The organism is Spongiactinospora sp. TRM90649, assembly GCF_029382225.1.
Taxonomy (GTDB): domain Bacteria; phylum Actinomycetota; class Actinomycetes; order Streptosporangiales; family Streptosporangiaceae; genus Spongiactinospora.
In genome coordinates, this window is record NZ_JARLTC010000009.1 from 57,004 (window position 1) to 114,674 (window position 57,671).

51 protein-coding genes (1 of these 51 running past the window's edge) are annotated in these 57,671 nt (G+C 69.7%); 19 read left to right on the plus strand and 32 right to left on the minus strand.

The genetic code is table 11. From position 1 onward, the window contains the following. From P3X83_RS12795 to P3X83_RS12830, 8 genes are all read right to left on the minus strand, one after another. Nucleotides 1-493: the 5' portion of a class I SAM-dependent methyltransferase gene (locus tag P3X83_RS12795; protein ID WP_277305224.1), read on the minus strand. It extends 218 nt beyond the left edge of the window; 493 of the gene's 711 nt are visible here — the first part of the coding sequence; its start codon is at nt 491-493; the stop codon falls past the left edge of the window. An 8-nt stretch (nt 494-501) separates the two neighbouring features. After that, nucleotides 502-1,548: an NAD-dependent epimerase/dehydratase family protein gene (locus P3X83_RS12800; RefSeq protein ID WP_277305225.1), complete on the minus strand. Its 1,047-nt coding sequence runs from the start codon at nt 1,546-1,548 to the stop codon at nt 502-504. Next, nucleotides 1,493-1,972 (minus strand): GDP-mannose 4,6-dehydratase, encoded by a 480-nt coding sequence (locus tag P3X83_RS12805; protein ID WP_346742706.1) that lies wholly within the window; start codon nt 1,970-1,972, stop codon nt 1,493-1,495. Before P3X83_RS12805 ends, P3X83_RS12800 begins: the two co-directional genes overlap by 56 nt. Further along, the gene (locus P3X83_RS12810; protein WP_277305226.1) at nt 1,972-3,042 is read right to left on the minus strand and encodes a glucose-1-phosphate thymidylyltransferase; all 1,071 of its coding nucleotides are present in this window, start codon (nt 3,040-3,042) and stop codon (nt 1,972-1,974) included. Before P3X83_RS12810 ends, P3X83_RS12805 begins: the two co-directional genes overlap by 1 nt. Before the next feature lie 215 nt (nt 3,043-3,257). Beyond that, a complete protein-coding gene (locus P3X83_RS12815; protein WP_277305227.1) occupies nt 3,258-7,037 on the minus strand; it encodes an acyltransferase domain-containing protein in 3,780 nt (1,259 codons plus the stop codon). A gap of 27 nt (nt 7,038-7,064) precedes the next feature. Next, the gene (locus P3X83_RS12820; RefSeq protein ID WP_277305228.1) at nt 7,065-8,096 is read right to left on the minus strand and encodes a ketoacyl-ACP synthase III family protein; all 1,032 of its coding nucleotides are present in this window, start codon (nt 8,094-8,096) and stop codon (nt 7,065-7,067) included. 12 nt (nt 8,097-8,108) lie between these two features. Next, nucleotides 8,109-9,578: a multicopper oxidase family protein gene (locus P3X83_RS12825; RefSeq protein ID WP_277305229.1), complete on the minus strand. Its 1,470-nt coding sequence runs from the start codon at nt 9,576-9,578 to the stop codon at nt 8,109-8,111. Between the two features lie 13 nt (nt 9,579-9,591). Beyond that, nucleotides 9,592-9,723, minus strand: a complete 132-nt coding sequence (locus tag P3X83_RS12830; RefSeq protein ID WP_277305230.1) for a hypothetical protein — start codon at nt 9,721-9,723, stop codon at nt 9,592-9,594. 182 nt (nt 9,724-9,905) lie between these two features. Here P3X83_RS12830 and P3X83_RS12835 point away from each other — a divergent pair, with 182 nt between their 5' ends. Continuing rightward, complete coding sequence (locus tag P3X83_RS12835) at nt 9,906-10,811, plus strand: putative sugar O-methyltransferase (protein ID WP_277305231.1); 906 nt, start codon at nt 9,906-9,908, stop codon at nt 10,809-10,811. Then, nucleotides 10,808-11,770, plus strand: a complete 963-nt coding sequence (locus tag P3X83_RS12840; RefSeq protein WP_277305232.1) for an NAD-dependent epimerase/dehydratase — start codon at nt 10,808-10,810, stop codon at nt 11,768-11,770. The genes P3X83_RS12835 and P3X83_RS12840 overlap by 4 nt, the downstream gene beginning before the upstream one ends. Here the strand turns inward: P3X83_RS12840 and P3X83_RS12845 are convergent. Both P3X83_RS12845 and P3X83_RS12850 read right to left on the minus strand, forming a co-directional pair. Continuing rightward, nucleotides 11,730-12,368, minus strand: coding sequence for a dTDP-4-dehydrorhamnose 3,5-epimerase family protein (locus tag P3X83_RS12845; RefSeq protein ID WP_277305233.1), 639 nt, complete (start codon nt 12,366-12,368; stop codon nt 11,730-11,732). The two genes, P3X83_RS12840 and P3X83_RS12845, sit on opposite strands and share 41 nt — an antisense overlap. Further along, nucleotides 12,337-13,560 carry a class I SAM-dependent methyltransferase gene (locus P3X83_RS12850; protein ID WP_277305234.1) on the minus strand — a complete coding sequence of 408 codons (1,224 nt, stop codon included), beginning with the start codon at nt 13,558-13,560 and terminating at the stop codon, nt 12,337-12,339. The genes P3X83_RS12845 and P3X83_RS12850 overlap by 32 nt, the downstream gene beginning before the upstream one ends. A gap of 532 nt (nt 13,561-14,092) precedes the next feature. On the opposite strand from P3X83_RS12850, the gene P3X83_RS12855 reads away from it, so the two are divergent. The 6 genes from P3X83_RS12855 (at nt 14,093) to P3X83_RS12880 (ending at nt 20,159) form a co-directional block, all read left to right on the plus strand. Continuing rightward, nucleotides 14,093-15,232 carry a glycosyltransferase gene (locus tag P3X83_RS12855; RefSeq protein WP_277305235.1) on the plus strand — a complete coding sequence of 380 codons (1,140 nt, stop codon included), beginning with the start codon at nt 14,093-14,095 and terminating at the stop codon, nt 15,230-15,232. 7 nt (nt 15,233-15,239) lie between these two features. Next, nucleotides 15,240-16,178 (plus strand): NAD-dependent epimerase/dehydratase family protein, encoded by a 939-nt coding sequence (locus tag P3X83_RS12860; RefSeq protein WP_277305236.1) that lies wholly within the window; start codon nt 15,240-15,242, stop codon nt 16,176-16,178. Between the two features lie 122 nt (nt 16,179-16,300). After that, nucleotides 16,301-17,239, plus strand: coding sequence for a thiamine pyrophosphate-dependent dehydrogenase E1 component subunit alpha (locus P3X83_RS12865; protein ID WP_277305237.1), 939 nt, complete (start codon nt 16,301-16,303; stop codon nt 17,237-17,239). Further along, nucleotides 17,239-18,201, plus strand: coding sequence for a transketolase C-terminal domain-containing protein (locus P3X83_RS12870; RefSeq protein ID WP_277305238.1), 963 nt, complete (start codon nt 17,239-17,241; stop codon nt 18,199-18,201). Before P3X83_RS12865 ends, P3X83_RS12870 begins: the two co-directional genes overlap by 1 nt. A gap of 327 nt (nt 18,202-18,528) precedes the next feature. Further along, on the plus strand, nt 18,529-19,215 hold the full coding sequence (locus P3X83_RS12875) for an HAD family hydrolase (protein WP_277305239.1): 687 nt from the start codon (nt 18,529-18,531) through the stop codon (nt 19,213-19,215). Between the two features lie 23 nt (nt 19,216-19,238). Further along, on the plus strand, nt 19,239-20,159 hold the full coding sequence (locus P3X83_RS12880; RefSeq protein ID WP_277305240.1) for an NAD-dependent epimerase/dehydratase family protein: 921 nt from the start codon (nt 19,239-19,241) through the stop codon (nt 20,157-20,159). Here P3X83_RS12880 and P3X83_RS12885 read toward each other — a convergent pair whose 3' ends face one another. From P3X83_RS12885 to P3X83_RS12905, 5 genes are all read right to left on the minus strand, one after another. Beyond that, entirely contained in the window at nt 20,160-21,044 is an 885-nt protein-coding gene (locus P3X83_RS12885; RefSeq protein ID WP_277305241.1) for a hypothetical protein, read from the minus strand. Nucleotides 21,045-21,805: 761 nt separating this feature from the next. Next, nucleotides 21,806-22,096 carry a LuxR C-terminal-related transcriptional regulator gene (locus P3X83_RS12890; protein WP_277305242.1) on the minus strand — a complete coding sequence of 97 codons (291 nt, stop codon included), beginning with the start codon at nt 22,094-22,096 and terminating at the stop codon, nt 21,806-21,808. A 1,209-nt stretch (nt 22,097-23,305) separates the two neighbouring features. Then, entirely contained in the window at nt 23,306-24,280 is a 975-nt protein-coding gene (locus P3X83_RS12895) for a Gfo/Idh/MocA family oxidoreductase (RefSeq protein ID WP_277305243.1), read from the minus strand. 5 nt (nt 24,281-24,285) lie between these two features. Next, nucleotides 24,286-24,591 carry an NDP-hexose 2,3-dehydratase family protein gene (locus P3X83_RS12900; protein WP_277305244.1) on the minus strand — a complete coding sequence of 102 codons (306 nt, stop codon included), beginning with the start codon at nt 24,589-24,591 and terminating at the stop codon, nt 24,286-24,288. Between the two features lie 39 nt (nt 24,592-24,630). After that, nucleotides 24,631-25,671, minus strand: coding sequence for a GDP-mannose 4,6-dehydratase (locus tag P3X83_RS12905; protein WP_277305425.1), 1,041 nt, complete (start codon nt 25,669-25,671; stop codon nt 24,631-24,633). Nucleotides 25,672-25,992: 321 nt separating this feature from the next. On the opposite strand from P3X83_RS12905, the gene P3X83_RS12910 reads away from it, so the two are divergent. The 4 genes from P3X83_RS12910 to P3X83_RS12925 all read left to right on the plus strand — a co-directional run bounded on the left by P3X83_RS12910 (nt 25,993) and on the right by P3X83_RS12925 (nt 29,390). Next, complete coding sequence (locus P3X83_RS12910; RefSeq protein WP_277305245.1) at nt 25,993-26,403, plus strand: hypothetical protein; 411 nt, start codon at nt 25,993-25,995, stop codon at nt 26,401-26,403. After that, the gene (locus P3X83_RS12915) at nt 26,400-27,095 is read left to right on the plus strand and encodes a hypothetical protein (RefSeq protein WP_277305246.1); all 696 of its coding nucleotides are present in this window, start codon (nt 26,400-26,402) and stop codon (nt 27,093-27,095) included. The genes P3X83_RS12910 and P3X83_RS12915 overlap by 4 nt, the downstream gene beginning before the upstream one ends. Then, complete coding sequence (locus P3X83_RS12920; protein WP_277305247.1) at nt 27,092-28,321, plus strand: class I SAM-dependent methyltransferase; 1,230 nt, start codon at nt 27,092-27,094, stop codon at nt 28,319-28,321. Before P3X83_RS12915 ends, P3X83_RS12920 begins: the two co-directional genes overlap by 4 nt. 223 nt (nt 28,322-28,544) lie before the next feature. After that, the gene (locus P3X83_RS12925) at nt 28,545-29,390 is read left to right on the plus strand and encodes an RNA methyltransferase (protein WP_277305248.1); all 846 of its coding nucleotides are present in this window, start codon (nt 28,545-28,547) and stop codon (nt 29,388-29,390) included. On the opposite strand, the gene P3X83_RS12930 is transcribed toward P3X83_RS12925, so the two are convergent. The 3 genes from P3X83_RS12930 to P3X83_RS12940 are packed head-to-tail and all read right to left on the minus strand — an operon-like array spanning nt 29,356 to nt 32,039. Beyond that, complete coding sequence (locus P3X83_RS12930; protein WP_277305249.1) at nt 29,356-30,126, minus strand: rRNA methyltransferase; 771 nt, start codon at nt 30,124-30,126, stop codon at nt 29,356-29,358. The two genes, P3X83_RS12925 and P3X83_RS12930, sit on opposite strands and share 35 nt — an antisense overlap. Before the next feature lie 31 nt (nt 30,127-30,157). After that, complete coding sequence (locus tag P3X83_RS12935) at nt 30,158-31,189, minus strand: methyltransferase (RefSeq protein WP_277305250.1); 1,032 nt, start codon at nt 31,187-31,189, stop codon at nt 30,158-30,160. Nucleotides 31,190-31,193: 4 nt separating this feature from the next. After that, a complete protein-coding gene (locus P3X83_RS12940; protein ID WP_277305251.1) occupies nt 31,194-32,039 on the minus strand; it encodes a phytanoyl-CoA dioxygenase in 846 nt (281 codons plus the stop codon). Nucleotides 32,040-32,139: 100 nt separating this feature from the next. Here P3X83_RS12940 and P3X83_RS12945 point away from each other — a divergent pair, with 100 nt between their 5' ends. Then, entirely contained in the window at nt 32,140-32,427 is a 288-nt protein-coding gene (locus tag P3X83_RS12945) for a hypothetical protein (protein WP_277305252.1), read from the plus strand. A 115-nt stretch (nt 32,428-32,542) separates the two neighbouring features. On the opposite strand, the gene P3X83_RS12950 is transcribed toward P3X83_RS12945, so the two are convergent. The 3 genes from P3X83_RS12950 to P3X83_RS12960 all read right to left on the minus strand — a co-directional run bounded on the left by P3X83_RS12950 (nt 32,543) and on the right by P3X83_RS12960 (nt 35,959). Further along, complete coding sequence (locus P3X83_RS12950) at nt 32,543-34,003, minus strand: serine hydrolase domain-containing protein (RefSeq protein ID WP_277305253.1); 1,461 nt, start codon at nt 34,001-34,003, stop codon at nt 32,543-32,545. 136 nt (nt 34,004-34,139) lie between these two features. Further along, entirely contained in the window at nt 34,140-34,802 is a 663-nt protein-coding gene (locus P3X83_RS12955; protein WP_277305254.1) for a response regulator transcription factor, read from the minus strand. Beyond that, a complete protein-coding gene (locus P3X83_RS12960; protein ID WP_277305255.1) occupies nt 34,799-35,959 on the minus strand; it encodes a histidine kinase in 1,161 nt (386 codons plus the stop codon). The genes P3X83_RS12955 and P3X83_RS12960 overlap by 4 nt, the downstream gene beginning before the upstream one ends. A 190-nt stretch (nt 35,960-36,149) precedes the next feature. Between P3X83_RS12960 and P3X83_RS12965 the strand changes: the two genes are divergently transcribed. Continuing rightward, a complete protein-coding gene (locus P3X83_RS12965) occupies nt 36,150-36,617 on the plus strand; it encodes a hypothetical protein (RefSeq protein WP_277305256.1) in 468 nt (155 codons plus the stop codon). A 58-nt stretch (nt 36,618-36,675) separates the two neighbouring features. Here the strand turns inward: P3X83_RS12965 and P3X83_RS12970 are convergent, their stop codons facing one another. From P3X83_RS12970 to P3X83_RS12990, 5 genes are read right to left on the minus strand one after another with little or no spacing between them, the layout of a single operon-like run. Beyond that, nucleotides 36,676-37,671, minus strand: a complete 996-nt coding sequence (locus P3X83_RS12970; protein ID WP_277305257.1) for an aldo/keto reductase — start codon at nt 37,669-37,671, stop codon at nt 36,676-36,678. Then, the gene (locus P3X83_RS12975) at nt 37,672-39,423 is read right to left on the minus strand and encodes a CocE/NonD family hydrolase (protein WP_277305258.1); all 1,752 of its coding nucleotides are present in this window, start codon (nt 39,421-39,423) and stop codon (nt 37,672-37,674) included. Beyond that, nucleotides 39,416-42,013, minus strand: coding sequence for a N,N-dimethylformamidase beta subunit family domain-containing protein (locus tag P3X83_RS12980; RefSeq protein WP_277305259.1), 2,598 nt, complete (start codon nt 42,011-42,013; stop codon nt 39,416-39,418). Before P3X83_RS12980 ends, P3X83_RS12975 begins: the two co-directional genes overlap by 8 nt. A gap of 57 nt (nt 42,014-42,070) precedes the next feature. Continuing rightward, the gene (locus tag P3X83_RS12985) at nt 42,071-42,967 is read right to left on the minus strand and encodes a helix-turn-helix transcriptional regulator (RefSeq protein ID WP_277305260.1); all 897 of its coding nucleotides are present in this window, start codon (nt 42,965-42,967) and stop codon (nt 42,071-42,073) included. A gap of 36 nt (nt 42,968-43,003) precedes the next feature. Continuing rightward, the gene (locus P3X83_RS12990) at nt 43,004-44,971 is read right to left on the minus strand and encodes an ABC transporter ATP-binding protein (protein ID WP_277305261.1); all 1,968 of its coding nucleotides are present in this window, start codon (nt 44,969-44,971) and stop codon (nt 43,004-43,006) included. Between the two features lie 258 nt (nt 44,972-45,229). Between P3X83_RS12990 and P3X83_RS12995 the strand changes: the two genes are divergently transcribed. Genes P3X83_RS12995 through P3X83_RS13010 form a run of 4 tightly spaced genes read left to right on the plus strand, consistent with a single transcriptional unit; the run spans nt 45,230 to nt 49,051 of the window. Then, nucleotides 45,230-46,834: an ABC transporter substrate-binding protein gene (locus tag P3X83_RS12995; protein ID WP_277305262.1), complete on the plus strand. Its 1,605-nt coding sequence runs from the start codon at nt 45,230-45,232 to the stop codon at nt 46,832-46,834. Between the two features lie 6 nt (nt 46,835-46,840). Next, the gene (locus P3X83_RS13000; protein WP_277305263.1) at nt 46,841-47,785 is read left to right on the plus strand and encodes an ABC transporter permease; all 945 of its coding nucleotides are present in this window, start codon (nt 46,841-46,843) and stop codon (nt 47,783-47,785) included. Continuing rightward, complete coding sequence (locus P3X83_RS13005; RefSeq protein ID WP_277305264.1) at nt 47,782-48,678, plus strand: ABC transporter permease; 897 nt, start codon at nt 47,782-47,784, stop codon at nt 48,676-48,678. Before P3X83_RS13000 ends, P3X83_RS13005 begins: the two co-directional genes overlap by 4 nt. 31 nt (nt 48,679-48,709) lie before the next feature. Continuing rightward, on the plus strand, nt 48,710-49,051 hold the full coding sequence (locus P3X83_RS13010) for a DUF2218 domain-containing protein (RefSeq protein ID WP_277305265.1): 342 nt from the start codon (nt 48,710-48,712) through the stop codon (nt 49,049-49,051). Nucleotides 49,052-49,118: 67 nt separating this feature from the next. On the opposite strand, the gene P3X83_RS13015 is transcribed toward P3X83_RS13010, so the two are convergent. Genes P3X83_RS13015 through P3X83_RS13025 form a run of 3 tightly spaced genes read right to left on the minus strand, consistent with a single transcriptional unit; the run spans nt 49,119 to nt 52,158 of the window. Beyond that, complete coding sequence (locus P3X83_RS13015; RefSeq protein WP_277305266.1) at nt 49,119-50,093, minus strand: alpha/beta hydrolase; 975 nt, start codon at nt 50,091-50,093, stop codon at nt 49,119-49,121. A 3-nt stretch (nt 50,094-50,096) separates the two neighbouring features. Then, nucleotides 50,097-51,119 (minus strand): aldo/keto reductase, encoded by a 1,023-nt coding sequence (locus P3X83_RS13020; protein WP_277305267.1) that lies wholly within the window; start codon nt 51,117-51,119, stop codon nt 50,097-50,099. Between the two features lie 52 nt (nt 51,120-51,171). Then, nucleotides 51,172-52,158 carry a methyltransferase dimerization domain-containing protein gene (locus tag P3X83_RS13025; RefSeq protein ID WP_277305268.1) on the minus strand — a complete coding sequence of 329 codons (987 nt, stop codon included), beginning with the start codon at nt 52,156-52,158 and terminating at the stop codon, nt 51,172-51,174. 444 nt (nt 52,159-52,602) lie between these two features. Between P3X83_RS13025 and P3X83_RS13030 the strand changes: the two genes are divergently transcribed. Beyond that, a complete protein-coding gene (locus tag P3X83_RS13030) occupies nt 52,603-53,874 on the plus strand; it encodes a multidrug effflux MFS transporter (protein ID WP_277305269.1) in 1,272 nt (423 codons plus the stop codon). 35 nt (nt 53,875-53,909) lie between these two features. Here the strand turns inward: P3X83_RS13030 and P3X83_RS13035 are convergent, their stop codons facing one another. The 3 genes from P3X83_RS13035 to P3X83_RS13045 form a co-directional block, all read right to left on the minus strand. Then, nucleotides 53,910-55,421: a GMC family oxidoreductase N-terminal domain-containing protein gene (locus P3X83_RS13035; protein ID WP_277305270.1), complete on the minus strand. Its 1,512-nt coding sequence runs from the start codon at nt 55,419-55,421 to the stop codon at nt 53,910-53,912. An 8-nt stretch (nt 55,422-55,429) separates the two neighbouring features. Further along, nucleotides 55,430-56,203, minus strand: a complete 774-nt coding sequence (locus P3X83_RS13040) for a MoaF C-terminal domain-containing protein (protein ID WP_277305271.1) — start codon at nt 56,201-56,203, stop codon at nt 55,430-55,432. A gap of 158 nt (nt 56,204-56,361) precedes the next feature. Continuing rightward, nucleotides 56,362-57,360, minus strand: coding sequence for a helix-turn-helix domain-containing protein (locus P3X83_RS13045; RefSeq protein WP_277305272.1), 999 nt, complete (start codon nt 57,358-57,360; stop codon nt 56,362-56,364). Nucleotides 57,361-57,671: the final 311 nt, after the last annotated feature.

Genomic DNA, 57,671 nt, shown 5'->3' on the forward strand with positions numbered 1-57,671 from the left:
GCCCTTCGGAGGTGCCCCAATAGTGGGTCGAGAGGTACAGGCCGCCGGCGACGCTCGCGATGTTCTCCAGCAGAGTCCACGGTTCCCGGACGTGGTACATCAGCCCCGCGCACAGCACCACGTCGAACGCGCCGAGCTCGGCGAAGTCGAGGCGTTCGACGTCGGCGAGCCGGAGCTCCACGTTGGTCAGCCCGAAGACCTCCACCACGAGCTCGGCGCGGCTCAGGTTCTCCTGGCGCCCCTCCATCGCCAGGACGGAGGTGCCCGGGCGCCGTGCCAGCGCGACGGTGTCGGCCCCTTCCAGCGCGCCGAGCTCGAGAATTCTGCCGGCCTCGGGAAAAGCGGCGAAGAAGGCCTCGGCCCGCCGCTCCGGGTCCTGGCTCAGCAGATAGTCGTGGGAAGATCCTTCGGCATAACGCACCCCGCCGTATTCAAACCCATTGACCCATGGCTCCAGCTCGCGCACACGGCGCTGAATTTCCTCGGCGTCCATCACAATCCTTATCGGTTCGCCCGGTGCAGAGTGCCGGCGTCTTCCAGTCTTTTCTCTACCAGCCGCGCCCATTCCGGAACCTGGTCGCCGTCGATTTCCAGGGCGAACGACGACCGCAGTTCCGCCGGGCCGACGGATGCCGCCCACTTCGCGGTCCGCGCCAGCCCTTCGGCCAAAGGCGTGTCCGCCCAGTCTCCGAAGATGGAGCGCGCCTCTTCCGTGGCGGTGTAGGCCACCGTCACCTCGTCCCTGGACGGCAGGTGGGTGATGGGATGCTCGGGCACCCCGGCGGCCGACCGCACGGCCAGCGCCAGCTCCAGCACGGTGTTCGTGCTCGCCGATCCCACGTTGAGCGCCCGTCCCCAGGCGCCCTCGGTCTCGGGGACCCGGCTCACCACGTCCACCACGTCCCCGATGTAGGTGAAGGCCCGTACCTGGCCGCCGTCGCCGTACACCGTGATCGGCTCGCCGCGCATGATCTGGTTGAAGAAGATGGCGACCGCGTTGCGGTAGGGGTCGCGCATGTTCTGCCACTCGCCGTACACGTTGTGCATGCGGAAGGCGGTGAACGGCAGCCCCTGCATCCGCATCGTGACCTCGAGCTCGCGCTCGATGACGTGCTTGGCGATGCCGTAGCTGTCCACCGGGACCGGGAACGAGGACTCCCGCATGGGGGTCTGGCCATGGCCGTACACCGCCACCGACGAAGCGAAGCAGAAGAACGACACCCCCGTCTGCAGCGCGGCGTTGATCAGGGTGATGCTGCCCATCACGTTCGTTCCGTAGTTGAGGCTCTTCACCGAGTGGCTGATCGCCTCGGCGGCGAACGCGGCGAAGTGAAACACCCGGTCGAAGCGGCGCTCGTGGAACAGGGCGTCTACCAGGGCGGTGTCGGTCACGGAACCCACGACCAGCTCCGCCCCCGCGGGGACGCGGCTCTCGCTGCCCCCGCTGAGATCGTCGAGAACGGTGACCGCGTGCCCATTCGCGAGCAGGCGCTCAGCCAGGTGGGAGCCGATGAAACCGGCTCCACCGGTCACCAGACAGTTGGTCATCCAGTCTCCTCGGGTTACGCGACGGCGCGCGGTCGCTTGAGCGGTTCCCACGAGTCGCGGTTGGCTTCGTACCAGCGGACGGTCTCGCGCAGGCCGTGGTGATGCTGACCGGCAGCACGTTGGTGCGCACGAACGCGGAGGAGTCGGCGATCGACCTGTCGACGTGCGATTCGGCGGCGAAGTTGATCACCACGTCGTGGCCGGGCACGAGATCGGCGAGCAGGTCCTCATCGCAGATGTCGCCCTGCACGAAGACCAGCCGCTCCTTGACCGGTTCCAGGTTGGCCCGGTCGCCGGCGTAGGTCAGCCGGTCGAGGACCGTCACGTCGGCCTCGCGCCAGGCCGGGTAGGCACCGGACAACAGCGCGCGGACGTAGTTCGAGCCCACGAAACCGGCACCGCCGGTGACGAGAACACGGGGCATCAGCGGCCTACCTGCACGTTGTTGTGGTCGCCCAAGATGAACCTGTGGGTCTTGGAGACGTCCTGGGTGGCGACCACCCGCGTTTTCCTGCCGATAAGCGACTGCTCCAGGCGGGCGACGCTCTCGATGTGGGCGCCGCGCAGCACGATCGAGTGCTCGATCTCGCTGTCGATCACCACGCAGTCTCGGTCGATGGAGGTGAACGGCCCCACGAAGGAGCCGCGGACCACCGATCCGGCGCCGAGGACGACCGGACCGACGATCTTGGAGTCGGCGACGACGGCGCCCTCTTCCACCACGACATGGCCGATCAGCTCGCTGACCGCGTCCACCTCACCCGCCACCGCGGGCTCGATGCCCTCCAGGACGAACCTGTTCACCGCGAGGATGTCGTGGACGCTGCCGGCATCGCGCCAGTAACCCGAGGTCACCATGGGATCGACCCGGTGGCCGTGATCGATCAGCCATTGGATCGCGTCGGTGATCTCCAGCTCGTTCCGCCGGGACGGCTCGATGTCCAGGACCGCCTGGTGCACGGTCGAGTCGAAGGCGTAGACGCCGATGAGGACCAGGTCGCCCTTGGGATGCTGAGGCTTCTCCTCGACGCCGACGATGGCGCCGTCCTCCCCCAGCTCCGCCACCCCGAACGCCTGCGGGTCGGTCACCTTCGTCAGCATGACCTGCGCCTGCGGGCCCTCGCGGCGGAAGCGGTCCACGAAATCGCTGATGCCGCCGACGACGAAGTTGTCGCCCAGGTACATGACGAAGTCGTCATCCCCCAGGTAGTCGCGTGAGATGATCACGGCGTGCGCCAGCCCGCGCGGCTCCTGCTGGAAGATGTAGGTCACCTCCAGCCCGAACTCCGAGCCGTCGCCGACCGCCGCCTCGATCTCCTTCGCGGTGGTGTCGCCGACGACGATTCCCACCTCGCGGATGCCCGCATCGCGGATCGATTCGAGACCGTAAAACAGCACGGGCTTGTTGGCGATGGGAAGAAGTTGCTTGGCGAATGTGTGCGTGATCGGACGTAAGCGTGAGCCGATTCCGCCCGCCAGTACAAGCGCCTTCACGAGTCGGCTCTCGCGGACAGGCCGACGGGGGCAGGCTGTTTCACGGAGACTCCAGTGGTGTCGGCGATCCGGATTCTTCGCAAAGCTACCAAAGTCAGATTCATAATTTCCCTAATATTATCTCCGGTCCGACAGGAAGATCTGGACGTCGCCGGTTTCACCGCCTTCCGAATAACCAAAAGAGCTTATCTTTGGGAAAGAACCTTCTGCTGCCGTCAGACCTCGGTCAGCAGTCCGGTCAGATAGTCGGCGATGCCCTGGACAGTGGGCCGCTGCCAGAACAGGGTGGCCGGCAGGCTCTGTCCCAGGCGCTTCTCCAGCCTCCGGCGGATCACCACCGTCATGACCGAGTCGAGTCCCTGCTCGGCGAGCGGGCGCCGGAGATGCAAGTCCGCGGCGGACAGCCGCATCTCCGTCGCGATCTGGCCGCGCACCTCGTCCAGCACGTGCTCGCGCAGCCGTTCGGGCGGCAGGTCGGCGAACGGCACGGCCTCCTCGGCCGCCCCTGGCCCGTCCTCGGCCGGCGGAGGCGCGTCGATCACCTGGTAGCGCAGACCGGCCACGCTCGCGAGCACGTGCCCCGCCTCGTCGGCGACCACGGCGTCGACCACGTCGGGCCGGTCCTGATCGAGCACCACCTCGACGGTCGCGGCCCGCGGCGGCGCGCCTGCCATGACCATCTCCTCGATGTGGACCGCCATGCGCAGCAGCCGGACGCCCGGGAAGGCCACCGGGGCCATGGACATCACCGCGTCCAGCGCCGGCGCCCAGGTGCTCGCGTCGGCGAAGGAAACGCGCGCCCGCAGGACGCCGTTGCCCGACAGCAGATCCTCGATGGTCCACTCGAACCCGGTCGACGGCACGCCGACCTCGGTCAACGCCCGGCGCACCAAGCCGGGGTCGGCCGGTTCCAGGCGATACTCCGCGGAGTCCACCAGCGAACCGGGCGCGCGCGAGGGTTGCTCGCCGACTCTGGCGTCGGCGTGGACGAGCCAGGCGGGATCCTCCCCGTCGTCGCCGGCCATGCGTGACGCCAGCCGTACGGCATGGCCGTCGCGGACGACCTGGACCTCCCTGAGGTCAGCCGTCATCAGCGGGTGGCGCATCGCGAGCTCGGCCAGCACCGGCGATCGGCCGTCGCGCGCGGCCGCGTCGAGGAAGGTGACGGCGAACACGGCGGCGGGAACGATCTCCACGCCGTTCAGCGCGTGGCTGCCCGGATACGGGCGGCTCGCGTCGTCGAGCGCGGTCTGCCACACCAGCAGCGGGCTCCCGGCGATGCTGGTCCGGGTGCCCAGCAGGCCGGCCGAGGCCACGCTGTGGCCGCGTCCCTTCACCCGCGTCCGCGGACCCGGCCGGTGCCAGTGCGTGCGGTGCCGCCACGGGTGGACCGGCAGCGTGGCCAGCTCGCCCTTCGGGTGCAGCGCCCGCCAGTCGACGGCGATCCCGTTGCAGTGGGCCTTGGCCACGGCGCTGAGGAAGGCACGCGCCTGCGGGTTGTTCCGGCGCAGAGTCGAGCCGGCGAAGCCGTCCTCCACGCCGAGCTCGGCCAGCGTCTCGTGGATGGAGTGCGTCACCACCGGATGCGGGGAGATCTCCAGAAAGGCGTGGTGGCCGTCGGCGACGGCCTCGCTGACGGCGTCGGCCAGGCGCACCGGGTTGCGAAGGTTCGCCGCCCAGTAGGCGCTGTCGGCCGTCATCGCCGCGCGCGGGTCCTCCAGAGCGGTGGTGTAGATCGGAATGCGGGCCTGCTTCGGCGTGAGGTCAGCCGCGGCGGCCATCAGGTCGGGAAGCAACGGGTCCATGTGAGGGCTGTGGAAGGCCACGTCGGCGGGGACGCGGCGGACCCCGACGCCCTCTTCCGCCCACTGCTCGATCAGCGCCTCGATCGCGTCCCGGTCGCCGGACACCACCGTGGAGTGCGGCGAGGAGGCGATTCCCGCCACCACGTCCGTCCGGTCGCCGAGCCGCGCGGCGGCCTCCGCGAACGGCAGCGTGACCATCGCCATCGCCCCCTTGCCGGAGACCCGGCGCAGGAGCGCCGAACGCCGGCAGATCAGCCGGGCCCCTTCCTCCACCGTCAGGACCTCCGCGACGACGGCCGCGGCGATCTCGCCGACGGAGTGCCCGATGACGGCGTCCGGGCTCACCCCATGAGACCGCCAGAGCGCGGCGAGCCCGAGCTGCATCGCGAAAATCATGGTCTGGATGCGGTCGACGTCGCCTAACGCGTCCTCCAGCAGCACCTGCCTCGGGGAGAACCCGATCTCCGTGCGGTAGATGGGCTCCAGGGTCTCGATCACCTGCGCGAACACCGGCTCGGCCAGTAGCTCGCGGCCCATGCCCGGCCACTGGGAGCCGTGCCCCGAGAAGACCCAGACCAGACTGGCGTCCTCGCCGGCGGGCGAACCCGCGACGACGCCGTCCGTGGGCTCCCCTGCGGCCAGCGCCCGCAGCTCCCTGACGAGCTCGTCGCGGCCGGCGGCCACCGCCACCGCCCGCTCGGCCAGGTGCGAGCGGCGCAGGGCCAGCGTGTGCCCGATGGAGGCCAGGTCCCCACCCTGCTCGATCTGGTCGGCCAGGGCCTCGGCCATGGGCCGGAGCGCGGACGGCGACGCGGCCGAGAGGGGGAAGAGCATCTCGGTTTCGGGGGTGGCTTCCCGCTGTGTCGCCGCCCGGGGTGGGGCCTGCTCCAGCAGCACGTGCGCGACGGTCCCGCCGTACCCGAAGCCGGACACGCCCGCGCGACGCGGATGGCCGCGCTCGGGCCACGGGGTCTGGCCGGTCACCAGCTTCAGTCCCAGCCGGTCCCACTCGATCGCCGGGTTGATCTCGGTGGCCAGCACGGTGGACGGGATCTCGGCGCGGTCCAGCGCCAGGACCGCCTTGATGACACCGGCGACGCCGGCCGCGCCCTCCAGGTGGCCGATGTTCGACTTCACCGAGCCGACCAGGCAGGGACCCGTCCGGCCGGTGCCGTAGATGGCGCCGATCGCCGCCGCTTCCATCGGGTCGCCGAGCGGGGTCCCCGTCCCGTGGGCCTCGATGTAGTCCACCGTGCCCGGCTCGATCCCGGCAGCCCGCAGCGCGCCTGTCATGACGTGCTCCTGCGCCTGGCCGCACGGCGCCATGATCCCGTTGGTCCTGCCGTCCTGGTTGACCGCGCTGCCGCGCAGTACCGCCAGCACCCGGTCGCCGTCCCGCTCCGCGTCGGCCAGGAGCTTCAGCACCACGACGCCGCAGCCCTCACCGCGGCCGTAGCCGTCGGCGGAGGCGTCGAACGACTTGCTGCGCCCGTCGGGGGCCAGCGCTCCCGCGGCGTCGAGCGTGAGCGACTGTCCAGGTGAGACGAGCAGGTTGACGCCACCGGCGAGCGCCACGGCGCTCTCCCCCAGGCGCAGGCTCTGCGCCGCCAGGTGCAGGCTCACCAGCGAGGCGGAGCAGGCCGTGTCCACCGTCATGCTCGGCCCGCGCAGGTCCAGGGCGTGCGAAACGCGGTTGGAGACCGCGCAGTTCGCGGAGCCGATGCCGGTCCAGGCGTCGAGGCTCGGCAGGTCCTCCAGTTGCCGGCCGCCGTAGTCGTAGGTGCAGATGCCGGCGAAGACGCCCGTGTCGGTTCCGGCCAGTGCGCGGGGCGGGATGCCCGCGTGCTCCAGAGCCTGCCAGGCCACCTCAAGAAAGATCCGCTGCTGCGGGTCCATCAGCTCGGCCTCGCGCGGGGAGATACCGAAGAACTCCGCGTCGAAGCCATCGATCTCGCTCAGGAAGTTGCCGACCCTGATGACCCGCCGCAGCGTGGTCGCGAACTCGGGCCCGAGGTCCCCGTAGCCGTCCCAGCGGCCTTCCGGCACCTCTCCCGTGGTGGTCTCGCCACGGGTCATCAGGTCCCAGAACGCGTCGGGCGAGTTGACGCCTCCCGGGAAACGGCAGCCGATGCCGATCACGGCGAGCGGTTGGTGAGCCGCCGGAAGCGGCTTGAGCGCAGTGGGCTCCACGGACGTCCTCCCTCTGCTGTCGGTTTTCTAGGCCCACGCGGTCCGCTCCAGGACCTGGACGATCGCGCAGGAAAGGACGAGGCCGGGCGCGGTTCCGAGCATCAGCATGTGCTCTCCCGGCTTCAGCTCGCCGGTGCGGACCAGGTGCTCGAACGAGAGAATGTGGTCGCTCGCGCCGCAGTGCCCGATGGTGCGGCCGAATTCCCAGGTCGAACGCTCCATCGGCAGGTCCCACGCGGCCATCACACGCTGCTCGACGACCTCCCTGGAATAGTTCATGAAAGCCACCCGGGCGATGTCGCCCATCTGGATTCCCGACTCCTCCAGCGCCTGGCCGACCAGGGCCGTCAGCTGTTCGGGCATCGTGGCCATGGCCGCCGCCGCCGGGCTCTGAGTGGCGAACTGCTGGCCGATCCTGGCGCTGAAGTCCGTGGGCCGCCCGCGGGTGATGCTCGGCGGGAACAACGGCTCGTCACCGCGGTGCAGCGCCTCGGCCTCGGGGATCGTCTTGGAGCACACCGAGCGGAGCCGCGCGAACCCGGGCTCTTTGGTCAGCACGACGGCCGACGCGGCGTCACCGCCGATGAACCCGGGCCCCATCCGCCAGCGGTTGATCAGCGGCGTGCCGTAGTTGTCCGCGGCGACGAGCAGCGCACTGCTGCGCTCCGGTACGGCCAGCAGACAGCCCGCCGCCAACTCCATCGCGGCCATCATGCCGTTGCAGCCCTGCCGTATCTCCAGCGCGAGCAGGTCGCCGCCCACCAGGTGCCGCTGGAGGTAGGAGTGCGGCGGCCAGCCGTCCGGCCCCTGGTGCCAGGTGCTGGCGTACAGGAGGAGGTCGAACCCGGGAGGCGAACCGCCCCATCGCTTGACCGCCTGCTGCGCGGCGCGCAGGGCCATCTCCGGGGGCGGGATCTCGCCGGCGATCGCGGTCCCGCCGAGTTCGTGCATCTCGACGTCCTCGGAGGGATAGTGGCCGTTCGCGACGGCCCACTCCACGCTCACGGTCGGGGGCGTGAAGGTCCCAAGCGCGCCGACGAAGATACCTGGTGTGCGCACGAGCCCGTCTCCTCAGGGGATGATCTCCATCTGGGCCATCATTCCGAGCGCGGAATGCTCGGGGAAATGGCAGTGGTACATGTAACGGCCCAGGTAAGGGGTGTCGAAGGTCATCTGTATGCGTACCGACCCCAGCGGTGGCACGTAGACGGTGTCTTTGAGACCCGCGTCCTCGGGCAGCGACGGGCCGGTGTCCCTGCCGAGCACCTGGAACTGCAGCAGGTGAGTATGGAAGGGGTGATCGAAGGGAAACGGGGACACGTCGGCGTTGACGATGTTCCAGATCTCCGTGGCGCCCTGCTTGACCTGAATGTCCACCCGGTTGGGGTCGAACGGCCTTCCGTTGATCAGGCCGATGGGGGGCCTGAGCGACATGTCCATGCTCATGATCACCGTGCGTTCGACGGTGGCGGCGGCGAGCGCCGGCAGCGGGACCAGGACGTCGGGCACGCAGCTGCGATCGCGGCCGTCGGTCGGCGACACGTCGAAGCGCAGGATCGGGTTCTCCCCGTCGTACAGATACAACGGGCCGTGCCCCACGTGCGGGGCGAAGTCCACGACGATCTCCACGCGCTCGCCCGAGGAGACCACCACCTCCGTCTGCTCCACCGGCGCGGGCAGGAGTCCGCCGTCCGATGCGATCTTCGTCAACGGCACGCCGCCGATGTTCAGCTGGTAGACGTGCTTGAGGGCGGAGTTGAGCAGCCGGAACCGGTACCTGCGCGCGGCGACCGGCAGGTACGGCTGCGCCTTGCCGTTCACCAGGGTGGTGGTCCGGTTGTCGGGGTGGCCGAAGACCAGGGCGCCGTTCTCGTCGAACTGCGCGTTGCGCAGCATGATGGGCACGTCGTACGCGCCCTTGGGCAGGTTGAACCGCCGTTCGGCCTTGTCCTCGATCAGGTAGAAGCCGTGCAGGCCGCGGTAGATATGGTCGGCTTCCAGGCCATGCGTGTGGTCGTGATACCACAGCGTCGAGGCACGCTGCGCGTTCGGATATGCGTAGGCCCTCGTCTGCCCTGGAGCGATGAGGTCCATGGGGTGGCCGTCGTTCTCCGGCGAGACGTGGCCGCCGTGCAGGTGCACGTTGGTCGGCCGGTCCAGCTCGTTCGTGAAGGTCACCTGAGTCCGGCGGCCCTTCTCGGCCCGGATGGTGGGGCCGACGAACTGGCCGCCGTAGGTGAGCACGGGGGTGCGCAGGCCCGGGATCAGCTCCGTCTCGGCGGTCCTGATGGGCAGCGTGTAGATGTCGGTGTCCGCGGTCGTCTGCGACGGTGTGAGCGTCGCGGGCACGGGCATCCGCTGGGTGAACGGGGCGAACGTCACAGTGGTGGCGTCCGCCAGGGCGGCGCTCCCCATGTGGCCGGCGTGATGCCCGTTCGCGGGGGGCGTCAGCGGGGGCAGCAAGTCTCCGGTGAACGGCAGGACCGCGGCACCGCCCAGCACGGTGGCGCCGAGGGTGACGAAACGCCGTCGATTCAGCATACGGATTCCTCGTTCAACGGGTCCGACCGATGCCCAGGGTGGGAACGGTTCTCAGGTACGAGCCGGTGACGGAGTCGAACAGGTCGTGGGCCGCCGCCGTGGAGCCGGCCGGACCGCCGCCGATGACCAAGACCGTGCTTGGCATTGACCTCCAATCATAAAGCTGAAATAGTGCCAGCCGACCCAATGACTACTCACTCTACGGTCGGCGAAAATCCAGATCAATGGCGCCGGTAATATCTAGTAGAACATCTAGTGTGCACCCTGTCCCCCGGCCCGGACGGCATCCTTTGCTATCGTTTTCTTACGACCCCTGCGAGGATGGCCATGGACAACATGTATGACCGGAGCCCGCTTTGGGATCGGTACGGCAGAACCCAGGTGACAAAAGGAGCCGTAGCGGATCTCGCCAACTTCAAGTCGAACGAGGTGAACTTCAAACTCGCGCTTTGGGATCCGCGAGTCAATGGCGTGCGATATCTGAAGACTTTGATTCACGCCCTGAGCTCCGGGCTGAGCGCGGCCAATTGGACGAGGCTCCGCAACATCCGCGAGCGGACCCTGGGAAACCCCATCGCCATCAGGTACGACGGCGAGACTGTCTGCCTGGACTACCTGCAGGCCGTGTTCGAGGTGGAGTTCATGTCGGCCGGCGTCGAACTGGACGGCGCGGCGGTCGTGGAAATCGGCGCGGGTTACGGCCGGACCTGCCACGCGATGCTGTCCAATCACGATGTCGCCGATTACCACATCATCGACCTGGAGAATTTGCTGACGTTGTCCAGCGGCTACCTGCGCGCCGTTCTGGACGACGAGCAGTTCGCCAAGGTCCGTTTCCATCCCGTGGCCGACGTGGCCGCCCTCTTTCGCGACCACCGCTTCGAGCTGTGCGTCAACATCGACTCATTCGCGGAGATGAACGCGGAGACGGTGCACGCCTATCTCGCCCGCATCGCGGAAAGCTGCCGCCACCTCTACGTGAACAATCCGGTCGGGAAGTACATGGACAAGAGCCTGGACGGCCACTCCCAAGGGAACGAGGTGGTCGCCCTGGCGCTGCGGACAGGACTTCTGCGCGACATCATCGATATCCACGACAACCGGGCGGTCGAGGCCCAGTCGCGTAAGTTCGTCACCGCTTATCTGCCCGGCGACGACTGGCGCTGCGTCGCCGAGAGCCGAACCATAGCGTGGCCGTACTACTGGCAGGCGCTCTACCGGAACGACAGATGACCCGGCCACTGATCACGGTGCTCGGCGCGTCCGGGTTCGTGGGTTCCGCAGTGCTGGCGGCGCTCGCCGAACGTCCCGTCACCGTGCGGGCCGTCGCGCGCAGGCCCGCGACGGTGTCGCGGACGGGCCGGGCCGACTTCGAGACGCGCTCGGCCGACCTGACCGTCGCCGGCAACCTCTCGGCCGCGGTGGCGGGCGCGGACGCGGTGGTCCATCTCGTGCTCGACACCGTGGGCTGGCGTGACGCCGACCCCCTCGCGAGCGCCCGGGTCAACGTGGGCGTGATGCGCGATCTCCTCGACTGTCTCCGGTCGTCGCCCCGGCGGGGGCGACCCCCCGTGGTCGCCTTCGCCGGTTCCGTCTCCCAGGTGGGCCCGGTGTTGAAGATGCCCATCGACGGCACCGAGCCCGATCGTCCCCAGACCGTTTACGACCGCCAGAAACAGTCGGCGGAGAATCTGCTCAAGCAGGCCACGGGCGCGGGCGTCGTCCGGGGTCTCTCCCTGCGGCTGCCCACGGTGTTCGGCGGCGGTGGCGGCGACCGGGGGGTCCTGGCGGCGATGGCGCGGCGGGCCCTGGCCGGCGAACCGATCAGCATGTGGCACGACGGGACGGTGGAAAGGGACCTGCTCCACGTCCGCGACGTGGCCGACGCCTTCGTCGCGGCACTCGATCACGGCGACGCCCTGACCGGCCGGCACTGGCTGCTCGGGCGCGGCCATAGCAAGCCGATCGGCGAGGTCTTCAGGATGATCGCCGAACTGGCGTCCGCGCACACCGGGCGGCCGCCCGTCCCGGTGGTCTCCGTCCCGCCGCCGGCCGACGCGCCGGGGACCGACTTCGCCGGCATGTCGGTGGACGCCTCGGCCTTCCGCTCGGTCACGGGATGGCGCCCCAGGCTGCCTCTGGACGAGGCGCTCATGATGATGACGCGGGCTCTTGCCGAAAGTGCGCGGTAAGTTCGCGGCAGCGCCGGTAGTCGGGCAGCATGCCCGCGCTCCGGGCCTGTTCGAGGCTCGGTGCCGCCCGGTCGCGGTCGGACAGGATGACCCCGGCGCCGTCGGGCAGGGGAAGCCGCAGTGCGGGGTCGAAGGGCGACAGCGCCAGCTCGTTCTCCGGCACGTACTCCTGGGACAGGGTGTAGGACATCATGCTGTCGTCCTCCAGCGCGACGAACAGGTGGCCGACGCCCACGGGAAGGTAGAGGGAGGCACGGTTGGCGGCGTCGAGGGTGACGCTGTCCCACCGCCCGAACGTGGGAGAACCGACCCGCACGTCCACGACCAAGTCCAGCACCCGCCCCCGTGGACAGCAGACGAGCTTGGCCGTGCCCGGCGGGGTGGCCGTGAAGTGCACACCCCGCACGACGCCCCTGCGGGAGACGCTGTAGCTGATCTGGCCCACCGGGAACAACGGATGCCCGACCGTCTCGGTGAAGACCGACTTCAGGAACGGTGAGAGGAAGAAGCCCCGCTCATCCGGGTAGACGGCCGACGCGAAGACGAAGGCGCCCTCGACCGCCAGCTCACGCGCCTGCAACGTGGACCTCGGGAACATAGAGGATCCACTGGCCGCCCGCTCTGCGGAACTCCTGCTCCTTGGCCATGATCTCCTCGGCGTGGTTCCAGGCGAACAGCAGCGCGTAGTCGGCGGGTTCGGCGGCGAAGGCGTCCGGCGGCCGGATGGGGATGTGCATCCCCGGCGTCAGCCGTCCCTGCTTGGCCGGCGTCGTGTCGCACACCCACGCCACCAGTTCGGGGCCGATGCCGCAGAAGTTGGTCACGGTGGCGCTCTTGGCCGTCGCGCCGTAGGCGACGACTGTCTTCCCCTCGTCCTTCAGCCGGCGCAGCAGGCCGACCAGATTGTCGCGGATGTCGTTGATTTCAGCGACGAAGCGGCGCAGCCGGTGCAGGTCCGACAGGCCGCGCGCATCCTCCTCGGCGATCAGCCGCGCAAGAGCCTCCGAGGGGCGGCGCGCGCCCTCGCGGGCGATCGTGTAGCGCACCTCGCCGCCGTGCACCGGCAGCCGCTCGACGTCGATCAACTCGAACCCGAAGCGCGCCGCCGCCGCCTGCACCGATCGCGCGGTGAAAAAGAAGAAGTGCTCGTCGTAGATCTGGTCGAAGGACCTCTTCTCCAGAATGTCGCCCAGGTAGGGGTCTTCGAAGACGAAGACGCCGTCGGAGGCGAGCAGCGCGTCGACGCCGCGGAAGACCGACTTCAGGTAGGGGATGTGGCAGATCGTGTTGGCTCCGTAGATGACGTCGGCGAAGCCCTCGCTCCGGTGGACCTCGATCGCGTTCGCCTCTTCGAAGAAGTCACCGCGCACCCGCAGGCCGCTTGCCCGCGCCACGTCGGCCACCTTGCCCGACGGCTCGAATCCCAGGTGCCGGACGCCCGCCTCGTGGATGGTGCGCAGCAGCACCCCGTCGTTGGAGCCGATCTCGACGATGAAGGGGTCTTGTCCGGTCAGCTCGGTTTGCAGAAAGCGGCGCGCGGTGACCTCGAAGTGCTTCTGCATCACCGACGAGCCGGAGGAGTAGTACGGGTAGTCCTCGTGGAACATCTTCTCCCGCGGCACCTCTTCCATGAGCTGCACCATCGTGCAGGCCTCGCACACGCCGACGGCGAGGCGATACAAGAACTCGCCGGGCAGGCCGGGCTCGCTCTGGAAGTGGTCGGAAAGCGGCTGGCGGCCGAGGTCGAGGAACTCCACGACGTCGCCGTCGCACACCCGGCACGTGCTCATCACGATCTCCTTCGGTTCACAGTGTCGGCGGCACCTCACGCAGAGCGTCGGTGGACATCGACGGATACATGGGAAGGGAGAAGACGTCTTTCGCCAGTCGCTCAGTGACCCATCCCGGCATCCGGGACGCGCGAACCCGACACCGTAGGGACTGGCCGTGGACGGCTGATATTCAGCGTCACTCAGTTCTCGGCATACTGTGCGGCACCCGGCGGCGGCCCTCGATGTATCGGCCGATGAGTTTCCGCCGCAGCATTTCCGCCCGTGGCTCATCCAAGCGACTGTTGTGGCCGGGTGCCTGGCCACATAATAACCTCCATCCATCCCGCAAAAGCCAGACGAGCCCTTCCTGCCGCGCGGACCGCCCCGCGAAGCCCCGGCACAGAGCACCATAAAATATGCCTGCGGGCCGATTTGAAAGCATCCAATTGGAGATGATCGAGAAGTCTAGGAAAAACACTTGACCTTACCGAGGCGTTGCGCGACGACGGTCGGTTGAATATACATTTAGCCGACGCGGATCGGAGGACCTGTGAAGATACTGTTTATCGCCGGACCGACGAAGTCGAGCGTATTCGGCCTCGCTCCCCTCGCGACCGCCGCCAAGGCGCGCGGCCATCGCATCATCCTCGCCTCCTCGCTGGAGGGCGTCTCCGCGGCCGTGGGCATCGGCGTGCCGGCGTACTCGATGACTTCGCTGACCCTGACGGAACTGATGACGCTGGATCGCGCGGGCAATGACCTGCGCATCCCGCAGAACGAGGCGGAGCTGCCGCTCTTCCTCGGCGGCATGTTCGGGCGGATGGCCGCCGCCGGCTTCGACCGCCTGCACGACCTGGTGACCGACTGGCGGCCCGACCTCATCGTCGGCGGCCCGCATTCCTACGTCGCGCCCATGCTCGCCGGCCCGCTCGGCGTGCCGTGCGTACGGCACTTGCTGACCGGGAACACGGTCGACAGGGAAGGCGTCCACCCCGGCGTGGAGGAGGAGCTCCGCCCCGAGCTGGACAAACTGAAACTCGATCACGTCCCCGCCTTCGACCTGGCCGTCGACATCTTCCCGGCGAGCCTGCTGCCCGAGGGCGCCGGCTCTGTGCAGCCATTGCGGTGGACCCCGATGAACGAGCAGCGTCCGCTCGAACCGTGGATGTTCAGCCAGGGAGAACGCCGCAGGGTGGTGGTGACCGCAGGCAGCCTCGCGACCACCGACCACAACTTCGGCTTCCTCCTCGGCCTCGTCGACGCCTTCTCGGCCCTGGACGTGGAGGTGGTGGTCGCGGCGCCGGACGAGGTGGCCGAAGAGTTGCGCGACGAGCGCGGCGTCGCCCACGCCGGCTGGTTCCCGCTGGATGTGGTGCTGCACACCTGCGATCTGATCGTCCACCACTCCGGCACCATGACCGCGCTGGCCGCGCTGCACGCCGGGGTGCCGCAGCTGATCATCCCGCAGGAGAGCAGGTTCATCGAGTGGGCGCAGATGCTGGCCGCCACGCACGCCGCGATCACGCTGCCGCCCGGAGAGGACACCCCTGACGTCCTGGCCGCCGCCGGCCGGGAACTGCTGAGCGACCCCCGATACGTCCGGGGAGCGGGCGAGATCGCCAGGGAGATCGCCGAGATGCCCGCGCCCACCGACGTCGTCGGCGTCCTGGAAGAGCTCGTGAAAGCCTAGGAGTGGCATGCGTGTGCTCGTGACCGGCGGATGCGGGTTCATAGGTTCACACCTGACGGACGCGTTGTTCGAGCGGGGAGACGCCGTAACCGTTCTCGACGACCTGTCCACCGGCCTGGCCGGACGGGTGAACCCGCAGGTCACCGTCTACCGACAGTCGATCGCGGACGCCGCGGCGCTCACCGGCGTGGTCCAGCGGCTCCGCCCGGCCGTGATCTGCCATCTGGCGGCCCAGCCCGACGTGCGGGTCTCGGTCGCCGCGCCCGCGGCGGACGCGGGGATCAACGTGGTCGGCACCGTCAACGTGCTGGAGGCCGCGCGCGCGGTCGGCGCCAGGGTCGTCTTCGCCTCCACCGGCGGCGCCCTGTACGGCACCACCACCGTGAGCCCTTCCCCCGAAGAGCTCACGCCGAGGCCCGAGTCCCCCTACGGCACCGCCAAATACTGCGCCGAGCAGTACATCGGCCTCTACAACAGGTTGTACGGCACCGGCCACGCCGTGCTCCGGCTCGGCAACGTCTACGGCCCGCGCCAGGACCCGTCGGGAGAGGCCGGCGTCGTGGCGATCTTCTGCGGCCAGATCCTGCGCGAGCAACGGCCGACCGTGTACGGCGACGGCAGGCAGACCCGCGACTACGTCTACGTCGGCGACATCGTCGAGGCGTTCCTCGCCGCGATCGAGCATGGGGGTCCCGGGGTGTGGAACATCGGCACCGGGACCCCGGCCACCGTCTTGGACGTGCTGGAGGTCATCGGGCGAATCGCCGGCCGTACCCCGGAGCCGTTGTTCGCCCGCCCCCGCGCCGGTGAACTGCTGCACTCCGCGCTGGAGGTGAGCAGGGCGACCGCCGAGCTGAAATGGCGCACCCGCACCTCCCTCGATGAAGGGATCGCCCAGGTTTACGCATGGGCGGCGGCCGACAGCCCCGTGCGCGCCCAGCGCTAATATTTTGGGGTTTTCCTCAGTTTCCCGGAGATTTCCTCCGCGTACAGTGATGCCATGTCTTCATCGGGAAAGGTAGTTCTTTGACGAGCGCGCCGGAACGATCCCGTCACCTTTATCGAGAGATGCGCCTGATCCGCGAATTCGAAGAACGCTGCCTTGAAATGGCCCTTTCCGGGGAACTCGTGGGTGGAATTCATCCGTACATCGGCCAGGAAGCGATAGCGGTGGGCGTGTGCTCCCGCCTGGCCGTGAACGACGTCATCACCAGCACCCACCGGGGACACGGGCACGTGCTGGCCAAAGGGGCCGATCCGAAGCGGATGCTGGCCGAGCTGTGCGGCAGCATCGAGGGCCTCAACCACGGCCGCGGCGGCTCGATGCACGCGGCCGACGTCAGCTTGGGGATCTTCGGCGCGAACGGGATCGTGGGAGCGGGCGCTCCCATCGCGGTCGGCGCGGCGTGGGCGGCCAGACGGGCCGGCCGCGATCAGGTGGCGGTGAGCTTCTTCGGAGACGGGGCGCTGAGCCAGGGGGTCGTGCTGGAGGCGTTCAACCTGGCCGCGCTCTGGTCGCTGCCGGTCGTGTTCGTCTGCGAGAACAACGGGTACGCGACCAGCCTGCCGGTGGCCGCGGGACTGGCGGGCGATCCGGTGCGGCGGGCCGCCGGCTTCGGCGTCACAGCGCGCGCGGTCGACGGCATGGACGTCGAGGCGGTGGCCGAGGCGGCGGACGAGGCGGTCGACGGCTGCCGGCGCGGCGCCGGCCCCTACTTCCTGGAGTGCCGGACCTACCGCTTCAATGGTCACCACTCCTACGAGCACCAGGTGGGACTCAACTACCGCGACGACGACGAGGTCGCCCGCTGGCGGGATCGCGATCCGCTGACGCTGCAGGCCGGCCGCCTCCCGGCAGATGTCGTCGAGGCCGCGGACGAGGAGATCGCCGCACTCCTCGCCGACGCCGTGGCGTTCGCCCGATCGAGCCCGGCGCCGGATCCGGGAGACGCGCTGCGCTACCTCTACGCCAATCCGATGGGAACGCGGACCGGGGCGGTGCTCTGATGACGCATCTGACATACATCGGCGCGCTGCACCAGGCGCTGCACGACGAGATGAGCCGCGACGAGCGGGTGTGCGTCTTCGGGGAGGACGTACGGCTCGGCCTGACCGGCATCACGTCGGGGCTGGCCGCCGCACACGGCGAGGACCGCGTGGTCGACATGCCGCTGTCAGAGCAGGGCTTCACCAGTCTCGCGACCGGTGCGGCGATGGCGGGCCAGCGCCCGGTCGTGGACTACCAGATCCCGTCCCTGCTGTACCTGGTGTTCGAGCAGATCGCCAACCAGGCGCACAAGTTCTCCCTGATGACCGGCGGCCAGGTGAGCGTTCCCGTCACCTACCTGGTGCCCGGCTCGGGCTCGCGCTCCGGCATGGCCGGGCAGCACTCCGACCATCCCTACAGTCTCTTCGCGCACGTGGGGATCAAGACCGTCGTGCCGGCGACGCCGTCGGACGCCTATGGCCTGATGCTGTCGGCGATCCGCGACCCCGACCCCGTCGCCGTGTTCGTCCCCACGTTCCTGATGGGGGCGGCCGAGGAGATCACCGGAGAGCTGGGACCGGTTCCGCTCGGCAGCGCCAGGGTCCACCGCGAGGGCACCGACGTCACCGTGGTCGCCGTCGGTCACCTGGTGCAGACCGCCCTGCAGGTCGCGGCCGAGCTGGCCGACGAGGCCTCGATCGAGGTCGTCGACCCCAGGACCGTCTACCCGATCGACTGGGCGACGCTGGGCACGTCCGTCGCGAAGACCGGGCGGTTGGTGGTGGTGGACGACTCCAACCGCGCGTGCGGCCTGGGCGGCGAGATCGTGGCCACGGCGGCTGAGGAGTTCGCGCTGGTCACCGCGCCGAAGCGGGTGTCGCGGCCGGACGGGGCGGTCATCCCGTACGCGCTCGCACTGGATCACGCGCTGCTGCCCAGCGCGCAACAGCTCATCGGAGCCCTTCGCGCCGTACTGAAGTGACAGCCGGCGTCATGGAGGACTGACCGTCACGCCGGTTCCGTACCGGCCGCCGGTCGTGGATCCCGCGTGGCCATGCGAGCTCATCGCCGTCGGCAAGCCGCGGACAATGGTGAAAGCGCTGCGCTGGAATTCCGCCCGGGAAGCTCACCCGCGCTACTCCCGCACGCAAAAGGCTCCGGCCGCAGCCGATACACGGGGCCAGGATATCGGTCGCGATTTTGCGCCGGAGAATAGGGAATCAACTAGTGATTCCCGGCTACGGTCGATTATTCAATAATCGCGTGCAAGACTCGCCACGATGCCCTGACGATGCTGGAGCGAGTTGCCGTGACTGGATACAGCGCCACCGCGTTGGACGTCGGCGGAGTCATTTACTATGACGAACCTTTCGAGCTGGCCTGGCTCCAGGGCACGTTCGAACGGCTGTGCGCCACCGACCCGGGAATGACTCTCGGGACTTTCACCGAACAGGTCGATCGGCACTACTCGGGTGATGAGATCCTCGTCCGTTCCGAGGAGGCGGCGGAGAGCTGGATGCGCGTCCGCGGCGCCTGGAGCGAACTGGCCCAGGAGATTCCCGGGGCGGTGCGGGCCATCGACGAGCTGTCCCGGGAGACGCGCACGGTCATCGTGGCCAACCAGCCGCCGGAGTGCGCCGGCGTCCTTTCGGTCTGGGGGGTCGGCGCCGCCTGCGAGGCGGTGTTCCTCGACTCGCTCGTGGGAGTGGCCAAGCCTGACCCGGCGCTGCTCGGGATGGCTCTGGACCACCTCGGCCTGCCTCCGGCCGACCTGCTGGTGGTGGGCAACCGGGTCGACCACGACGTCCTGCCCGCACTGGGCCTGGGGTGTGCCGTGGCCTTCGTCATGGAGGACGCGGGTTACCGCCGCCCATCTGGGGTGCACCCGGATCTGGACAGGGCGTATCGCGCGATCCGCTCGTCCAGGCCCGTTCCCACCGAGGGAGAGCGGGTCACGATCATCCCCTCCCTGGCCGAGCTGAGTACACGGGTCTGACTGACCGAGAGGAAGGAGCGCACGTGCGAAAGCGCCCGCCGGCAGTGATCGGGGCCACCGGATTCATCGGATCCCGGCTCGTGTCCGGGCTGCGCCGGGCCGGGCATGAGCCGGCCTCGTTCAACCGCACCCGCCCACCCGTGACCGACGGCCGTCCCGCGCCGGGGTTGCGCGAAGCCGAGATCGCCTTCTTCCTCGCGACGCGGACGACCCCGGCGCTCGCGGAGTACCGGCCCGGGGAGATCGCGGCGGAGCGGGCGCTGCTCATCAGCGTGCTGGAGGAAGTGGCGAAATCGGGCCATCGGCCGGTGTTCGTACTCGCCAGTTCGGGAGGCACGGTCTACGCCCCGCACGCCTGGCCGCCGCACGCGGAGTCCGCGCCCACGGGACCCACCTCCGCGTACGGCCGGGCGAAGCTACAGTTGGAGCGCGATCTGCTGCACTACGCGGACCGGGTGCAGCCGGTGGTGCTGCGGCTGGGCAACGTCTACGGGCCGGGCCAGCGGCCCACGCAGGGCTTCGGCGTGCTCGCCAACTGGCTGGCGGCCGCGGCCCGCGACGAGCCGGTCCGCCTCATCGGCGATCCCCAGGTGGTCAGGGACTACGTGCACGTGGACGACGTCACCGGGCTCCTGGCGACGCTCCACCGGTACGTCAGGGAGGACAAGGCCGACCGGGTGCCCGCCATCCTGAACGTCGGCTCCGGCGTGCCCACCTCCCTGGCCGAGCTGCTGGACATCGTCTCGGCCTCGGTCGGGCGCGAGCTCACCGTGATCCGGGAGCGCGGCCGGCACTTCGACCAGCGCAGCACCTGGCTGGACTCCTCCTTGGCCGCCGCCTCGCTGGGGTGGCGGGCGACGACCGGTCTCGATGAGGGCGTGCGCCAGTACTGGAAGCAGGTGACGGAGGCCCAGTCGAGCGTGGACGTGATCGGCAGCCTGTGATCACATCTGGTCGGGCCGGTGCTGGGAGGAGATCGGCGTGCGGGACCGGCGCAGCCGCAGCAGAAGCCCGTGGACGGCGCCGGCGGCGGTGGCGGCGCCGTACAGGCAGGCCAGCGGCCAGCCCGCGGTGCGGTGCCTGTTCCACTCTTTGCGCAGTCCCGGGACCGTCTCGTTCCTGCCGGCCTCCGTCCTCCCCTGCCAGTAGGCCCGCCGCAGGAGATAGCGCAGCCGCAGCCTGCCGCGGTCCACGTCGTGCACGACGGAGTGCTCCGGCAGCAGCGCCTCCCGCCCGCCCGCCTGTCTCATCAGCTTGATGAAGGTGGTGTCCTCGCCGGACTGGAGGCTCTTTCCGGTACGGCTGAGCTTCAGGTCGAAGCGGAGGCCGTGGGCATGGGCGAAGGCGGTGTCCACCGCCATGCAGGCCCCCCAGATCTTGATCTCGCCTTCGTCGCGGTGCCAGCCGACGAGGTGGAACTGGCCCGGGGTGAAGTACCACGGCAGGCGGCACGGCGGCCGGCGCAGCCGGACGCCGGCCATGTGAGCGCCAGCGCGCAGGGACTCGCGGACGGCGGTGACGGCCGCCTTGTCGAGCCGGACGTCGTCGTCGGCGAACATCACATGATGCTCCGGCCATTCCGCGAGCACTTCGTTGCGGGAGGCCGACAGCCCCCGGGTGGCGCCGATGATGCGCATGGTTCCGCCCATCGCGCGCACTTCGGCGGCCACCTTCTCCGCCTCCGGGCTGGCAGGCCGGTCGAGGAGCACGAAATACTGGTCTCCGGACAACTGGGCCAGGTTATGACTCACATGCTTGAGCACGTTCTCGCAGCGGAAAGCGCAAATCGCCACCACCATCGGCCGGTCCCGCGGGTCGTCGTCTCGCATCGTTCAGTCTCCACCGGTAGGCATTGAAAGTTCGATGCCAGTCTTGCCGTAGTTTTATAGGGAAATTCCTAGCCTATTATCAAGCATATTATGCGCATGTCTGAGAATATGAACGTAAGCTCTCCGATGGAGGTCGGGCATGTTTCCATGGGCGCACCGAGTGGCCGCGGGAGATCCGCCGCTCACCTCTCGCACGCAGTGTCGCCGCAGGAAACCGAGAACGGCGTCGCGCCATGGTGGATGCCTTTCGCCGACCTCCTCCTCTTCTTTCCGAAGGCGGCGGGGGCCGGGCGGCGACGCCCTCGGCGGTGCGGGTGACGCTCGCGACCGACGCGAGATGGCGGCACCGCCGTCATACGGCCAAGCCGGCGCCGAGGCGGAGCAGCCGCCCATTATCGGGCGGGTGGACGTCGTGGTGGACCAAGACCTCGTGGCGGGCGTTCCGATCGAGGCAGGGAGGCGGTCCACGACTTCCCGGTGGACACGCTGCCCGCCTCATCGGCTCCCCGGTGGGTGCACTGCGGTTCTGCTGAGTCTCAGGGGCGGGGAACCCTCTCACCCAGTCGCACCTGGCCCGCCGCGGTCGCCCGGTCTCTGAAACCGGATCCGACCTCGCCGGCCATGGGAGCGGGCTGCCAGATACGGCCGTTCCGCAGTCCGCTGATGCGAGACCTGCCAGTGGATCTCATTTCCTGCTGCCCGGTCATCGACTTCTGCGACAGACGCCTTCCCGCGCAGCCTGATCGACTTCGTTCCAACTCTCAAGGAACGGGAAAGCGTTCCATGCGGGGCGGCGGGATACGGCTGTCGTGCCGAGGCGATTCCGGCGGCCACGTGCCGGGGAGGAGAATTCCCATCGAATACGCCTTGGCGACGAGCGCCGGACGGTTCGGCACTCGAAGCTGCTGCAAGAGCTTGCTGACGTGGTATTCGACCCCTTGGCGACTAAGATACAGCTTGCCGGCGATCTTAAGGGTTCGTTCTCCTGCGGCGATGCTTTCGATGATTTTGACGTGCAATTCCGATAAGGGGGTAGCAGAGTTGGAGTGCATAGTCCTCTTATCTATCGACCTTATCCGTCCCTGTTGAATTCGATCAATGCGATCGACGTCCTCGTCCTCTAATTGGTTTTCACATGGCATCCCCCTCTCGTCGGACCGAGGGACCGGTCATGCCACATTACACAGTGATGTCATGTCGCTGCACAAGAGAGCGCCGACCCACGCCAAAGACACGATTTGGCGGCCCACACCCTATTGGGAACATAGTTGTCAAGCACTTACTAAGTACGCCAAACTCAACCAGTTCGGAACACATAGCAATCATAGCACGCAAAACCGACCAATGATGATCTTGAAATCGCTCTAGTGGATCTACTAAACATCGCCGAGTCAATCTTGAAAATGTGTAAGTGTTCAGCTCCTTCTTGATCACCCGGTGGCGTGGGTCAGGGCCATCCGAAGATCGCGGGAGTGGTCACGAGGATGGCAGGCCAGCCGCTTGGGACGCTCCCTCTCGCCGGCCCCGCAGCCGGGCGGTATCGGGGCACGCCTTCCCACGTACCACACGAAAGCAGCAGATCAGGCTCACGTCGTCTCCATGCCGGACACCGCCTGGCCAATAGGCGGGCACCCGCCAGGCTCGTTTCTGGACCAAAATCAAACCCGGTTTTGATGTCGTCCTTATATGTTTCGACACGTCAACAGCCATAGTCTTCCTGATCCCCATATGACACATCAGGTGCGCCTTTCCCACTCGCTCACCACCACGGTCTTCAGCCAATGCAGGAGTGGGTGGTTTGACATCTCCCCCCGCAGGGAAACGCCGAAGGGCCTTCCTTCATCTTTCACGCAGCACCGCGTCCAGAAGCTCTGCCTACCACCTGCTCCCTTCATCGTTCGTGGCACACCATTTCGCATACCCCCGCTTTTGGATGTCCGAATCACCTGGGGGTCCTTCGCCCTGCGGACGGCTTTCCCGTCCTCCCTGGCCGGTCGTGACTCCGGCGACTACTACGCCCCCTCCGTCGCCCCAGGGTTCGCACTCCGTAGGCGATCCCACGTTCGTCGCCGCTGTACGTCCGAGCGTGACGTAGGCGTCCCACTCATCTCCTTCAATGCCTTTTCGGCGTCGTAGACCACCCGCGCTCGCCCCATCCGCGCTGCCCGCGCACCCCTGGCGTCCCAGGACACACCTGTGCCACCGAGCAGGACGATATGCCCTCCGCTCAGCTGTGTCTCCTGATCGGTTCGCGGAGCGAACTAAGCCTGCGCCCGATCCCTGATCTGGTCGACCAGCTGCGCCTGAACACGGATCGCCACCTCCGCTTCGGCGGGCTGCTCCGAAGTGCTCACAGCGCGGAGGAACGCGCGGAGGGTGGTGGCGAACTGGTCCTCGGGCGGCAGGGTCAGCTCCCGCACCTCGTCCTGGCGCTCCAGCCTGATCACCGGATGCCAGGTCGGCGGAGGCGTGTAGGCGCGGTCGACGAAGATCCGCCCCCTGCTGCCCCACAACGCGTAATCGCAGCGGTAGCCATGCTCGAACCCGAAGGCGACATGAGCCGTCCTGCCGTCGGGCGTACGCAGCAACACGTCGCCCGACACGTCGACGCCGCACTCCGGATCCTGCTTCAGCGTCGCGCCGACCACTTCGAGATCGGGGCCGAGGAAGCGCTGGGCCGTGCTGAGCGGGTACACGCCGACGTCGAGCAGTGCGCCGCCGCCCAGGTCTGGCCGGTATCGGATGTCCTTCGGGCTGAGCGGGGGGAAGCCGAAGGCGGCGCTGAGCATGCGCAGTTCACCGACCTCCCCACCGGACACCAGGTCCTGGACGGCGGTGTGCAGGCCGTGCCGGAGAGATGTGAGGTTCTCCATCAGCGTCAGCCCGCGTGACCCGGCCAGCTCCAAAACCTCGACCGTGTCGACGTGTCGCGTGGTGAGCGGCTTCTCCACGAGCACGTGCTTGCCGGCGTTCAGCGTCCTGACGATCCACTCTCGATGGAGTCCGGCGGGCAGCGGGATGTAGACGGCGTCGATGTCCGGCCGTTCCAGGAGCGCCCGGTAGTCCTCCATGGCCTGGCCGCCGAATCGGTCGGCGAACACCTTGGCCTTGGCCATGTCCCTGGCCGCGACGGCCACCAGTTCGACCGCGGGCTCACACTGGATCATCGGTAGGGTGCGGCGCCAGGCGATGTCGGCGCAGCCCAGCAGGCCGAGCCTGAGCGGATGCGTGGACACGACGCTCACCACAGACTGTGCAGGCAGGTCAGCAGGCTGCGTGCCTCGGCGTTGACGTAGTAGCCGTGCCGCAGCAGGGTGGTGAGCTGGTGGGCGGTGACCCAGCAGAAGTCCACCGGCACCTCCAGCGGGAAGTCCTCGTCGGCTTCCACCAGCAGGTAGCGGTTCTGCGGGTGATGGAACCCGCTGCCCTCCTCGGCGAGGACGGTGTCGTACAGGATCCGCTCGGCGGAGACGCCCAGCACGTGGTCGAGGAAGATCGGCGGGCCGCCGGGATGGAGGTGCTGGCTATCCAGATCTGCTGAGGTCATCACGTGTCCTTACGTCTTCGAGCCGTCCGGCACGAGGGCTCACCACAACGAGGCCACCTCGGGCGCCTTGGTGCCGAGGTCGTGGCGCGAGTCCCACAGCAGCCGCAGATCGCTGTCCACCATCATGGCGACCAGCTCCTCGAAGGAGACGGCGGGCTTCCAGCCGAGCTTCTCCCCCGCCTTGGCCGGATCGGCGCACAGCTGGTCGACCTCGGCCGGACGCAGCAGCGAGGGGTCCACCACCACGTGCTCGCGCCAGTCCAGGCCGACGTGGGCGAAGGCCGACGCGACCAGCTCTTTCACGCTGTGCGTGACGCCGGTGCCCAGCACGAAGTCCTCTGGCTCGTCCCGCGCCAGCATCAGTGCCATGCCCCGCACGTAGTCCCCGGCGAACCCCCAGTCGCGTTCCGCGTCCAGGTTGCCCAGTTGCAGGGTGTCCCGCAGGCCGAGCTTGATGGCGGCCACGCCGAGCGACACCTTCCGCGTCACGAACTCGGCGCCGCGCACCGGCGACTCGTGGTTGAACAGAATGCCGGAGACCGCGAACATGCCGTACGACTCACGGTAGTTCTGCACCGTGTAATGGCCGAACGTCTTCGCGACGCCGTATGGGCTACGCGGGTGAAACGGCGTGAGCTCGTTCTGCGGGGTCTCCCTGGTCTTTCCGAACATCTCCGACGAGGACGCCTGGTAAAAGCGCGGCTGCCCCGGCCCCGGAGCCTGGGAGTCGGTCACCCCGCTGACGATCCTGAGCGCTTCCAGAACACGGAGAACGCCCATCCCCGTGATCTCCGCCGTGGTCGCCGCCTGCTGCCACGAGATGGGGACATAGGACAGCGCGCCGAGGTTGTAGACCTCGATCGGCTGCACCTGCTCGATCGACGCGATCAGACTCGGCTGGTCCAGCAGGTCACCGCTGACGAGCCTGACCTCCGGATTGGGCCGCTTCTTCCCACGGGTGGCAGGCGGCGCCTGGCCCCGTATCATCCCGAATACCTCATAACCGGCGGCAAGAAGGTGCTCAGCGAGATAAGTGCCGTCTTGGCCGGTAATCCCAGTGATCAGTGCGCGCTTAGTCAGGATAATCTCCAGCCATGAGGCCATCCGCGCGAGGTATCGCCTTGCGCGGACGGTCAACTGTCATCCAGCCATAGTTGAAACGGACGCGTTGCCCTTATCGCGCTTCACGATACGCAACATTCTTTCCAACATCACGAATCGGCAAAACAGTGTAGTGAATCTACTAGTGAGCGCCGCCGGCACCTGGCGCGTCTGCCCTGGACAGGCGCCGTCACGGCCGACCGGCGCCAAAATCTAGCATTTCCCTCAGCTCCAATGCCGCCGTGGCACGTTAGCCTCGGTTACTCCTGCGCCCGGAGGAACGACCTGAGTGGAGGTCGCATGAAAATCGAAGTCCTCAAACCGTCCTGCAACTTGGATACCATCAGAGATGGGCGCGGCGGCATTTTCACGTGGGTGCCGCCCGACCCCATCCTGGAATTCAACATGCTGCACATGCACCCTGGAAAGGTGCGTGGCCTGCACTACCATCCGCACTTTGTCGAATACCTGCTCTTCGTCGAGGGCGAGGGCGTGCTGGTCACCAAGGACGACCCCGACGACCCGAAGTGCCCCGAGGAGTTCATCCACGTCGCCCGTGGGGTGTGCACCAGGACGCCGAGCGGAGTCATGCATGCCGTACACGCCATCTCGTCGCTGACGTTCATCGCCATGCTCACCAAGCCGTGGGACGAGTGTGACCCGCCGCTGGTGCAGGTCGAGCCCCTGCCGCACACCTTGGAGCGCGTGTGAGAGTCGCCGTCGCCGGCGGGCGCGGCTTCGTCGGATCGGCCATCGTCCGCGCCCTCGGCGGCGCGGCCGTACCCGTCTATCGTGAGAACTACGAGGAGGCACGCCGCAGCGGCCCGTTCGACGTGCTGGTCAACGCGGCCTGCCCGTCCCGCCGCTACTGGGCGCGCCACCACCCCGAGGACGACCACCGCGAGACGGTGGCCAAGACCAAGGCGTTCCTGCGCGACTGGGAGTGGAAGAGCTTTGTCCAGATCAGCACCATCTCCGCGCGCACCCAGCTGGACACCCCCTACGGCCGGCACCGGGCCGAGGCCGAGGAGCTCTGCGCGGGCCGGCTCATCGTCCGCCTGGGCCCCATGTACGGCACCGGCTACAAGAAGGGCGTCCTGCAGGACATGATCGGCGACCGGCCGGTCTACGCGGCAGGGTCATCACAGCAGAGCTTCGCACCGGTCGACTGGTGCGGCCGGTGGGTGGCTGAGCATCTCGACTCCGAGGGGCTGTGGGAAGTGGGCGCGCGGACGACGATCACCTTGAGGGAGATCAGGGACGCCGTCGGCTCGCGCTCCACCTTCGACAGCGACTGGGTCGATGACCAGTTCCCCGTGGTCACCGGCCCCGAGGTCGACTGGCCGGACGCCTCGGACGTGGTCTCCTGGCTCAAAGAGCACAGCCGTCCTGGAGAATCATGACAAGTCAACCGCACATGACGGTCATCGACTGCTGCCGCATCTGCGACAACACCGAACTGCTGCCCGTACTCGACCTGGGCGCGCAGGCCCTCACCGGCGTCTTCCCGCGCACCCTCGACGAGCCTGTGCCGCAGGTCCCGCTGGAGCTGGTGGTCTGCTCGCCGAGCGGCTGCGGGCTGGTGCAGCTGCGCCACACCACGGACTTCGGTCTCATGTACGGCGAGCGCTACGGCTACCGGTCAGGTCTGAACCGTTCCATGGTCGAGCACCTGCGCGGCAAGGTCGCTGCCATCATGGACATGGTCGAGCTCGGCGCCGGCGACCTGGTGGTGGACATCGGCAGCAACGACGGCACCCTGTTGTCGGCCTACCCCGTCGGCGGCCCCACCCTGGTCGGCGTGGATCCCGCGGCCTCCGCCTTCGCCGAGTTCTACCCCCCGCACGTCGAGCGGATCACCGACTTCTTCTCCCGCGACCTGCTCGGCGGGCGCCGCGCCAAAGTCGTCACCTGCATCGCGATGTTCTACGACCTGCCACGGCCGCTGGACTTCATGCGCGATGTGCGGGAACTGCTGACTGACGACGGCATCTGGATCATCGAGCAGAGCTACCTGCCCGCGATGCTCCGCGCCACCGCCTACGACGTGGTTTGCCACGAACACCTGGACTACTACGCGCTGCGCCAGATCGAGTGGATGGCCGAGCGCGCAGGGCTGAAGGTCCTGGACGCCGAACTGAACGCGGTCTATGGCGGAAGCCTCTCGGTCGTCCTGGCCAGGCATACGACCGGTTCCCAGGTCAACGAAGCGGCCCTGGCAGCCATCCGCAGCGGAGAAGAGGATCTCCCACTCGCCTCGTTCGCGCGGCGAACCGTGGAGCACCGCGACCGGCTGCTCGACTTCCTCGCCGAGTCGCGGAAGAACGGCCTGCTCACCCTCGGATACGGCGCCTCGACGAAAGGCAACGTGATCCTGCAGTACTGCGGGCTCGGCGAGGCCGACCTACCCTGCATCGCTGAGGTGAACCAGGACAAGTTCGGCTGCTACACCCCTGCCACTGGCATCCCGATCGTCTCCGAGGAGGAGGCCAGGGCACGCCACCCCGACCAGTTCCTGGTCCTCCCGTGGATCTACAGGGAGCCGATGATCGCCCGCGAGCGCGACTTCCTGCGCTCAGGTGGGAAGCTGGTCTTCCCCCTGCCCGAACTGGAGGTGGTGACCGCGTAGGGCACCCGATTCCCGGCATCAGCAGCCGGCAAGCGAATCGTCGGCGACCCACATCAAGCAGCGCCCACGCCGAAACAGTGGGCGACGACAATCCAGCAGCGACCATCTATTCCGGCCGGCCGGCGGAGGCACTGTCTTCAGCAGGACACGATGCTCATCCGCCAGACGGCCGCCAACCAGCGAGTCCGCCCTGCGGCGACCCGCTACGACTGATAGGACACAGGTGCCGGCGGTTCAGCGAATCACCACGCGCAATGCTCGGTTCCAGCAGTGGGAGTCCCTGCTCACCAACCGCAACAAGCGGACCCGAGCCCGCGAATTCCTGGTCCAGGGAGTCCGTCCGATCTCGCTCGCGGTGGAGTACGGCTGGCCCGTCCACGCGCTCATCTACGACGGGCAGCGGAACCCGTCGAAGTGGCTGGAGGAGCTGCTGCACGCCGTGCGGGGCGACCGGATCGCGATGGCTCCCGAGATGCTGGCGGACCTGGGTGAGAAGAACGAGGCGCCGCCCGAGGCCGTCGCCGTCGTCGGAATGCCCGCCGACGACCTCGGTCGCATCGCGGTCGGGGACGACTTCCTGGGCGTCGTGTTCGACCGCCCGACGAGCCCCGGAAACATCGGCAGCATCATCCGCTCAGCCGACGCCCTGGGCGCGCACGGGCTGATCGTGGCGGGTCACGCGGCCGACGTGTACGACCCGAAATCGGTCAGGGCGAGCACGGGCTCGTTGTTCTCCCTGCCCGCGGTCCGGGTGCCGGCGCCGGGCGACGTGGTCGGCTGGGTGGCCGCGCAGCGTGACCGCGGCAAGCCGATCGTCGTGGTGGGCACCGACGAGCACGGCGACTGCGACGTCTTCAGCTTCGACTTCACCCAGCCGACGCTCCTGCTGGTCGGCAACGAGACCAGCGGGCTCAGCAGCGCATGGCGCGAGGCGTGCGACACGATGGTGAGCATCCCCATGGTCGGAGCCGCGAGTTCGCTGAACGCCGCGAACGCGGCCACCGCCATCCTTTATGAGGCGGCCCGGCAGCGGATCACCGTGACGAGGACCGGCGGCCGGCCACAGTGAGGTCGGCGGCGGCGAAGAAGGCGACGGCTCTGGTGCCGATCCGCAGTGACTGACGCGGGCGGACGCCCGCCCCCGCGGGCACGCGGCGGCCGCGGACGGCCACGGCGACCACCGTGTGCGGGGGCAGGACCTCCCCCAGCGCCGCCATCATCGCCGGCAGGTTCTTGTCCTGATGACTTCCCTGCCAGCTGGTCTGCTCGTCATAGGGCGGATCGGTGAGCACGATGTCCGGCTCTTCGCCGTCGATCGCCGCGGCCAGCTGGGCGGGGTCGAAGACGTCGGCCGGCCGGAGCAGGTGGTGGGGCACCGGGCCGCCGCTCGCGGCCAGCCGGCGGGCCAGCCGCTCCGCCGCCTCGGCGGCCAGCGCGTAGCCGGGTTTCCCGAAGCGTTCCGCCCGGTCTGCCAGTTCTGCCGCCCTGTCCCGCAGGCCGGTCTCGGTCAGCAGGTTCAGGTTGGCCCGTGCCGTACCCAGTGCGTCCTCGGAGAGGTCGGAGGCCAGCAGCGTCTTGACGCGCGGGCGGTGGAGCAGGGCCAGCACGGTCAGCAGGTAGCCGCTCCCGCAGCAGGGGTCCCACACCACGGCCGGATCCGCGCCACCGCGCAGGGCCAGGGCGCGCTGGAAGATCTCGGCGGCGAGCCGTACCGGGAAGGCGGGCATGCCGGGGGCGGAGTGGAGGACGGAGCCGCTGGCGAGGTCGCTGTAATCCACCCGCGCCGTCTCGTACAGGTATGCCAATCTGCCCGTCCTTGTCGCCGAGGCCCCCAGATTACCCCGGCCGCGCCTCGATCCAGCAGAAGCCGGTTGGCGGCAACGGCTCGATCCCGGTCAGGGTGAGGCCGCCGCCGGCGCACAGCCGCTCGAAGTCGGCGCGGGTCCGCTCCAGGCCGTGGCCGTTGACGAGCAAGTTGAGGTCGTTGAGGTAGGTGAGCGGATTCGCCCCCGGCGGCACCGCGTCGGGAAGAACGTGTTCGATCATCAGGATTCGCCCGTGGGGGGCGACGCTCTGCCCGCAGTGCCGCAGGATCGTCCCCGCCCGGTGGTCGTCCCAGCCGTGCACGATGCTCTTGAGCAGGTAGAGGTCGGCGCCGCCGGGTACGCCGGCGAAGAAGTCGCCGGTCTCGACCACACAGCGTTCCGCCACCGCCGCTCTGTCAAGGGTCTGCTTCGCCGCCGACGCGCCCGCGACGCTGTCGTAGACCACTCCCCGCAGCCCCGGGTACGCCCGCAGCACGGCGGAGATCAGCGTGCCGTCTCCACCGCCCACGTCCACGACGGTCTCGAACCTGCTGAAGTCATAGCCTTTCGCGACCGTTTCGGCCACGCTCAGCGTGCCCTGGCTCATCGCGGCGTTGTACAGCTGCGACAGTTCGGGGTGGTCGGCCAGATAGCCGAAGAAGTCTGCCTTGAACGTCTCCTCGAAGGCGGGGCTGCCGGCGCGCAGGCTGAACTCCAGGTTCTGCCAGGCGGTCAGCATGACGGGCTCAGTGATCAGCCGGGCGAGCGCGTACATCGACCCGGGCCGGTCGGCTCGTAGGAGCTCCCCCACCTGGGCGACGCCGAACCGGCCCGGACTCGCCTCCGTCAGGACCTCCAGCGCGACCAGCGCGCGCAGCAGCCGGAGCATCGTGCTCTCGCGCATGCCGTACACGGCTGCGAGGTCGCCCGCGCCGCGCTCGCCGTCGCCGATCGCGTCGGGCAGCTTGAGCCGCGCCGCCAGGCCCACCACCTGCGTGGCCATGCCGCCGAAGACGAGCCGCACCAGGCTCTGCCACGGGGGGGTTTTCGTCCGCTCTTCCATGGCGTTAGCTCTCTTCCTCACGGCCCAGGCCGAGGCGGATCGCACGCTCGACCGGCGAACACCCTCCGTCCGCCCGGTCGAGGTCCAACTCCCCGACCGGCAGCAGCGACGGCTGGGCCATGAACCGTGGGCGCAGGCCCGTGTTCGAGATGGGCGTGTGCACCAGGAACGGATGGCAGAGGTAGGCATCGCCCGCCTCGCCCGTGGCCGACGCGAGCGGCCTCTCCACACCCACCCCCGCCGCCTCCAGGTACGTCCCCTCCGGGCCGTACGGCGCGAGCAGCGGCGGCACGTCCAGATGGGAACCGACGCGCAGGAGCGTCGGCGCGTCACGCTCGCCGGTGTCGGTGTAGAGCAGGAGCAGCAGCAACGACCGGCCCCGCGAGGTCACGTTGCAGCGAAGGATCTCGTCGTAGTTGGGCGGCACGAGCGCCAGTTCGCCCTCCCAGTTCAGCGCGTTCGCCGCCTCCGCCTCGGCCGTCAGGAAACTGGCGTCGATGTGCCAGCCGTAGTCCTCGGCCTCCTCCGGTGGCTTCGTCCGCGGGAAGCGCACCGGAAACGTGCCGACTTTCTCGATGGGCATCCACCGTCCGGGCCCGACCAGCTGATCGAAGGCGGCGTGCAGTTCCGGGGTGTTGGCGCTGCGCACGAACGGCTCGGCGTCCTGGAGTCCCAGTCTGACCACTTCTCTGGTCCACGTCGCCGGGTCATCCGGATCCATGCCGAGCTGCTCCCACAGGAGGCCGCACGCCTCGGCGGCAAGGTCTTTGGGGAACGCACCCTCCACCTTGACGAATCCATCCTGGACGAATTCTTCGACCTGCTCGTCTGTCAGTAACCGGGCACTCATCGCGCTCCTTACGGGAGAGGAAATACCCCCGCTCGTTTATATCCGCGGAAACGGTGCCAGGTGAGGGGTGGCGCCAATAACTAGAATTTTCCTCAGACGTGTGTTCTGTGGTCGAACGACCCCCTCACCAGGGGCGATGGGCCCGGTGGCCGAGTGCCTGCGGATCATTGCCGACGCTCCCGAGGTGGTCGGAACGGTGGCCGGGCCAGTGGTCGCCCGGCTCAGATATCGCACCAGTGACGTGAAGCTCACGGCCGAACGGATCTCGGAAGGCATCGAGGTGGAGCTGGAGGCCCGCCGGGTCAGGTCGCTGGACGCCGAACAGGCCCGAGCCTGGACCAAGCAGATCGAGGCCGCCCTGAACGCCGACCGGCCCCAGGGCCCCTGACCGCGCAAACATGCCGGGACATGCCTGAACATCTCCTGGTCGGTGACTTCGACATCCGTGTGCACGGGCATGGTGTCCACGCCGATGCGTTGGAACACGCCCGGACCCGCGAGTCCTATTCCCGGGTGTCGTTCATGCCGAGCTCCGTCGAATGCGGCGCCGGGCCGCGGCTGCGGCCGGGGTTCTGGGTTGGGGTCGGGTGGGTGGGGCGGTGGTAGTGCCAGAGGCGGCGGGTGAGGGCGGCTGACCCGAGTAGGGCGCAGGTGAGGGAGAAGAGGGCCAGCAGGGGAAGGAGCCAGGCGGTGACGATCCAGTACTGGAGGTTGAACGATCCCCAGATGAAGGTCGGTAGCAGCGCGCCCAGGACGGTTACCAGGGCGAGGGGGGTGAGGCGCAGGGTCAGCATCGGGCGGCGGGCCGGGCGGCGGCGGGTGGCCCAGTGGCGGGATCGGGCGATCGCGGTGAGGAGCAGGGCGGCTGTGACCGCTGTGAGGCCGAGGAGGATCGCGTTTACGGGATTCAGTGGGTTGCTCATCGGTGTCGCCGGGGCTCCGAGGAGGTTGGCGGACAGGAGGCTGGGGTCGCCGCCGCTGTTGGTGAGGACGAGGGCGGCCATGCCGGTCTTGGGAGAGAAGACCATGTCGCCGGTCCACGTCGCCAGGGTCCCGCCGTGGCCGATCCCTGACACGGGGGCGGGGCGGGACTGCCAGCCGAGGGCGTAGTCGCCGGCTTTCGGCTGGGGGGTGTGCGACTCGGTCAGGGAGCGGGCGCTCAGCAGGTCCACCCCCAAGGTGCCCTGGTTGAAGCGCAGCCATCGCACCATGTCGTCCAGGGTCGAGATCACGCCGCCGTTGCCGACGCACATCCCCGGCATCTCCGGGGCCGCGACGGCGAGCCCGAGAACGACCTCATAACCGGACGGCAGGCCCTCGGCACCATCGGAGCACCCGAGCGTCGAGCTGGTGTCGCTCATGCCCAGCGGGGTGAACAGTTCGGTGTGGAGGAAGGCGTCGAAGGACTTCCCGGACACCACCTCGACGATCCTCGCCGCGATCGAGTAGTTGGTGTTGTGGTACTCGGAGCGGGTGCCCGGGGCGGCGGCGAGGGTCTTGTCGGCCAGTCTGGCCACGATCTCCCGCGCGCCGCGCGGAGGCGGGAACACGTACTCGTTGTTCGTGCTGTTCGACAGGCCCGAGGTGTGGCTGAGGATCTGGCGCACGGTGATCGCGGTGAAGCGGGGGTCGGCCAGCCTGAACTCGGGCAGGACCTTGACGACCGGGTCGTCCAGGGAGACGCGGTCACGGTCGACCAGCAGCATGACCGCGGCGGCCGTCATCGACTTGCTCATCGACGCGATCCGGAACCGGGTCCGAGGCGTCACGGCGTTGCCGTCCCCGTCCCGGCCGCGGACGATCGTCTCGACCGACGATCCGTCGATCACGGCCGCCGCGACGCCCGGCGTGCCGTAGACGGAGCGGTAGTCGTCGACCAGCCCTTCGCCGGTGGCGTGGGCGGGTGCCGTCCAGACGAGCGGCAGGGCGGCGAGCACGCCGCCGAGGACGATGAGGCAGGTCACGGGAGAGAAGCGGAGACTGCGGAGACTGCGGAGACTGCGGAGACTTGGGAGACGCACGACGTCGAACGTAGGCGGGGCGCCACCAGGGGACATCACCCTAAGGGGTGAGCCGGGGGCACCCGGCAGGATGGAATTCTCAGTCGGGCAGGTCGCCGCGACCGACAAGTCCGTTCTCGTACGCGTGGATCACCGCGTGCACGCGGTCGCGCAGGCCCAGCTTCTGCAGGACGGCACGGACGTGCGACTTCACGGTGTTCTCGCTCAGCACCAGTTCGGCGCGGATCTCGTTGTTGGACCTGCCTCGGGCGAGCAGGCCGAAGATCTCGACCTCGCGCGGGGTGAGTCCGTCCAGGGCGCCCGTCCTTCGCGTGGGCACCTGCCGGATGAGATCGAGGATCGTCGCGGCCACCCCCGGGGCCAGCGCCGACGTTCCGGAGGCGACGTCGCACACGGCCTGGGCGAGGGCGGCGGGGCGGACGTCCTTGGTCAGGTAGCCGCTGGCGCCGGCTCGGATCGCGGCCACGACCAGTTCGTCGTCGTCGAACGTCGTCAGCATGAGCACCCGGGTCGCGGGTGCGATCCTGACGATCTCCGCCGTGGCGGCGACTCCGTCCATGCGCGGCATGCGGATGTCCATCAGGACCACGTCCAGGCGGTGCCGCCGGACGACCTCGATCGCGTCGGCGCCGTTCGCGACGTCGTGGGTGACCTCGATGCGTTCGTCGGCCGACAGGACCGTGCGGAGCGAGACCCGCAGCAGCTCCTGGTCGTCGACGAGCATGACACGGATGCCGGTCACGCTCCCTCCTTGGTGGGGAGCCGCGCCCGCAGCGTCCATCCGTCGTCCCCGTCGTCGATCGACAGGGTGCCGCCCGCGGTACGCACACGTTCCTCGATTCCCATCAGGCCGGTCCCCTGGCCGCCGGCGGCGCGGCGCGCCCTGCCGCCGTTGTCGCGCACTTCCACCACCGCCTCGCCCGGGGTCCAGCGCAGGCGGACGGTCACCTCGACCGGTGGTTCGAGGTGGCGCAGCGCGTTGGTGATGCCCTCTTGCACGGTACGGACGGCCGCGACCTCGGCGCTCAGGCTCAGTGGCCGTCGCTCGCCCGCCTCCGCGAAGGTGACCGCGTGGAGTGGGCTCGCCGCGGAGGCCACGAGGTCGGGGAGGGCGTCCAGCGAGATCGGGACCTCTACCGGCCGGGAGTCGGCACGCGGACCCACGGTGGCCAGCATCGCTCGCAGGCCCTGGTGGGCGTCCCGGCCGGTCTCGGCGATGGCGCCGAGTTCGCGGCGGGTCGCCGGATCCGCCGTCGTCACCGCCGTGGCCTCGATCCGCGCGACCATGACGGTGACCGTGTGGGCGATCACGTCGTGCAGGTCGCGGCGGATGCCGGCCCGTTCGTCCGCGACCGCCGCGGCCAGTCGTTCGCTCTCGGCTCGCCGGGCGGCCTCGTGCCTGCGGCATACCAGCACGGCCGCGAGCCACACGCCGCCGACCACGAGCATCAGCAGCCCGCCCTCGACGAAGCGGGTCCACCCGGGTTCGCCGGGCGGGAGCCGGTCCCACGCCACCAGCTCGGTGAGGACGATCCCGAGCGCGGCGACGGCCAGCGCGACCACCGAGGACCTGACCGAGACCCGGGTGGTCAGCCGCCACAAGGTCAGGGGGAAGCACACGGCCGAGGGCAGCATGGTGGGTGACCAGCTCAGGAAGGGCGTCGTCACCAGGACGAGCATGCCGGCCGCACCGAGCGCGTAGCCCGCCCAGGGCCGTCGATGGGCCGCCGCCACTCCCCCATGGAGCAGGACGGCGGCGCCCGCCATGGCGGTGAGCTGCCACAGGTCCGCGCCGAGCTGCCGGACGCCCACGAGGGTGAGCACCGTCAGGAGTGCCAGGACCACGTGGGTCACCACCATCGTCGCCGGCCAGGTGGTCCGGCGAGGGGAGGCTGTCACGGGCGTCGCCTCCGGTGGTCTTGTGGGGTGGTGGCCCTGCCTGGCCTGACGTGCCACAGGATAGCCAGCGGCGTGCGGGCCGAGCCACGTGACAGCGTGTCTGACCCGAGTGGCTTTCCGGGTTGTCGGGACTTCCGAAGACTGGGAGATGGATCCGCCGCCGGGTGGGTTCTGGGGCTTAGGGAGACGCATGGGCAAGTACGATCACCTGTTCATCGAGCGCATGCTCGAATGTGGCGATGACCTCGTGAACGAGGGGGCCGCGGCGGGAGGGGAGCGGCCGGCCAACATCAGCAGTCCGTTCGGGCTGATGCGCGGGATCGATGTCGATCTCAGCAAGGTGCACATGGCCTACAGCTGGATCAACCCGACGTCGGAGAAGGTGCACTGGGTCAACGACCACGAGCACACCTACGACGAGGTGCTGATGTGGATGGGCAGCGACCCGGACAACCTGCACGACCTGGGGGCGGAGCTGTACCTCGACATCGAGGGTGAGCGGCACACCGTGACGACCACGGGCGCGGTGTGGATTCCGGCGGGGACGCGGCACTGTCCGCTGGGGTTCAACTACGTCAACCGGTCGTTCAGCTTCATCGCGCTTTCGCTGAACCCGGAGTACTCGTCGGATGAGAACGTTCCCCCGGGGCATAGCTGAGGGGGTAAAGAGGCACGGGCCGGGCGGAACCTCGTTCCGCCCGGCCCGCTTTGCGGTATTAGAGCGGTTCTCCTGGCAGCGGGCCGTGGCCGGCGCCGGTCTCGTTCACGACTGTTGTGATCTCTTTCAGGTCCTCGGCGGTGAGGGGCAGGGCGGAGGCGTCGAGCCAGCCGTCGACCTGGCCGGACGTGCGGGCGCCGACGATGGCGGCGGTGACTCCGGGGATGGTGGTGGTCCAGGCGGTGGCGAGCGACGCCACTGAGGTGCCGTGACGCTCGGCGAGGGGGCGCAGCGCGTCCTGGAGGGCGAGGTTGCGTTCGAGCTGGGGGGATCGGAACTCTGAGGCGCGGGAGCGCCAGTCGTCGCCGGGCAGGGCGGCGGCGCGTTCGGCGGTGAAGGTGCCGGACAGCAGGCCGGACGCCATGGGGCTGTAGACGATCACACCGGTGTCATGGGCGGCGCACCAGGGGATGACGTCGGCGGCGGCGTCGCGGTGGATGAGTGACAGGGGTGGTTGCAGGGAGGCGACGTGCCCGACCGCCTCGCAGCGGTCCAGCAGCTCGACGCCGAAGTTGGACACCCCGGCGTGCCGGACCTTGCCCGCCTCGACCAGTTCGAGCACCGCGCCCCAGGATTCCTCGATCGGCGGCCCGTTCGGGTCGGGGGCGTGGATCTGGTACAGGTCGATCCGGTCGATGCCCAGGCGGCGCAGTGAGTCGTCGCATTCGCGCCTGATCGATTCGGGGGTGAGGTCGTTGCTCTCGACGCCGTGCTCGTCCCAGACGAGCCCGCACTTGGTGAAGATCAGCGGGCGGTCGGCCGGGGGCAGGGCGGACAGAGCCCGTCCGACCACTTCCTCGGCGTGCCCGAATCCGTAGACCGCGGCGGTGTCGATCCAGTTGACGCCGCGGGCGACGGCGTGGTGGATCGCGGCGATCGACTCGTCGTCGGACTGGGTGCCCCAGCCCATCAGGCCCGGGCCGCCGACGGCCCAGCTTCCGAAGCCGACCGTGGTGATCGCCATACCGGTGCTGCCCAGCTCGCGCGTGCGCACTCAGGGCTCCTTTCTGTAGGGCCGGGCCGCGTCGGGTGCGACGACCGGCAGGATGAGCCGCGACAGGTACGGCCCGGCGTGGTGAACGCTCTGCATGGCGCTGGTCACCTCGGCGGAAGTGCCGGGGAGTTCGCCGGTGTTGGGGTTGCGATCGAAGTGCGGGAAGTTGCTGCTCGACACCTCCAGCCGGATGCGGTGCCCGGGCTGGAAGACGTTGCTCGTGGCGCCGAGGTCGATCCGGTACTCGACCACCTCGCCCGGGGTCAGCGGCCGGGGGTCGCTCGTCGAGTCGCGGTAGCGTGCCCGGATGATGCCGTCGGCGAGGTTGCGCGCGTAGCCGCACGGGCCGACGTCGACGAGCTTGGCGGTCCAGTCGGTGTCGGGCGCGGTGGTGGCGGCGTGCAGCACGACCGTGACGGGGCCGGTGACGTCGAGGGGCTCGGTGAGCGGTTCCGAGGTGTAGACGAGGACGTCGGGGCGGGCCTCGATCGGGCGCTGGTCGAACACGCCGCCCCGGGTGTGGACGGGGTTGCAGCACAGCGCGCCGCCGAGGGTGGGCACGGGGTCGCGCGGGTCGTAGAGGAAGGTGTCCGGGGGCTGGGCGGGGGCCGGCTGGTCGCGGCGCAGCTCGCCGTCGCCGTGCAGGGTGTTCGCGCGTCCGCCGCTGTGCAGATGCCAGTCCTGGTATTCGGTGCCGGGCAGCGGCCAGGAGTCGGCCACCCGCCACTCGTCGGCGCCCATGGTGAACAGCAGCACGGGGGGTTCGCCGGCGATGCCGTCGTCGCCGTCGCGCAGCCAGGTGTCGAACCAGCGGAGCTGCATGCCGTCGGCGTCGATGGCGGGGCCGGTGGCCCGGCCGCCGAAGTTCCATTCGCCGACGGGGTTGCCGCTGAAGAGGCCGGCGTGCGGCCAGGGCCCGATGAGCAGCCGCTGCCGGTCGCGCGCGGCGGCGGGGCCCTGGGCGCGCATGCCGGCGAAGTTGGCGAGCGTGCCGCCGAGGAAGGTGTCGTACCAGCCGCCCAGGTTGAACGCGGCGACGTTGATCTCGGAGTAGGCCCGTGAGACGTCGAGCCGTTCCCAGAACACGTCGTAGCGGGGGTGGCGCAGCCATTCCCGGTAGTACGGCGCGACGCCGTCCAGGTACGGGTGGTCGTCGAGGGGCAGGACGGCCGCCGTGTCGGGCAGCCGGTCCGCGGCGTCGACCAGCGCGGCGCGGATCTCGGCGGGGACGGACGGGTCGCGGGCCGCGTTGTGGGCGGCGAGCGAGAGCGTCCAGTCCAGGCTGAAGCTGAGCTGGAACGCCCCGCCCCGGTACACCCAGCCGTGGTGGTAGCTCGACGCGGTGACGTTGGGCGCGATGGCCTTGAGCGCCGGGTGTCCCGACATCGCCGCCTGCCACTGGGTGACACCGTCGTAGGAGCCGCCGAACATGCCGACGTTGCCGTCGCACCAGGGTTGGGCGGCGATCCAGTCGACCGAGTCGTAGCCGTCCTCCAGTTCGTTGACGAACGGGGTGAACGTGCCTTCCGACGCGCCGCGCCCCCGGACGTCCTGCATGACGACGGCGTATCCGGCCGAGGCGGCGCGCAGCGCGAACGTGCCGTACATGCCGAGGCTCGTGCGGTCGTAGGGGGTGCGGAACACCAGGGCGGGGCAGCGTTGGCCGGTCGGCCGGTACACGTCCGCGCGCAGGATCACGCCGTCGCGCATGTGGACGGCCAGCATGCGGTCCACGATGATCGACTCAGACATCGGCGGCCGGCCAGTGGTCGATGACGTTGCGGGTGACGCGGGACAGCCCGTTGTCGTAGCCGTTCGCCGAGAGCCCCTTGCTGTAGGCGATCGAGCCGGTGGAGAAGACCGAGCCGCCGCCGCGGGTGCGGAAGTAGACCATGTCGGAGCGGACGTGGGGGTTCTCCGTGGCCCCCTGGCCCGGGTTCGTGCCGCCGAGCTCCTCGACCACGAACTGGTAGCCGTCGCCGAGCCCTTCCGAGGTGGCGATGACGAGGGCGTCCGGTGGGCTGCCGAGCGCGGGGTCGTAGCGGTCGATCTCGTCGCCAACGGCGCCGCCGTCGATCAGGGCGAGGTCGCCGAACACCTCCGGCACTCCGTCGAGCAGCTTCCGCGCCACCTCGTCTTCGTGGTCGGGGCCGGCGCGGTAGCGTCCGGACGGCCCGCCGCCCTGCGCGCTGAACCCGACCCCGAACAGCTTCTGGGGCGGGCGGTTGCGGCCCGCCCACAGCCCGCCGCGCTCGCCGGTGGTCGCGTGGTGTTCCTCGCCGGGCCGGGCCTGCCAGCTACGGGTGCCGCTCAGGCCGCGGCGCAGCTCCATCACGTGTGGCAGCTCGGGGTGGAAGGAGACCACCCAGTAGTAGCCGTTGCCGCCGATGTAGGCGAGGTTGCCGCCGCCGTCGACGTAGGACTCGATGGCGTCGAGCATCCGCGCGGAGGCGTACTCCGGGTGCGACCCGGTGATCACCCCACGGTAGCGGCGCAGCAGGTCGGCTCCCTCCGCGTGCAGGTCATGGTCGGTGATCACGTCGAACGAGTACCCGAGCTCGGTGAGCCAGTCCAGGATGTACAGGTCGCTGGCCAGCATGAACGGCGAGAGGTGGATGCGGTAGCCGGGCGCGAGCGTGAGGATGGGCCGCCGCCAGGACGAGTAGGACACTCCACTGCCGTCGGTGTGGCTGGCGTAGAGGGAGTGGCCGAGGTCGTAGCGCTGTTCGAGGAAGGCGGTGCCCTGCGGGACGACCGGCACGTAGCCGAGGCCGCGCTCGTTCGCGTACGCCAGGTAGGTGGCGGTGGGCAGCAGCAGCGCGATGTCGCCGGTCGCGGTCCCCGCCGGGGCGCGGACGACGAACGGGATCGCCCGCTCGCACGAGCCGTCGGTGGCCGCCACCCGCAGCGCGTACACGCCGCTGGGCAGGCCGTCGGGGACGGTGAGCTCGTGACTGGGCTCCCAGCCGCTGTCGGCGAGTTCGTCGTCGTGGAAGTGGATGGCCCCGTAGCCGCGCGGGTCGTAGGCGTAGTGGTCGGCATCGCCGGTGTAGTGCCGCCCGGTCACGCCGCGCACCGGCATGTTGACCAGGCGGCCGTCCAGCTCGGGACGGCCGACGCAGGGCACGCTCAGGGACGCGGCGGTGTGGGCGCCCTCGGGCGTGCCGAACCACCACCGCAGGGGGGCCTCGGGGGCGTCCGGCGCGTCGGACACGGCGGCGACCAGCGCGTCGCGGTCGAGTGCGCGCTGCCACAGGCGAGGACTTTCGATCTTGCCGTTGTAGTGGCCCGAGTCGGGGGTGAGCGCCGCGAACAGCAGCTCGCCGCCGTCGGCGGGCGCGAGCGGGGCCTCGGCGCGGCCCTCGGCGACCTGCGGGCGGTCGTCCACGACCACCGGGCTGAGCAGGCTGTTGACGCTGTTGACCAGCGGGCGGACGGCCAGCACGACCCGCCCGGTCGCCGGGTCGTAGCTCGCGCCCACGCCGTGCCAGAGGCGGAGCGCGAGCGGGGTCTCGATCCGCGTCGCGGTCTCTCCCGACCCGTCACCGAGCCAGAGGGTCAGCCGACCCTCCTCGTCCAGGCCGAGCGCGTAGCCGCGCGGGGTGTCGCCGTCGCCCCAGCGGGCCACGATCGCCTGCCGGACGCCGGTGACACAGGTCGGGTGGACGTAGGCGACGACGGCGAACCCGTCGAGGCCCGTCGTGGCGCCCCCCGGGTCGGGGACGGCGATGTGCGAGCCGATCCGGGTGGTCTGCGCCCGGCCCTGGTGGTCGCCCTGCCACACGTCCGGGACCGTCTCGACGCGGACGCCGGGCCCGGCCGGGTTGTCGTCCACGTGCCGTAGCCGCACCAGCTCCGTCGTGTACCGTTCGACGCCCTCCGCGCTGATCATGAACGCGACGGGGTCGCCGGGAGCGGCGCTGACCCGGTCGGCGTACCCGAGCAGGGCCGGGCCTTCGACGCTCAGGTCCGGGCCGTCGACGGTGTCGGCGGGCGGCTCGCCCCACCCCAGCACCTCGTGCAGCTCACGGCGCAGGCACGCCTCGCGCGCCTCGTCGAGGCTGGTGAAACGGCGCCGGGCGGCGAGCCGGTACGGCGCGCCACGGCTGGCGGGCTGCCTGGCCAGGCACCACTCCTCACCGGGCACGGATTCGTACACGGTGACGCGTTCCGCCGGCGGTCTGCGGCCGAGGAACCGCAGCACCCAGGAGAACGGCTCACGATGGCCGACGTCGGGGTCACGTATCCAAGCCTTGATCAATTCTTCGGTGACAAGGGAACGTAGCTGCTCGGCGCGGCGCTCGCCGAACCGTTCCTGGATCTTTGCGGTAGAGGAGTCCATATCGCGAAATTAAGCAGTGTGTGGTGGTGCGGGGAGTGACTCAGGTCGGCAGCTTTGTCACTGAGCGGAGACGGCCACCGTGCCGCCTCGGCGGAACTCGCCCGGGCTCATGCCGACCTCGCGTTTGAAGAACCGCCCGAAGTACGACGGGTTGTCGAAGGACAGCCGCTGGGAGACCTGGGCGATGGTGAGGTCGGTGTGCGTGAGCAGCCGTTTCGCCTCGACCGTCAGCGCCGTGCGGATGATCTCGGCCGGGGTCTTGCCGGTCGTGCGCCGCACCACGTCCGCCAGGTGCTTGGGCGTGATGCCGATGCGGTCGGCGTATCCGCGCACGGTCTGCTCGTTGAGCAGCTCGTCGCTCACCAGGCGCAAGTAACGCCTGGCCAGCGCGGTGCTGCGGTCCTCGACCATGCTGGTGCTGGAGTCGTTGTGCAGCCGCCGCATCTCGACCAGCAGGATGTGCAGGTACGCCTGCAGCACCGAGGCGTCCGCGCCGCCGGGCCGCCGGTACTCGCGGTACAGGGCGGTGAACAGCCCCATGATCGGCTCGATCTGGTCGTCGTGGAGGTGCAGGGCCCGCCCGATGCCGAGCGGGTCGAGCGTCAGCGACTGGCGCGGCGAGACGCGGTCGCCGTACTGGGCCGCCAGGAACTCTTCGAGGAAGACGACCACGAATCCCTCGATCGGCGTGCGGCGCTCCCAGAACTGCACCTGCCCCGGCGCCACGAAGTACAGCGTCACCGGGTTCAGCTCGTACGGGACGAAGTCGATGACCTGGGTGCCGGACCCGCTGGTCACGCAGACCATCTCGTAGAACTCGTGGCGGTGCGGGAACGACGCGTACGACCAGGGCGCGAGCTCGTCGAACGAGCCGATCGCGAAGCCTGGCGGGCCGGACGCGATCATGGGGTCGTCGAAGCGATGCGTCGGTAGGAAGGCTCGCTCGGGATGCACGGTGTCTGCTCCTGTCGCGGGTACGGCGTCTGTCACTCAGGCGAATCCGGTGGGCGCCCCGCTCTCCGGCGCGGTGGCCTCGGCGGGGAGGCCGGGATTCGCGGCGAGCAGGGTGCGCGTGTAGTCGTGTTCAGGCGCGCCGGTGATCGTGTCCGGTGGCGCGACCTCGATCAGCCTGCCGTCCTTCATGACGCCGACGCGGTCGGCGATCGACAGGACCAGGCTCAGGTTGTGGGTGATGAACAGGTAGGCGAGATCGCGTTCCCTGCGCAGTTCCAGCAGCAGGTTCATCACCTGGCCCTGCACCGAGACGTCCAGGGCCGAGGTGGGCTCGTCGGCCACGATGAGCTTCGGCTCGGGGGCGATCGCGCGGGCGATGGCGACCCGCTGCCGCTGGCCGCCGGAGATCTGCGCCGGGATCCTGTCGATGATCGACGCGGGCAGCCCGACCTCGTCCAGCAGCTCCTCCACGCGCCGCCGCAGCGCGGGCCCGCGCAGGTCGGTCAGCGCGCGCAGCGGCTCGGCGATGATCCGGCCGACGGTGTGCCGGGGGTCGAGCGAGCCCTGCGGGTCCTGGAAGATCAGTTGCACGTCGCGGCGGAAGGCGCGCGCGTCGCCCTCCAGGCCGCGCGCGGTGTGCCGTCGGCCCGCGAACGTGATGACGCCGTCGGTGGGATCGTCCAGGGCGGCGACGAGCTGCCCGAGCGTGGTCTTGCCGCTGCCGGACTCGCCGACCAGGCCGAAGAACTCCCCCGGTCTGATCGACAGGCTCACGCCGTCGACCGCGGCGTGCTCCTCGCGACGGCGGAGGCCGAGCAGGGCTCCTCGGCGGCGTCCGCGGGCGGTGTACGTGCGGCGCACGTTCTCGATCACCAGCAGCGGCCCGGCGTCGGCGGCGGCGGCAGTGGAGTCGGCGGCGACGGCGTCGACCGCGGGCTGCGGGGCCGTCGGGAACGGCAGCGACACCGGCCCGCTTCCGGGGTTCCAGCAGGCGACCTGCCCCTGCCCTTTCCCTTGCCCGGGCCCGTCCACGACGGCCAGCGGCGGCTCGTTCTTGCCGCAGTCGTCGACGGCGTGGCCGCAGCGGGGGCCGAACCGGCAGCCGGGAAGCTCCTCGGCCGGCCCTGGCACCGAACCGCCGATCGTCGGCAGGCCGTCCGGACGGCGCACGCCGATCCTCGGCACGCACTCGACCAGCGCGCGGGTGTAGCGGTGCCGGGGGGAGGCGAGCACCTCCGCCGCCGGGCCGACCTCGACCAGCCGGCCGGCGTACATCACCGCGATCCGGTCGGCGATCTCGGCGGCGACGCCCATGTCGTGCGTGATGAAGACGCAGGACATCTGGTGCTCGCGCTGCACGGTGCGGAACAGGCGCAGGATCTCGGCCTGGGTGGTGACGTCGAGGGCCGTGGTGGGCTCGTCGGCGAGCAGCAGGTCGGGGCCGGAGATCAGCGCCATGGCGATCATCACGCGCTGCTGCATGCCGCCGGAGAGCTGGTGGGGGTAGAGGTCGGCGATCCGCTCGGGGTCGTCGAAGCCCATCTCGCGCAGCAGCTCGTACGCCCGGTTGCGGGCCTTCCCCCGCAGGTCGGCCCGGGGGGATGCGCCGGTGCGTTGACCAGAGGGGTGACCAGAGGGGTGACCAGAGGGGTGATAGGCCTCGACGAGCTGGGCGCCGATGCGCTGCGTCGGGTTGAGCGAGTCGAGCGCCTCCTGGAAGACGATGCCGATCCGGCGTCCGCGGAAGGAGCGCATCTGCTCGCGGGTCAGCGCGACGAGGTCGACGTCGTCCAGGCGGACCTCGCCGGTGGTGCGGACCGGCGCGACGAACTCCAGCAACCGGATGATCGACAGGGCCGTCACCGTCTTACCGCTGCCGGACTCCCCCACGACGCACAGCGTCTGGCCGGCCTCAAGGCTCAACGAGAGCTCGTGGACGAGCTGTACGCCGTCCTCGCCATTGAGCACACCGACCGAGAGCCGATCGATCTCCAGTAGTGACACGTGCGTCATCCCTTCAGGCGCCCGGCGTGACACACCGCCGGACGATCCTCCGTCCAGGATCCCCGCAGGACAAGAGATTCCCGCGGATCCGTGTCAACTGTGCAGTCTCAGTCAAGCGGCGACCGGAAGTGGCAAGGAGGCCCGTGGTGAGGTTCGCGTGAGTGACAGAACTGCCGTCGTCGACGCCTACTCGGGCCCTGTTCGCGGCGGCTAGCTTGAGCGGCCAAATTCGCCGACAAAAAGGCGCGAGGAGCCACGATGAACCTCCATAAATCCCGCAACCCGAAGGCCGTCGTCGCCGTCGCCCTGTTGAGTTTAGTGCTGTCGGCGTGTGCCTCCCGCGCGGGTGGACCGGCTGGGAGCACCGAGAGCGCGGACGCCGGCGCGCCCGTCAAGGGCGGCAACATCACCGTGCGGCTGGCGCAGGATCCCGGGTCGCTGGACTCGGTCGTGAACGGCAACGTGGGCACCACCTACGTCAGCCACGAGATCTTCGAGCAGTTGGTGACCATCGACGCGAACTACCGGCCGCAGCCGGTGCTCGCCGAATCGTTCGAGAAGGGCGACGACGGGCTCACGTACACGTTCAAGCTGCGCACGGGCCTGCAGTTCTCCGACGGATCCCCGCTGGAGGCATCCGACGTGGTGGCCTCGCTGAACTACTGGATCAAGGACGGCAGCTACGCGGCGTCGCTGAAGCCGGTGCTCAAGGAGATCGACTCCCCCGACGACACGACCGTCGTCGTCACGCTGAAGTCGCCGTTCGACCTCGTCGCGCTGATGGCGTCGAGCCACGGCTCGTTCATCCGCCGCGCGGCCGACATCGACGCCAAGGGCCCCACCGGCATCCCCAACGACAAGATCGTCGGCACCGGCCCGTACAAGGTCAAGTCCTGGACGCAGGGCGAGCAGATCGTGCTCGAACGCAACGACAAGTACAAGCCGCCGAAGGGCCCCTCCAGCGGGTACGCGGGCGCCAAGCGGGCGTTCCTCGACACGATCACCTACCAGGTCGTCGCCGACCAGGACGCCGTGCTGAACGGGCTGAGGACCGGCATCCTGGACGTCGCGGAGCCGTCCAACCCGCAGTACGACCTGATCAAGCAGGACCAGAGCCTGAAGGTCGCGGTCGAGGGCGGCGGCACGATCCAGTTCGTGTCGCTCAACCACAACTCCGGCTCGATCTTCTCCAAGGCCGAGGCACGTGACGCACTGAACCTGGTCACCGACAAGAAGGCGATCATGGCGGCGCAGGGCGTTCCGGACCTGGTGTCGCCCAGCAACGGCGCCTTCGCCACGTCGACCAACAAGGCGATGTACTCCGAGGCGGGCAAGGCCAAGTGGGAGCAGCACGACCCCGAGCAGGCCAAGCAGTTGTTCGCCCAGGCCGGACTCAAGCCGGGCCAGACCATCCGCATGATCACGACCGACGAGTTCCCGCAGTTCAAGGACGCGCTGATCGTCATCCAGAACGACCTCAAGAAGATCGGCATCAAGTCGAGCATCGAGAGCTACGACTTCGCCACGCTGATCGGCAAGAAGAACAACGAGCCGAACGGCTGGGACGTCCTCGCCCTGATGGACGACGCCAACCCGCCGGTGCCGGCCTACACCGACAACGTGAAGAACCTGGACAACTCCGGATACCCGCGCGACCGGCTCGACCCCCTGCTGGACACCTACAACCGGGCGAAGACCCCCGAGGAGCAGCGGGCGGCGATCGACGCGGTGCAGAAGTTCACCTCCGAGAACCTGCCGACGATCGCGCTGTACGCCTCCAAGAACTACGTCGCCTACAACCCGAAGATCCAGGGTTACAACGGCTGGGGGATGGAGTTCACCGATGTCTGGCTGAGGAAGTAGAGGCGCATGCTGCTCGTCGTCCTGCGGCGCCTCCGCGACCTGGTCGTCGTGCTGGCCGTCGTCGGCACGTTCCTGTTCTTCCTGCTGCGGTCGATCCCCGGCGACCCGGCCCAGGTCCTGCTGGGCCTGAAGGCCTCGCCGGAACAGCTCGCCCGGCTGCACGAGGAACTGGGCCTGACCGGACCGCTGTATGAGCAGTACCTCCACTGGGTCGGCAACGTGCTGACCGGCGACTTCGGCACGTCCATCAAGTATCAGGCGCCGGTGCTCGACATGATCGCCGGCCATATCGCACCGACGCTCACGCTCGCCGTCGCCAGCACGGTCATCAGCTTCCTGCTGACCGTGCTGGTCATCGGCTGGGTCACCGTGTCGCCGCACAGCCGGCTGGCACGGGGCGTCAACCGGGTCGCGCAGTTCGGCCTCGCGCTGCCGGAGTTCTGGCTCGCGCTGCTGGCCGTCTACCTGTTCGCGCTGGCGCTCGGCTGGTTCCCGACCAGCGGCTACACCCCGCTGTTCGCCGACCCGGTGACGTCGGTCCCGCAACTCGTGCTGCCGGTCGCGGTGCTCGTGGTGGGGCAGACGGCGTTCTTCACCATCACCATGGAGGAGAGCGTGCTCGGCGAGCTGACCCAGCTCTACCTGCGCACCGCGCGGGCCAAGGGGATCACCGAGCGGCGCATCGCGCTGCGGCACGTGCTGCCGAACTCGATGCTGCCGGTGCTGACCACCGTCGGGCTGAACTTCGCGTCGCTGATCGGCGGGGTGGTCGTCATCGAGAGCATCTTCGTCATCCCCGGGCTCGGCACGATGCTGCTCGGGGCCGTGTACGCGCGTGACTTCCCGCTCATCCAGGGCGGGGTCATGTTCATCGCGTTCCTCTTCGTGCTGGTGAACCTGCTGGTGGACCTCACCTACTCGCTGGTCGACCCCAAGGTGCGTGTCTCGTGACGACGGTCACCGGCGAGACGGCCGCGGCGGCGCGGCGGCCGTCGTTCGCGCGCCGCAACCCGGCGCTGGTGGTGTCCGGCGGGCTGATCGGCCTGATCATCGCGCTGGTCGTGGTGCTGCCGTTCTTCCTGCCGGACCCGGAGGCCATCGACCCGGTGCAGCGGCTGCTGCCGCCGTCCTTGGATCATCCGATGGGGACCGACCGGTACGGCCGGGACCTGTTCAGCCGCTGGGCGTCCGCCGGGCGGGTGTCCATCGGGATGACCTTGCTGATCACCCTCTGCTCGGTCTCCCTCGGCACGTTCATCGGCCTGGTGGCGGGCTACTTCGCCCGCGTCGGCCGGGTGATCATGCGCGTGGTGGACGCGTGGATGGCGTTCCCGTCGATCATCCTGGCGATCGTGTTCGGTGTCGTCATCGGCCCGGGCATGATGAGCGAGCTGATCGCGGTGACGATCATCTTCACGCCGTACACCGCGCGGATCATCCGCAGCCGCGTGCTGGGGCTCGCGACCCGCACGTACGTCAAGGCGGCGCGGGTCTCCGGGCTGGGGCCGTGGCAGACCCTGGCCGTGCACATCCTGCCGAACACGCTGCCGCTCGCGGTGGTGCAGTGCGTGCTGCTTTCGGCGGGGGCGATGCTGATCGACGGAGCGCTGAGCTTCCTCGGACTCGGCATCTCACCGCCCACGGCGACGTGGGGCAACATGGTCGCGGACGGGCGGGTGTACCTTCAGGAACATCCCACCATGGTGCTTTTTCCCGGGCTGGCGATCGCCCTGTTCGTCTTCCTGCTGAACGTCGCGGGAGCGAGCCTGCGCACGTTCGTCGACCCCCGGGCGAAGCTGCTCTTCGCCCAGCTACGGCGACGCGGCAACGCCCGGCGCCCCTGATGTGAGCACTGACACGAGAAAGGTGAGAAGAGTGTCACGCACGACGAGCACGGCGACGGTCACGACCGACCGCCCGAGCCGGTACGGCAAGCAGTTGGTGAACCACCTCGGCCGCCACCAGGGCGGGGAGTGGTCGGAGGAGTCCGACTCGGGCTGGATCGTGCTCGGCGCGGGCCGTACCGAGGTCACCTGCGCCGACGGGGCCCTTGAGCTGCGGCTCGACGGCGACGCCGACGACATGCCCGGGCTGGAGGACGTCGTGGGACGTCACCTGGTCCGCTTCGGCGCGAAGGACGAGCTGGTCGTCCGCTGGATCCGCGCCGACAGCACTCCCGGAACCGAGCAGGGCGTCAGCGCGCCGCCGACGGACTGACCGCAGGCGAGACGGCCGCGCTCCCCCCTGCCAGCGGGGAGCGCGGCCGTCCGTGTGCGTGAACCGATCAGCCCAGCCGCAGGGTGCGGCGGATCCAGGAGTCCCGGACGGCGTTGGCCGCCCGCGACACCTGGGCCTCGGGGACGATGCCGTTGAAACCGTGGAACCCGCCGGCCCAGACGTGCAGCTCGGCCTGGCCGCCCGCGGCCCAGATGCCCGAGGCGTAGCGCACCGCCTCGTCGCGGAACACCTCGGCCGCGCCGGCCTCGATGTACGCGGGCGCCAGCCCGGACAGGTCCGTGGCCCGCGCCGGCGCGGCGTACGGGGACACGTCAGGACCGCCACGCCGGTCGGCTCCGAGCAGGGCGTTCCACCCCGTGTAGTTGAAACTGCGGTCCCAGATGCCGACGCCGTCGTACTGCCGGCTGGAGACCGTGTCGTTGCGGTCGTCCAGCATCGGCGTGATCAGCGCCTGCCCGGCCAGGACCGGGCCGCCGCGGTCGCGGGCCAGCAGCGCGACGCCGGCGCTGAGCCCGCCGCCCGCGCTCCCGCCCATGACGAGGATGCGCCCGGGGTCGACGCCCAGCTCCGCCGCGTGCTCGCCCATCCAGACGAGGCCCGCGTAGCAGTCCTCGACCGGCGCCGGGTCGGGGTGTTCCGGAGCGAGCCGGTACTCGGCGGAGACCCCGACGACGCCGTGCTCGACGACCCAGTCGAAGACGGAGTCGAGGGCGCCCAGGCGGCTGCCGAGGATCATGCCTCCGCCGTGGATCGCGTACATGCCGGGCGCGGCCGGCCTCGGGTCCTTGGGGCGCACGATGGTGACGGTGATGTCCGGCTCCCCCGGCGGGCCGGGGACGACCCGATCCTCGGCGGTGATCGGGCGATCCCCGATCATGTCCTCGATCGAGCGCTGCCCGGCGGCGAAACGGGCCCGGTAGGACAGGATCGTCTCCGGGACCAGCGGCTCGAACTCCAGCGTCCGCCGGAACGATTCGAGCCCGTCCACCAGCTCGGGGTCGTAGGGAACTCGCGTCGTCATCCGCTACGCGTCCGGGAGGATCAGCGCGTACTTCACCGGGTCGTCGTCCGGCACGGACGACCAGGAGCTCTCCGGGTCCACCCGGCCCTTGTCGAGCCAGTACGGGGCCAGCAGCTCCCGCAGCCGCTCGGCGCCGACCCGCTCCAGCAGGTCGAACGCGCCCAGGTCGTCGCGGATCTGCTCGGTCGTGCGCGCGCCGATGACGATCGAGCACAGGTCGTCGTTGGTGAGCACGTACGCCAGGGCGAGCTGCGCCAGGGTGCCGCCCAGTTCCTCGGCCAGCGCCCGCATCCTCGGCCTGGCCTCCTCAAGGAGGCCGTGGATGTCACCCGGGTCGTTCCCCGTGGGCCGCCGCCGGGGATGGCCGAGCAGGAAACCGCCCTCCAGCGCGTCGGACGCCTGCACCTTCAGCCCGTGGTCGGCGATGAGACCGCGGAACGGCGCGCCCTCGGCGATCGAGCGGCGCACCACGTTGTACTTGAGCTGGGCGAACGCCGGCGGGGCCAGCCCCGCCTTCTCCGCCGCCGCCACGATCTGCCGGATCTCGGTGGCCGACCAGTTGTTGACGCCCCAGTAGCGCACCCGCCCGCTCTCCACGAGCGCGGCCGCGCCCTCGGCGAGCACCTCGACCGGCACGTGCTCGCCGACCAGGTCGCCGAACACCAGGATCTCCGCGTGGTCGGTGCCGATCCGGAACACGGCCCTGTCGAACTGGGCGACGATGTCCTCGGCGCTGCCGCTGCGCTCCACCCAGCTCTTCACCTGGAGCACGTAGTCGTCCCGCGCGACGCCGGCGGCCTGGACGGCGCGGCCGAAGATGACGTCGGTGGGCGAGCCGGCCTGGCCGGGCTCCAGGGCGCCGTAGACGCCGACGTCGAAGTACGACGCCCCGGCGTCCACCGCGGTTCTGATGACGTTGACGGTCTCCTCGAACGGCGTGCGGTCCCAGGTGTACCAGGACCCCACGGTCAGGGCGGGAACCTGGAAGCCGTCGGGTCCGAGCGGACGTTTGAACACGGTGGCCATGTCGGGCCTTTCTCTGGTCGGGTCAGGTCTCTGATCGGATCCGTGCCGCCGCTCAGACCGCTTCCGCGATCAGGGCGCGCGGGCTGCCCGGCAGTTCGCGCGTCTCCAGCCATCGCCAGCCGGTCTCGCCCAGCCAGCCGCGCACCTCGTCCTCGGGGTAGACGACGGTTCCGTCCACGACCAGGTACTCACCGGCCAGCAGGGGGTCGAGCCTGCGCCCGTCGGAGGCGTCCAGGAAGAAGTCGACGAGCAGGAGCCTGCCGCCGGGCTCCACGACCTCACGCGCGCGGCGCAGGAAGGCGCGGTTGTCGTCGGCGTCGAAGCGGTGCGCGACGTGCTCCAGCAGTACCAGGTCGTACCGGCCGGGGATCGGGTCGGTGAGCGGGTCGGCGGTGTGGAGCGTGACGCGGTCGCGGTAGCGCTCGTCCACGCTGCTCGGAGCGGGCGGCTTCGGCGCGACGAAGTCCGCGTGCAGCCGGGGGTTGCGGGCCGCCGCCTGGACGACGAACTCCACGGACAGGCCCGCGAGGTCGAGGACGCGCGTGTGCGCGCCGAAGTCGTAGTGCTCCGCCAGCATCAGCGCGTGCAGCGCGTTGTAGGTCATGACCCCGGGGAGGAAGACGTCCTCCCCCACGGAGGCGGACGTGTCGAACGGCGAGGGCGCCGCCGCGCGCACGGAGTTCGTGTACGTGCGCCAGTGCGGGTAGCTCAGCTGGTCCCAGAAGGTGAGGAAGGCGCGCAGGTCCAGGGCGCCCTTCCGGCCCGCCAGGTAGGCGTCGGCCGCCGCCTCGTTCTGGTATCTGGTTCCGTCGAAGGCCAGCAGGTCCAGGCCGACCATGGCGTCGGCGAGGATCCGGGCGGACCGCTCCGGTATCCCGGTCCGGCCGGCGATCTCGGCCGGGGTCAGCGGGCCGTCGGACAGGGCGGTGAAGACGCCGACCTCGCTGGCGGCGAAGAGCTGTTTGGCCGCCATGAAGCCGGTGGCGATGTTGACGATGGGGCTGGGATCGGCGGCGGTCTCCGTCGTGCTGGAGGACATCGGGACTCCTCGACATCAAGAACATCACATATCATATATAATTTGGTATAGATTCGTTCCCTCCGTCAAGGCATCGACGTCACCCGATGTGTCACTCACACCCGCCCGCCCGACCGCACCACGGATCAGAATTCACCAGAAATCACCGCCGACCTCCTCGGAATTCCGCCAGGAATGACACAGGGGCCGCACTAAGTGACAGCCGAAAAGCATTGATGTCGTATACGATTTGCGATATCTTCGGGGCACCCCCCACTTGGGGCCTGCCGACATGGGCTGGGACGGCGTCCCGCCCTCTTCCCGGCTGCAAGGAAAGGGGCTTTCAATGAGCCGAGCAGGGCTCCCACGACCACCGCTCATCGCGGCCGCCGCGCAGCCGACGATCGCCGCGACGGCGCCGCTCTCCGGGGCGGGCGCCCCGGCCTCGGGAGAGCACCCGCCTGCGTGAGCGACAACAAGTCCCCAGGGCCCGTCCCGGCGCGGCGTAACCGCCGTCAACTGCTCGTCATGGGCGCCCTGTCCACGTTCGGCCCGCTGTCGATTGACCTGTACCTGCCCGCGCTGCCCGAACTGGCCCGTCAGCTCGACGCCACCGACAGCGCGGCGCAGTGGAGCATCTCGATGTGCCTGATCGGCCTGGCGGCCGGGCAGCTCTTCATCGGGCCGCTCAGCGACCGGATCGGACGCAAGCGCCCACTGATCATCGGCGTGGCGACGTACGCGATCGTGTCACTGCTGTGCGCCGCGGCCCCCTCGATAGCGGCGCTCAACTTCCTGCGTCTCATCCAGGGGCTGGCCGGGTCGGCCGGCATGGTGGTCGTCGGGGCGATGGTCCGTGACATGTACGAGGGACAGCGGATGGCGCGCATCCTGTCCCTGCTGATGCTCGTCGGCGGGGCCGCGCCCATCGTGGCGCCGGTGCTGGGCGGGCAACTGCTGCACGTGACCGACTGGCGCGGGATCTTCGTCACGCTCGGCGCGATCTCGGTACTGCTGCTGGTCGCGGCGACCCTCCTGCCCGAGACGCTCAAGCCGGAGCTGCGGCACGTCGGCGGGATGCGGCGGGTACGCGTCGGCTTCGCCTCCGTGGCGCGCGACCGGGTGTTCGTCGGCTGCGCGCTCGGGACGAGCGTCGGCGGAGCGGCGCTGTTCATCTACATCTCGGTCAGCTCCTTCGTTCTCGAAGGCGGCTACGGCGTGGGGCCGCAGGCGTTCTCGTTCATCTTCGCCGTCAACTCCGTGGGTCTGGTGCTGAGCGGCTGGGTGAACGCGGTGCTGCTGCGCCGGCTGAGGCCGGAACCGCTGCTGATCGGCGGCGCGCTGGTGGCCGTCGGCGCGAGCGTGCTCTGCCTGGTGGCCGCGGTGCTGCAGGCGCCGTTGGCGCTGTTCCTGCCGGCCCTGTTCCTCACGGTGGCGACCGGCGGGCTGGCCTCGCCCAACGCGACGGCGCTGGCGCTGGTCCGTCACTCCGCCAACGCGGGGACGGCGACGGCGCTGCTCGGCAGCGCCGGTTTCCTGCTCGGGGCGTTGCTCGCCCCGGCCGCCTCGATCGGCGGCGCGAGCGCCATCGCCATGACCTGCGGGATAGCGATCACCCGCGCCGCGGCCTGGGCCGCGTACCGGTTCGTCGCGCTCCCCGGCCGCCGCCAGGTCTCGGCGGACGATGTCGAGGAGCCCCCGGACGACCCCGACGAACAGCAGAAACCGGCCGCCTAGCGGGAGACCCCCGGGTCAGCGCGCGCGGCCGCGCGTCACAGCCGCTTGATCAGGAACTCGGCCGCCCGTTCGGCGATCATCGCGGTGGGGGCGTTGGTGTTCCCCGTCGTCACGGCCGGCATGACCGAGGCGTCGGCGACGCTCAGCGCCTCGACGCCGTGCACGGCCAGTTCCTCGTCCACGACCGCGTCCTCGTGCCCGCCCATCGCGCACGTGCCCGCCTGGTGGTGGTAGGTCACCACGGACTCGCGGATGTAGTCGTCCAGCAGCTCGCGGGTCGCGCCGAGGGTGCCCGGGTACAGCTCGGCGGCGCCCCACCCGGCGCGCAGCGCGGGCTGCGCGCCGATCTCGCGGCACAGCTCCACCGCCGCGGCCAGCCCGTCGAGGTCGGCGCGGGACGACAGCACCCGTGGGTCGATCATCGGCGCGACGCCGGGATCGGCGCTGGTGATGGCGACCCGGCCGCTCGCGGCCGGGCGCACCAGACCGGCCATCAACGAGAAGCCCTCGGCGGGGCCCGACATCCAGTCCGCGTACAGCGGGGCCCCGAAGTGGAGCGGCTGCAGGTCCGGGACGGGCAGCCCGGCGCGGCTGCGGGCGAACAGGTGGCTCTGCGTGGTGGGCAGCCCGTGCGGGCGGCCCGGCGCGCGGCCGGTGCCGAAGATGACCGGCACCAGCCAGTGGTCCTGGAGGTTGCCGCCCACACCCGGCAGCGCCGCGACCATGTCGACGCCGAGCGGGCGCAGCGTCCGGGGGTCGCCGACGCCCGAACGCTGGAGCAGCACGGGCGAGCCGATCGCCCCGGCGGCGACCACGACGTGCTGCCCGGCATGGACGCGCCCGGCCCGCCCGTCCGCCTCGTACTCGATGCCGGTGCAACGCGTGCCGTCGAACAGCAGCCGCCGCACGTGCGCCCCGGTCAGCACGTGCAGCCGCGCGTGGTCGCGCACCGGACCGAGGTAGGCGTCCGCCGTGGTGAGCCGCCGCCCGTCGCGGATGGTGAACCGCATGAACGACACGCCGTCGGGCGAACCGTCGTTGTAATCCTCGTCGAACGGCACGCCGGCCTGCACCGCGGCGTCCACGATCGACCTCTGCACGGGATCGGGCTCGTAGTCGCGCAGCACGGACAGCGGGCCGCCGTGCTCGGCCTCGACGCGCCGGAACACCGGTTCGACGTCGGCCCACGACCAGCGCGGGTTGCCGAGGTAGGCCCAGGTGTCGTAGTCGGCGCGGTGGCCGCGGACCCAGATCATGGCGTTGAGCGCGTGGGATCCGGACACCACGCGCCCGCGCGGGAGGTGCAGCCGCCGGTTGTGCGCGTGCGGCTGCGGGACGGTGCGATAGCCCCAGTCGACGTCGGTGTCCCACAGTTCGTGCATGCGCGCGGGGTCGGCGATGGCCTCGTTGCCCGTGCCGTCCGGCCCGGCCTCGACCAGGAGCACGGTGGCGCCGGCGTCGAGCAGCCGCCGGGCGACGACGCAGCCCGCGGTGCCGGCGCCGACGACGATCACGTCCACGTCGCGCGGTGCGTGCGGCTCTGTCATGTTCGTTCCTACACAGGTTGGTCGTCGGGATAGCGGACCCGGCCCAGCTCGGTGATGTACGCCCCGCCCGCGCCGCAGGTCACCGTATCGTCCGCGCCGAGCGCGAGGAACGTGCCGGTGGTGCGCATCGCGTCGAGGTCGTACAGCCAGGTGGTGGCGACCGGGATGAGGAACTCGCGGAACGTGAAGACGTACAGGCCGTCGCCGAGGGACCAGGTGGTGGCTAGGTCGACGTCACCCTGGCCGCGCTGCGCGCCGGCCAGGCACTGCCACGCGTACCGCTCGCTGTTCAGGTACACGTGCTCGTACACCAGGCCGGGGCCGTACCGGTAGAGCGCCCGCCAGCCGATGAGGTCGCGGGTGGGACCCGGCTCGGCGCCGGGCGCCTCGGCGGCGGCGAGGGTTCCCGGCGTGAAGGTCTGGCCGACGCGGGGCCACCCGGGCGTCGGCTCGGGCGCGACGTCCGACGCGACGCGCAGCGTGCAGCCGGTGTCCTCTCGCACGACGAGCACGTCGGCGTGCCGGGGGCCGTCCTCGCGGCGGAGGGTCAGGAACCACACTTCTGGGCGGACCTCGATCGCCTCGTACCAGTCCGTGCCGCCGTGCGCGCCGCGCCGCCACTCGACGACGTCGCCGGTGCGGAAGCCCAGCACGAGGTCGTCCTCTGTGGCTTCGGCGATCCGCAGCTCACGGCCCGCGAGCCGGTCGGTGCGCGGCAGCCGGTTGCCGGCGAGGTCGCCGGTGAAGCCGTCCGCCGCCGTGTCCTCCTGTGGTTCCGTCATGGGCGAACCTCCGGGTTGAGCGACTTACCGGAACCGTAGGGAAGCGGCGCCGGGCCGCGCGACGGGTCTCCGGGCATCGGTGCACTGGCCGACAAGTCCCGAACCGTCAGAGTCAAGCCGCCGGGCCGAATCGAGTCCGGGCCCGCCGTGCGGGGCCGCTAGGGGGCATCGGAGAGCGCGCCGGCCGGCATCCGCTCGCAGGGGACGACGTCGCGGCTGAGCCGGTACTCGCGGGGCGCGAGGCCGTAGCTCGTCTTGAACACCCTGCTGAAGTGCGCGGCGTCGGCGAAGCCCCAGCGCGCGCCGATGGCGCTGACGGCGACCTCGCGCGAGCCGGGGTCGAGCAGATCGCGGCGGCACTGCTCCAGGCGACGCTCGCGGATGTAGCGCCCCACCGACATGCCCTCGGCGCGGAACAGCTTGTGCAGGTAGCCGGTGGACACGTAGCAGGCCGCGGCGATCGCCTCGGGCCCGAGGCCTGGGTCGTCGAGGTGTCGCGCGATGAACATCTTGGCCCGGTTGAGCAGCATGCGCATCGAGTCGGAGGCGTCGGCGCGCTCGCCCAGCAGCGAGGCGTACAGGGTGCCGATCAGATCGACGACGTTGTCCGCGAGCCGCATCGGGTGGGAGTCGCCGACCTCGTCGATGTGGCCGGCCAGGTTCACCAGCATGGGCGAGACCACGCCGCCGAGCCCTCGCCCGCCGGAGACCCGCCTGGCGGTGACCTCGCGGATCGCGTTGCCCGGCAGGCGCAGTTCGCGGTGCGGGAACATGACCATGATCACCCGACAGGTGCCGTCGAAGGTGACCTGGTACGGCCGGCTCGTGTCGTAGATCGCGATCTCGCCGGGCAGCAGTGGGGCCTCACGCCCGTCCTGGGCGATCCGCACGCGCCCGCTGGTGGGCAGGCTCAGCTTGTAGAACCCGGCCTCGTCGGAGCGCGCGATGTGCTTCTCGGTGCGCTCCGCGCGGTGCGACGCCGCGGTCACCTCGGTGACCATCACGGTGCCCAGGGTCTCTCCGGCGATCTCGCCGGCGAAGCCGCCGACGCCGCGGAACTCGAAGTCAAGCGGGACGAAGGACCGGGAGACCGCGTGCCGCCAGAGTTCCTCCCGCTCCCGCATCGCCACATCGGTCGTCCGGACCAGAACGGCCATGGCCCGCACCTCCGTAACGAACGGTGCTACTTCCGGCACGGCTGACATGCCGTGCCAATTCATATATGAAATCATAGGCGACTGCCGCGCGACAGCCCCGAGTCCCACCCGTGACCTGAGCACATGCCGTCGGGGAGCCGGTCCGGCGAGGGCGGCCGCACCCCCGCGCGAGGACGCCCGCCAGCCGTACCGGCGGTCCGGGCCCGGCGGTCGCGGTTCCGCACCGCGTCCGCCTCGTCCATCCCGATCAATCACATACTGGATCACCTTCGGTATCACTTATTGAGAACATCTGCAACCCCTAAAACCAT

Coding starts and splice junctions, on each gene's coding strand:
- P3X83_RS13015 (WP_277305266.1), bottom strand. CDS start 50,093: ATGACGACGCGAGTTCCCTACGACCCCGAGCTGGTGGACGGGCTCGAA.
- P3X83_RS12800 (WP_277305225.1), bottom strand. CDS start 1,548: ATGACCAACTGTCTGGTGACCGGTGGAGCCGGTTTCATCGGCTCCCAC.
- P3X83_RS12840 (WP_277305232.1), top strand. CDS start 10,808: ATGACCCGGCCACTGATCACGGTGCTCGGCGCGTCCGGGTTCGTGGGT.
- P3X83_RS13045 (WP_277305272.1), bottom strand. CDS start 57,360: ATGGCCGTTCTGGTCCGGACGACCGATGTGGCGATGCGGGAGCGGGAG.
- P3X83_RS12825 (WP_277305229.1), bottom strand. CDS start 9,578: ATGCTGAATCGACGGCGTTTCGTCACCCTCGGCGCCACCGTGCTGGGC.
- P3X83_RS12900 (WP_277305244.1), bottom strand. CDS start 24,591: ATGACCTCAGCAGATCTGGATAGCCAGCACCTCCATCCCGGCGGCCCG.
- P3X83_RS12890 (WP_277305242.1), bottom strand. CDS start 22,096: ATGCACTCCAACTCTGCTACCCCCTTATCGGAATTGCACGTCAAAATC.
- P3X83_RS12865 (WP_277305237.1), top strand. CDS start 16,301: ATGCGCCTGATCCGCGAATTCGAAGAACGCTGCCTTGAAATGGCCCTT.
- P3X83_RS12910 (WP_277305245.1), top strand. CDS start 25,993: ATGAAAATCGAAGTCCTCAAACCGTCCTGCAACTTGGATACCATCAGA.
- P3X83_RS12835 (WP_277305231.1), top strand. CDS start 9,906: ATGGACAACATGTATGACCGGAGCCCGCTTTGGGATCGGTACGGCAGA.
- P3X83_RS12830 (WP_277305230.1), bottom strand. CDS start 9,723: ATGCCAAGCACGGTCTTGGTCATCGGCGGCGGTCCGGCCGGCTCCACG.
- P3X83_RS12860 (WP_277305236.1), top strand. CDS start 15,240: ATGCGTGTGCTCGTGACCGGCGGATGCGGGTTCATAGGTTCACACCTG.
- P3X83_RS13025 (WP_277305268.1), bottom strand. CDS start 52,158: ATGTCCTCCAGCACGACGGAGACCGCCGCCGATCCCAGCCCCATCGTC.
- P3X83_RS12940 (WP_277305251.1), bottom strand. CDS start 32,039: ATGAGTGCCCGGTTACTGACAGACGAGCAGGTCGAAGAATTCGTCCAG.
- P3X83_RS12935 (WP_277305250.1), bottom strand. CDS start 31,189: ATGGAAGAGCGGACGAAAACCCCCCCGTGGCAGAGCCTGGTGCGGCTC.
- P3X83_RS13000 (WP_277305263.1), top strand. CDS start 46,841: ATGCTGCTCGTCGTCCTGCGGCGCCTCCGCGACCTGGTCGTCGTGCTG.
- P3X83_RS12885 (WP_277305241.1), bottom strand. CDS start 21,044: ATGCGAGACGACGACCCGCGGGACCGGCCGATGGTGGTGGCGATTTGC.
- P3X83_RS12845 (WP_277305233.1), bottom strand. CDS start 12,368: ATGTTCCCGAGGTCCACGTTGCAGGCGCGTGAGCTGGCGGTCGAGGGC.
- P3X83_RS12850 (WP_277305234.1), bottom strand. CDS start 13,560: ATGAGCACGTGCCGGGTGTGCGACGGCGACGTCGTGGAGTTCCTCGAC.
- P3X83_RS13040 (WP_277305271.1), bottom strand. CDS start 56,203: ATGACGGAACCACAGGAGGACACGGCGGCGGACGGCTTCACCGGCGAC.
- P3X83_RS12980 (WP_277305259.1), bottom strand. CDS start 42,013: ATGGACTCCTCTACCGCAAAGATCCAGGAACGGTTCGGCGAGCGCCGC.
- P3X83_RS12920 (WP_277305247.1), top strand. CDS start 27,092: ATGACAAGTCAACCGCACATGACGGTCATCGACTGCTGCCGCATCTGC.
- P3X83_RS12805 (WP_346742706.1), bottom strand. CDS start 1,972: ATGCCCCGTGTTCTCGTCACCGGCGGTGCCGGTTTCGTGGGCTCGAAC.
- P3X83_RS13035 (WP_277305270.1), bottom strand. CDS start 55,421: ATGACAGAGCCGCACGCACCGCGCGACGTGGACGTGATCGTCGTCGGC.
- P3X83_RS12965 (WP_277305256.1), top strand. CDS start 36,150: ATGGGCAAGTACGATCACCTGTTCATCGAGCGCATGCTCGAATGTGGC.
- P3X83_RS12870 (WP_277305238.1), top strand. CDS start 17,239: ATGACGCATCTGACATACATCGGCGCGCTGCACCAGGCGCTGCACGAC.
- P3X83_RS13020 (WP_277305267.1), bottom strand. CDS start 51,119: ATGGCCACCGTGTTCAAACGTCCGCTCGGACCCGACGGCTTCCAGGTT.
- P3X83_RS12975 (WP_277305258.1), bottom strand. CDS start 39,423: ATGTCTGAGTCGATCATCGTGGACCGCATGCTGGCCGTCCACATGCGC.
- P3X83_RS12995 (WP_277305262.1), top strand. CDS start 45,230: ATGAACCTCCATAAATCCCGCAACCCGAAGGCCGTCGTCGCCGTCGCC.